Raw genomic sequence first — 57,247 nt, forward strand, 5'->3', positions numbered from 1 at the left:
CCGGACCAGCGCAGCGACGACCGACAGCGACATCCGCACATCGTCCCAGAACACTCGAAGCCGCGTCGCCAGGATCAGCAAACGCCCAGGCCACAGCCCCGAATCGTATTTTCGAGCGGGACAGGCCATCGGGCTCGTCCTGGACGACGCCGTCTTCCCCCGGATCGCCCGGCGCTGACCCGCCCCACCGGGCTCGCGCTCCTGGCCCCAGCCACGGGCGCGCAGTCCGTAGAGGTGCGACCGCCCGGGGAGCCGGCAGGAAGGGCCCCTGCACAACCGGCGTCCCGGCCGCACGTCCGTGCGCCCAACCGCATCCGCGCGGATCCTCCCACCGCATGCCATTGGCCGGCTTGGCGGGCGAATGTGCGCCCCCGCATTCCTGAGCGGCATCGGTGCTGCCGGAGGTTGTTCACGGGTACGGTCGGCACGCTGCTACCACCCGGTGCCGGACCGGCGCTGCGGCTCGCTTCCCGCCCTCTTCCTCTACACGAAGTGCCGGTCAGGTGACGCCATGACGAGCACACGGGATCCGCCGGTTGCCGGGTGTCCCTGGCGCGGGAGCCTCCGGTGTGCTGACGACGCGCTGCGCGGGGGTTGCGGTCGTGGGTGTTCAGACGACCAGGCCGGTGAGGGGTTCGGTGCCGTCGATGAAGGCGCGGGCCAGGTCGGACAGGCGGCGGTTGTGTGCGCGGGCGTAGGCGCGCAGCGCGGTGAAGGCTGTTTCCATGTCGATGTTGAGGCGTTCGGCGAGTTTCCCCTTGGAGTCCGAGGGCGGCGTGTCGCTTGCCCTGAATGCCGAGGGCGCCCAGGGTGCGTTGGGCTCAGCGAGCGGCATCGAGGAGGTCGAGGACGGCAAGTCTGATCGGCCGGGGTGTCATCAGGGGGTTGTCGTGCAAGACGCTGTCACTGTCGGCGAGCGGCGCCAGGGCTGCGGCTACGTCGGCGGGCAGCCCGGTCGCGGTGCCCAGGATGCCGGCCAGGAGTGGCGCAGTGCCGTAAACGCACTGTGGAACCGCTGCTGGGCGCTGATTGGTGGCCGGGCAGCGCTGACCGTGACCCCGACAACTTCAAGGCCATTGACATTCTGCGCGTCCTAACGCTCGCCGAAGCACGTGACGAGTCCTTCACACCCCGCACTCTCTGTGCCGGTGTGACAAGCGAAGGAGCCGGTCGTACGGCAGCGCTGAGGGCCGCTTCTGCGCCCAGCGCGCGGCGTGCGGTCCGCGGTCCTCAGCCGGGCGAGGTCTCCTTGACGACCTCGCGCCACCGGCGCTGCGCGTCGTCGTACCAGCGGGTGCGCAGCTGGGCGCAGACGACGGCGGCCCGCCTGCCGATCCAGTTCGGCAGCAGCTCCTCCGGCAGCTGCGGGTCCAGGAACGGGAACCGTTGCCACTCGCTGACCAGCTGTAGGTGACCGAGGAGCAAAGGGTCGCCCGGCTCGGGTTGCAGACCGCTGAAGCGAATCAGCAACTGCTCGTATTTGGCGGTCATTTTGTCGAAATCCCACGCCTTTTGGACGATCTCAGCTTCAGTCAGACCGATCGACAGCGAGCTGCCCACGAAGGCCAGCGTCGATTCACGCAGCCCGAAGTCGTCGATGACTTGCTGCACACTGTCGCGGCGATCCGGATGCGGGGACAGCCACACGCCCGGTGTGGGGTTGCCGAACCCTTCCCAACTCAACGCGCCGTAGAGCTTCTTTCGCACCGAGCGCTGGCTCTGCGGGATGGTGACCAACAGAATCAACCAGTTTCCGCCCCAGCGCCCGGCCGGTTCACTCATCGAGTAAACGCGTTTCGCGCCCGCCTCGATGAGATGCCGACCCGCCTCGGTCAGCTTCCACTGGACCTCGCGACCGGAACGGTGCCCCGTGATCCAGCCGGCGGACGCACCGCGGGCGATCGCCTGCCGCGCGGTCTGCTCCTCGATGCCAAGACGGGTGAGGACATAGAGCAACGACGACGTCCACACCGAGTCCCCGTTCGGCATGACCAGCTCACCGAGCACGGTCAGCAGCAGCGACCGCGCGCTCCCGGCCGTGGTCGAGGGGCGCCCAGTGTCGTTTCCACCCCGAGCGGGGTTGGTCGTCACCGCACGCTGACCCATAGGACGCTCCCCCAACTCGTTGACCACCGCATTCTACCGTGCTGATCGGTGAGCGGCCGAGCGGTGCGGTGTCGCCGAGCGACCGGCGGCAGGGGCGCGTCGGCGACTGGGGAACAAAATTATTCTACACTCTTTCAAATTCGCTTCCGTGGGATGTATAACGGTGGTGGCTGCTGGACAAAGTTCGCGGTCGGGGTGGCCTGCGGGGGCGGGGGCACGGGCCACCCGTCCAGAACCGGGTCAATTCTTGCGGGAGGCGAGATGCCCATCGAGCAGAACCTCCTCACCGAGTCGTACCGGCCGGCTGAGGGTGGTCACGAGAAGGCTCGCGACTGCACATTGAGGCAACTGCTTCGAGAGGCGGCGAAGGCCGCGCCGGACAGGCTCGCCCTGGTCGACGGTGTCAGGGACCCGGCCGCGCGTCGGACCTGGACCTATGTGCAGTTCCTCGAAGCGGCGGAGCGTGCGGCCCGCGCGTTGCCGCGACGCTTCGTGCCCGGGGACCGGATCGCGATCTGGGCACCCGACAGCGCGGACTGGGTCATCGCAGCTGTTCAGCAGGCGTGGACGCGCATGGATCGCACGCTTGATCTGGGCGCGAAGCGGGTCGAAAGCGGGCGCCGGACGGCGTGTCGGCTTCGTGCTCCCCTGTCGCGGCCAAGCCGAAGCCGCTCCGACCCGCACATTTGGGCCCCAACCTCTGCTGAACAGCTACGGATCATCCTTCGGCAGGGCATCAGCCTGACGGGGATAGTGCGGGGATGGTGATGGTCGCCGTCAACCCCGCCTACCGTGCGCAGTTGGGTTACGTCCTCAGGCAGTCACGCGCCGCGGGCTTGTTCTACGCCGGTTCGTACCGCGACTTCGCCGTGACGCCGGTGGTGGACAACGTCGTCGTGCCACAACTGCTCGAGTTCAAGAAAGCGGTGTCGTGCTCGTATGGGGAGACCTTCCTGGAGTCGGGCGACCCACGGCAGGAACTCCCGCGCACGACCGCCTGCCTCCCGCCGAACGCACGGGGACCGGCCGCGGAGGCATGGCCGATTCGACTCTGGAGGTTGTCCGATGATCGATGACGAGATCGTGGTCGACGCCCACGTGCACGCCCCGCGTCTGCCCACGCTCAAAAGCTCCTGGCTGGAGTGGGCCGACAAGTTCTCCGGCCGCCATCCGTGGCGTGACGCGTACGACGACCGTGGCGACCCCGTACCCGAGCGTCTGGACGCTCTGCTCGCCGCCGAAGGCGTCGACCGGGCGCTGCTGTTCTGCGAGTACAGTCCGCGAGCCACCGGCATTCAGTCGTTCGACGACCTGCTGCCGATCGTCGAGTACAACCCGGTGCGGTTCCGTCCGGTGGCAAGCGCCAACCCCCATCTCCACTATCCCATCACCGCCGAGATCGAGCGGCAACTGGACCTCGGGGCCGTGGCGCTCAAGCTGCACCCGGTGCACGGCGCCTTCTCACCGGCCGCCAGAGAGCTCTACGCGGCGTACGCGCTGTGCGCCGAACGCGGCGTCCCCGTCATCGTGCACTCCGGCACCTCCAGCTTCCCGGGAGCGCGGACCGCCTACGGTGCCCCCGAGCTCCTCGCGGACGTCATCGAGGACTTCCCCGACGTGCAGTTCGTCTTCGCTCACGGTGGGCGGGGCTGGTGGTACGACAGCGCGGCGATCTTGGCCCTGGGGAGGCCGAACGTGTGGCTGGACCTCGCCGGGCTGCCCCCTAGGAAGCTGCCTGAGTACTTCTCCCGGTTCGACCTGCCGAGGCTCGCCACCAAGTGGATCTTCGGGACCGACTGGCCCGGAGTGCCAGGGGCCTCCCGCAATGTGGCCGCCCTGCGCGAACTGGGCCTGCCCGCCGACACCGTGCGCGCCGTGCTGTCCGGCAACGCCGCCAAGATCTTCCCTGGACTTGGGGTGTGAGGGCACCGATGAAGGCTGTGTATGTGGTCGACGCCTGCCGTACCCCCACAGACAGGGCCAAGGGCCGACTGACCGGCGTGCGACCGGACGGCGCGCCGTACTCGCGGCGCAGGCAGTCGGAGCACAGACGCATCAGCCCCGCGCTCGCCGGGACGGCATGGGACCGGCCGGCCATCGCACGGGCCCGGTTGTCGTTCTGCCGCGGCACCACCGACGGAACTCGTCGACCTGCGGCAACGCGGTTGTGCGCCAGGTTCGTTTCCCGCGTTGCCGGAGATCGTTTCCCGCCGCTCGGAGCGCCGGACCTCGCGGACCTGGAGGCCTCGGCCGACAACTCGTCCACGCAGCACGGGAGTTTCGTCGGTGCCCCGGGTGGAAGGGCCTGGCTGCGAGTTCCTCGGCCAGCAGCTGATCGCCGTCGTCGAAGGGGTCCGGGGTGCGGTGCCGGGCGAAGATCACGACGCCCAGGGGGGTGCCGCGGGCCTGCACCGGCACCACCATCGTCGAGTGGACCCCGTGGGTACGGATGCTGCGAATACGCTCCGGTCTTCCGGCCGCCCACCAGCGCAGGGTCTCCTCGTCGACCGGATGCCGTACGGCTTTGCCCGCGGCCAGGGCCCGAGCGGGCGGTGACTGCTCGTGGTACGTGTGCCGCTCGCCCGACAGGACCACCGACTCGGGACATCCCTCCAGTACCGACCGCCGGGGCCACTCGCGGAAGATGAGGGCGCGCGGGGGCACAGCCGGTTCCGCCTCCTCTCCGGACAGGACCGCATCGAGCAGGTCGACGGTGACGAAGTCGGCGAACCGCTCGACGGCCACCTCGGACAGTTCCTCGGCGGTACGGATCAGGTCCAGCGCGGTCCCCCCGGCGGGTAGGCCGAGGGCGATCGGGCCGCCGGAGGCGTTGGTGCGCTCGGGGTGGGCACGCGTCTCTTGCTGCCGGCCTTACGCCACCGGCGCGAACGGCAGCGGCGGTCGGGGGTGACGGCGATCCAGGCGAGCTTGGCGGCCGCCGAGCCGCGGGCGTCCGGTCACGCGGGCGTGTAGAGGCCGGCCTCGACGGTGCCGTCGGCAGTACGGGTCAGCCGGCCCTGTTCGACCAGGACGTCGAGGTGGGCGAGGGTCTCGGTGACCGCGAGGCACTGGTTGAACAGGTCGAGGTCCTCGATGCGGCGGTTCCTCCTGGTCCAGCCGAGCCGTCCGGCGACCAGCCGGGCGGTGTCGCAGCCGGCCTCCACCACGGCGGCGATCTCGTCCAGGCGACGGCCGTGGTGGTCCAGGAGCTGGTCGATCCGCCGGTGGGTGCTGGGCGAGACGGGTCCGTGCGCGGGCAGGAACCGCTGGTCGGGCAGGGCGCGGACGGCCCGCAGCGAGCGGAGGTAGTCGCGCAGCGGGGAGGCCGCGGGGGCCGGCTCGAAGCCGATCGAGGGCGTGATGTGCGGCAGCACGTGGTCACCGGCGTAGAGGTCGCCGCGCTCGCTGTCGAGGAAGACGACGTGGCCCTGAGTGTGCCCGGGGGTGGCGATCGCCTGGAGCGCCCGGTCCCCCACCTTCACCGGGACCGGCGCGTCCACCCACTCGTCCGGCGGCTCCCAGTCGGAGATCACGTGGCTGGGCGGGAGTTCCTCGGTCAGGCGGTCGCTGAGGTCGTCGGCGCCGGCCCGGCGCAACTGGAGGCGCAGCCCGCCCCAGGGGTCGGCGTTCGCGTCCCGGGCGTGCCGCAGGCTCGCCTCCTCGCCGCGGCCCAGCAGAATCCGGGAGCCGAACTCGCGGCGCAGCAGCACGGCCATCGTGTAGTGGTCCCGGTGCACGTGCGTGATCAGATAGCGGTCCACGTCGCCGAAGCCGCAGTCCAGGGCGCCCAGCGCTGCCTTCATCGCCTCGCGCGCCTCGGCCAGTGCCCAGCCTGAGTCGACGACGACGAGGCCGGTGCGGGTGCGCAGCGCGTACACGTTGACGGCGCGCAGGCCGTCGGAAGGCAGCGGCAGGGGGATGCGGTAGACGCCCGCGGAGACCTCGAAGACCCCTGGACGCGTCCAGTCGCCGCCCGGATCGTCGAACTCGATCTCCATATGTCTCTCTCAATCCTCGTACAGCGTGGCAGTGGCGCAGGCCGTCCCACACTCTACAACTTCTGGCACCAGAACCATAGATGCGTGTGACATCTATCGCCGAAGCCCCTGGACGCGCGACGGGACGGATCCGGCGCGCGGACCCGTCCCGTGCAGTGCTGCAAGCGTTCCAGAGGTGTTCCAGGTGTTCCAGGCTGTCAGCCGGGCAGGAAGGTCGCCCCCGCGGCGGTGTCCGCCGGGAAACGCCGGTCCAGCTCGGCGATCTCCTCCACCGACAGCCGCACCTCGGCGGCCGCCAGGTTCTCCGTCAGGTGCGCGGGGTTGCGTGTGCCGGGGATCGGCACCGCGCCCCGGGCCAGCAGCCAGGCCAGCGCGAGCCGGCCGGGGGTGCAGCCCTTGTCGCGGGCGATGTCGCGCAGCGGCGCGAACCGGTCCCGGTTCACCGCCAGGGTCTCCGCGCAGAATCGCGGGTAGCGCGAGCGCAGGTCGCCGCGCGGCACCTCGGCCACCTCCGCGGAGCCGTCCAGATAGCGGGGGTCGGCGAGGAAGCCGCTGCCCAGCGGCCCCCAGGCGACGAAGCCGACGCCCAGCTCGTCGCAGGCCGGGACGAGCGCTGCCTCCGCCTGCCGGCTGAAAAGCGAGTACTCGAACTGCACGGCGGCCACGGGGTGCACGGTCGCGGCCTTGCGCAACTGCGCCGCGTCCACGTTGGACAACCCGATGTGCCGGACCTTGCCCGCGGCGACCTGCTCGGCCATGGCGCCGACGGTCTCCTCGACCGGCACCTCGGGGTCGGGGAAGTGCAGGTACCACAGGTCCACGTGGTCGGTGCCGAGGCGGCGCAGGCTCGCGTCGATGGCCTCGGCCACGTGGGCGGGGCTGCCGTCCACGAACGGCCGCATGCGGTAGCCGGCGTCGACCGGCCGGCCCTGGTCGGGGCCGACGTAGCCGAACTTCGTGGCGATGACGACCTCGTCGCGCCGGCCGGCCACGGTCCGGCCGATCAACTCCTCGTTCTCGCCGGGGCGGCGGCCGTAGGCGTCGGAGGTGTCGATGAAGCCGGCTCCGCCGTCGAGCGCGGCGCGGATCACTTCCTCGGCCTGCTGCTCGGCGATCTCTCCGTACACCCCCGACAGGACCATCGCGCCTAGTCCGAGCGGGGGGACTTCCAGGTCGGGGCCGAGCCGGGTCACAACTGCGCCTCGGGGGCCGCGGGGACGTCGGTGAGCGCGCCGAGCAGCGCCGGGGAGCCCTGTACGGCGGTGCGCTGCATGTGGTGCAGGACGCCGCGGATGCCGCCGAGTTCCTCGCCGCCGCCGGCCCGGCCGGGGCCGCCGTGTGTGGTGTGCGGCAGGGGCGAGCCGTGTCCGGTGGACTCCTTGGCGTCCTCGCGGTCCAGGACGAGCAGCCGCCCGTGCCAGGGGGCCGCGCCGAGGACGACGTCGCGGGCGAAGTCCGGGTCGTGGGTGACGATCGAGCCGACGAGGCTGCCCTCGCCGCGGGCGGCCAGCTCGACGCCCTGAGCGGCCCCGTCGTACGGCAGCAGGGTGCTGACCGGGCCGAACGCCTCCACCTCGTGCGGCTCGGCGCGGCCCGGCTCGTCGCAGCGCAGCAGCAGCGGGGGCAGGAAGGCGCCGCGCTCCCGGTCGGCGTCGACCAGCTCGAAGTGCTCGGAGTCGCCGTGGACGATCTTGGCGGCCCCGGTGAGGGCCTGGAGGACCTCGGCGCGCTGGCCGAGGCTGGCGAGAGCGCCCATGCTGACCGAGGGGTCGGATGGATTGCCGACCTTCACCTCGGCGAGCCGGGCGGAGACCGCCTCGGCGACCTCGTCGATCAGCGCGCTGGGTACGAACGCCCGCCGGATCGCGGTGCACTTCTGCCCGGCCTTGACGGTCATCTCGGTGACGAGCGCCTTGGTGAACAGGTCGAATTCGGGGGTGCCGGGGACCGCGTCCGGCCCGAGCATGGAGAAGTTCAGCGAGTCCGCCTCGGCGTTGAACCGCACGGCGCGGCTGGTGATCACCGGGTGCGACCGCAGCGTCTGCGCTGTGGTCGCGGAGCCAGTGATGCTCAGCGAGTCCTGGCCGGTGAGTGCGTCGAGCAGCCCGTCGGGCCGGCCGCAGACCAACTGGACGGTGCCGGGCGGCAGGATGCCCGACTCGATAATGCGGCGGAAGACCAGTTCGGTCAGGTACGCGGTCTGGCTCGCGGGCTTAATCACCGACGGGACACCGGCGAGCACGGCGGGGGCGAGCTTCTCCAGCATGCCCCACACGGGGAAGTTGAAGGCGTTGATCGAGACCGCGGCGCCGTGCCGTGGGACGTGCACGTGCCGCACGCCGAAGGTGCCGGCCTTGCCGACCTGCTCGAAGTCGCCATCGGGCAGGACGAATCCGTCGGGCAGCTCCTTGGCGCCCTTGCTGCCGTAGACGAAGAGGACCGCGATGCCGCCGTCGACGTCGAAGGCCGAGTCGCGGGCGGTGGCGCCGGTGCGGGTCGACAGTTCGTTGAACTCGGCGGTGTACTGCGTCAGATGCTTGCCGAGCGCCTTGAGCAGCCCGGCCCGCTGGTGGAAGGAGAGCGCGCGCAGGGCGGGACCGCCGACCTCGCGCGCGTACCGCAGCGCGGACTCGGCGTCGACGCCCTGCGTGGAGATACGGGCCACTTCTTCGCCCGTCGCCGCGTCGAACAGCGCTCGGCCCTCGTCGGGGCCGGTGTACCAGTCACCGTTGACATAGCTCTGCAATTTCGCCGCCACGAGCGGGTCACCTTCCGTCAGGAGTCACGGGGTTCAGCGGTCGATCCGGCGCAGCGCGCCCCGGTAGTGGTTGCCGGCGTCGACATAGCTCTGCACGGCGAAGTCCATCCAGGAGGGGTCGTGACCGGTCTTGCGCAGGCGCACGGGAACGCCGACCGCCGTCGTGTGCGCGGGCACCTCGAAGTCCTCGGGCACCAGCGCGGCCGCGCCCACCACCGCTCCGGTGCGGACCACGGCCCGGTTGAGCGTGATGGAACCGGAGCCGATCAGGCAGCGGCTCTCGACGGTGCAGCCCTCCAGGTGGGCGTTGTGCCCCACCACGCACTCCGGGCCGATCACGGTCGGCCACTGCTCGGTGGTGTGCAGCACGGTGCCGTCCTGGATCGAGGTGCGGGCCCCGACCTCGATGCGCCCGCCGTGGTCGCCGCGCAGGACGGCGCCGGGCCAGATGGTGGCCTCTTCACCGATCGACACACGGCCGATCACGACCGCGTCGGGGTGGACGAAACTGCTGGGGTGGATCTGCGGCTCGTCGGGGCCGAGTGCGTAGATCGGCATCGTTGGGTTCCCCGTTCGTCCGGACGGCGGCCAAACACTCACTTATTATCGACACTATCCAGTCGCTCCACAAAAAACAAGTATATTAACAATAGGAGCGGCGTCCCCGCCGGGGCGGCCGGTAGTCTGGAAACCGCGCGGCACCTGCGGTGTCCCGCGATCCACGGTGAAGGATGTGACAGACGATGGTGGTGAAGGCGGGGGGGCAGAGCGCCGATAAGCGCAAGCCGCGGGCCGCGCACCCGGCGGGCGAGGCCCGGCCGATGGTCAGCAGGCGGCGCGAGGTCGGCCACACCAGCGCGCGGTCGCTGCTGGCGACCATCCTCGGTGAGTACGTCCTGCCGCGCGACCGCCCGGTGTGGACCTCGACGCTGGTCGAGGCGCTCGGGATGTTCGACATCGAGGAGAAGTCGGCCCGTCAGGCGCTCGCCCGCACCGCCGCTGAGGGCTGGCTGGCCTCCGAGCGGGTGGGGCGGCGGGTGCGCTGGGCGCTCACCCCGCCCGGCCGCAGGCTGCTGACCGAGGGCGCCGAGCGCATCTACCGCTTCGGTGACAACGAGCGGGAGTGGGACGGCACCTGGCTGGTGATACTCGTCTCCGTGCCCGAGGCCAAGCGCGAACTGCGCCACCGGCTGCGCACCCAGCTCGCCTGGACCGGCTTCGGCACCCCCGAGACCGGGGTGTGGATCTCTCCCGACACCCGCCACGAGGCCGAGGCGCTGAGTGTACTCAAGGAGCTCGAACTCTCCGCGGACGCCATGTCGTTCACCGCCGACTACGGCGCGGTGGGCAGCGAGGATGCCATGGTCTCCCGCGCCTGGGACCTGCGCGAGGTCGAGGCGCGGTACGAGGCGTTCATCGACGAGTTCACCGGCGCGCACCCGGTCGAGGGGGACGCGGTCTTCCAGGCGCAGACCCGGCTGGTCCACGAGTGGCGCCGCTTCCCCTTCCTCGACCCCCAACTGCCACGCACGCTCCTGCCGAAGCGCTGGAGCGGCGTCCAGGCCGCCGGCCTCTTCCACCGCATGCACGGCGACTGGCACGCGCACGCCCAGCAGCGCTGGGACCGGCTGGTGGAAGACCACGGCGCGGTCTGACCTCCCTAGCCGTACCCGCCTTACCCACCACGTCAGCCGGTCACGTGGCGGGGGCCGCTCGCCAGGGCGCCGCCCCCGCCGTGCGCCGGCTCAGTGGCCGCCGCGCGAACCGCGGTTGAGGAAAGCGTCCATGCGGGTGAACTTCTCCTCGTCCTCGAAGAGCACCGCCTGCGCGACCAGGTCGAGCTGCGGGTGCGCCGCCTCGGGGGCGTCCACGGCCAGCTTGGTCAGCCGCAGCGCGACAGCCGAGCCGCGCAGCATACGGTCCACGGTCACGTGCGCGGCGGCCAGCAGTTCCTCCGGCGGCACCACGTCGATGACCAGGCCCAGGTCCAGGGCGCGTTGCGCGTCCAGGGTCCGGCCGGCCAGCAGCACCTGCTTGGCGACGCTCTCCCCCAGCAGACGCACCAGGCGGTAGGCCGCCCCGGCGCCGGCCAGGATGCCCAACTGCGGCTCGGGCTGGCCGAATCGGGCCCGCGGCGTGGCCAGCCGGATGTCGCAGGCGTACGACAGCTCCGCTCCACCGCCGAGCGCGTGGCCGTCCACCGCCGCCACCGTGGGCATCGGCAGCGCCCGGATGCGCTCGAACAGCCGCAGGTTGATGCCCGCGAGCGCGTCCTTGCGCCGCCGTTCGCGCAGTTGGGCGATGTCCGCGCCGCCGGCGAACACACCGTCGGTGCCGCCGGTGAGCAGCAGCACGCCGGGCTCGCGCTCCAACTCCGCACATACGCCGTGCAGTTCCTCGACCATGGTGGCGTCGATGGCGTTGCGCTCGGCGGGCCGGTCCAGCATCACCACGGTGCGGTCGTCGCGGTGCTCGATCCGCAGGGTCTTCAGCTTCTCCTCCACGACGGTCACCCGTTGCTCCAGTCGTAGAAGCCCCTGCCGCTCTTGCGGCCGAGTTCACCCGCGGCGACCTTGTCCACCAAGATCCGCGGCGGCTCGAAGCGCGGGCCGAAGCTCTTCGCCAGGTGCTGGGCGATGTCGAGGCGTACGTCGAGGCCGACCAGGTCGGTCAGCCGCAGCGGACCCATCGGGTGACGGTAGCCCAGCTCCATCGCGCGGTCGATGTCCTCGGCGGCGGCCACGCCGTCCTCCAGCATCCGCATCGCCTCAAGGCCGATCGCCACACCGAGCCGACTGGTGGCGAATCCCGGCGCGTCGCGGACCACGATGGTCTCCTTGCCGATCTCCTCGGCGGCGGTACGGGCCTGCGCCAGCGCCGCGTCGCTGGTCGCCGCGGAGCGGACGATCTCCAGCAGCGGCATCGACCAGACCGGATTGAAGAAGTGCAGGCCGAGGAAGCACTCGGGGCGGCGCAGCGACGCCGCGAGGGTGTCGATACTCAGGCCGCTGGTGTTGCTCGCCAGCAGCACCGGGTTCGTCTCCTCGGCGGAGGCGAGCACCGCGCGCTTGAGCTCGACGCGCTCCGGCACGGCCTCCACGATCAGGTCGAACCCCTCGCCGAGCTGGGCGACGTCGGGCGCGTGCACCACGTTATCCACCAGGGCCCTGGCGCCCTCGGCTGCCAGTTTGCCGCGCTGTTCGGCCTTCTCGGCCTGCTTCCTGATGATCTCCAGGGCGAGCCGCGCCTGGTCCTCACGTGGCTCGACCAGTGTGGTCGCGTATCCCGCGGCCGCGAAGACGTAGGCGATGCCCAGTCCCATCGTTCCGGCGCCGATGACGCCGATCTGCTTGCTCATGCTGCCTCCAACGCCATCGACAGACCCTGGCCCACTCCGATGCACAGGCTTACCAGCCCGCGCCTGACGCCCTTCAGGCGCATCTCGTGCGCGAGCGTCCCCGCCAGCCGCGCTCCGGAGCATCCCAGCGGGTGTCCGAGCGCGATGGCGCCCCCGTTGACGTTGACCCGCTCGGGGTCGAGCTTGAGTTCATCGACCACCGCGAGCGACTGGGCGGCGAACGCCTCGTTCAGCTCCACCAGGTCCAGGTCATCCACCGACCAGCCGATCCGGGCCAGCAGCTTGCGCGTGGCGGGCACCGGGCCGATGCCCATGAAGTCGGGGTGCACACCGGCCGCGGCGGTGCCGACGTAACGCGCCAGCGGCTCGACGCCGAGGGCCGCCAGGCCCCGCTCGGAGGTCAGCAGCAGGCCGGCCGCGCCGTCCGACAGCGGCGAGGAGTTGCCGCCGGTGACGGTGCCCTCGCGGCGGAACGCCGGTTTGCGCGTGCCCAGCGCCTCCAGGGTGACCGACGCGTCCGGACCCTCGTCCGCGGTGGCCTCGCCGTTCTTGACCGCAACGGGCAGGACCTCGGTGGTGAAGCGGCCGGCCGCCGCCGCGGCGGTGGCGCGCTGGTGGCTGGTGAGGGCGAAGGCGTCCTGGCGCTCGCGGCCGATGCCGTAGCGGTCGGCGACGTTCTCGGCGGTCTCACCGAGGGAGATCGGCGGATAATCCTTCTGCATCTGCGGGTTGACCAGCCGCCAGCCGAGACGGGTGTCGGCCAGCTCCATCGAGCGCGGGTAGCCGGAGTCGGGGCGCGGCAGCACGAAAGGCGCGCGCGTCATGGACTCGGTGCCGCCGGCGAGGCAGAGGTCCGCCTCGCCGGCCGCGATGGCCCGGGCGGCGCCGGAGACGGCCTCAAGGCCGGAGGCGCACAGCCGGTTGACTGTCGCGCCGGGCACCTCGAGCGGCAGGCCGGCCAGCAGCACGCCCATCCTGGCGGCATTGCGGTTGTCCTCGCCGGCCTGGTTGGCCGCGCCCCAGTAGACATCGTCGATCCGCGACGGGTCCAGGGAGGGCGTACGCGCCAACAGCGCGCGCATCACCACCGCGGTCAGATCGTCCGGTCGCACACCGGCCAGTTGGCCTTTGGCCTTGCCAATAGGAGTACGGCAGGCGTCGACCACGTACACAGCGGTCATCGTCATTCAGTCCCTCACACCCCGAGTCCGGGGGAGATCTTGGCGGCGTTGCCGGACAGCACGGCACGTACGGTGTCGGCGGGCAGGCCCAGCTCGCGCAGCGCGGCCACATTGCGGGACGCGCCGGGCACGCCGGGCCAGTCGGTGCCGAAGATCCACTTGGTGGCGAGCCTCGGCAGGCCGAAGCGGGAGTAGTACTCGGGCAATTTCTTCGGCGGCAGCCCGGCCAGGTCGAGCCAGACGTTCGGCTTGGACAGGGCGAGGAAGGCCGCGGTGTCGTACCACCAGCCGCGGCCGCCGTGGGCGAAGACGAACTGCACGTCGGGGAAGTCCTCGATGTCGTCGAGCAGCAGCGCGGGGTCGCCGAAGCGGGTGCGCGAACCGGGGAAGCTGGAGGTGCCGACGGTCACATCGTCGAGGTTCCACGCCTGGCGTGCGATCTCGTCGTCGGTTGCCGATCTACAGCGAGCCGCCGACGAAGGCTAGGGCGCAGTCCCGCAGTTGCAGGTCGACGATCACCCGCTCCAGGCCGTAGCGGGCAGCTGAACACGCCGTCGCAAAACCTGGCTGGTAGCTCAACTCCCCCATACGGCGCCGTATTCCGGCGCCGCACCTCGTCCGCTACCTACGTCGGCTCCAAACGTCTGCTGTGACTCGACTGTGCCTCACGAGGCGGCTGAGGCGTCGCCAGACTCGCGATTTCCTGCTCTCCGTACCCGAGTTCGGCCAGTACCTCGCTGGTGTGCTGGCCCGCCCGCGGCGGCCCGGCAATCACACTGCGCTGCACCTGGTCATAGGTGATCGGGGAATCGACCGACTCCACCCCGGCGTTGGCGATCTCCACCCACGCTCCGGTGGCACGGGCCTGCGGGTCCCTCACCACCTCTTCGGGCGTCTGCACCGGAGCCCAGAACACGTCGTACTTGTCGAAGACCTCGGCCCAGTACTCCAGCGGGTGGGCGCCGAAGGCCTCGTCAAGGATCGGGATGAACTCCCGGCGGTTCTTGGTGAGATCGCGCGGCTTGGCGAAGCGCTCGTCCTGGAGCAGGTCGGTGCGCCCGATGGCGGCGAGCACCTTCGGCAGCTGGCGTCCCGCCTGGACCCCGACCAGGAAGAACCACCGCTCGTCGGCGGTGCGGTAGGAGTTGTACATGGGGGTGGGGCAGTTGTCCCGCGGATACGGCGGCCTGGGCCTGCCGCCCATGGCCTGCACACCGAGTTCGCCGGCCAGCGCCCACATTCCGGTACGCAGCAGGGACGCCGCCACCATCCGGCCGCGGCCGGTCTGCTGGCGCTCGTGAAGCGCGGCGAGGATGCCGGCGACGCCGGTCATCGCGGTGAAGGTGTCGCCAATGCCCTGCATCAGGGGCGCGGGAGGCTCCCCCTGTGTGGTGAGCTCGTGCGAGATGCCGGTGCGGCCGAAGAACGACGCGAGGTCGTAGCCCGCCCGCTCAACGTCGTCGCCGCCCCAGCCGTAGGCGGTGAGCGTGCAGTACACCAGGCGGGGGTACTGCTCGGCCACCTCCTCAGGCGACAGGCCCAGCCGCCGCAGGGCGGACGGGCGCAGGTTGGTCAGCAGCACGTCCGCGCCGGACAGCAGGCGGCCCAGCGCCTCCCGCCCGTCCGGACGGCGGATGTCGAGCTCGACCGACCGCTTGCCGCGGTTGGCCGAGGTGAACGCGCCGTTGGGCGCGTCCGGGTTGGCGCCCATCGAGCCCCAGATGTGCCGCATGGGCTCGCCCCCGTGCGGCTCCACCTTGATGACATCGGCGCCCCAGTCCGCGAGCACGCCGCCGGCGGCCGGACCGGCCATCCAGTGGGCGAGCTCGATCACGCGGACACCGCGCAGGGGGGCCGGCGGCGGCTCGGTCTGCTCGCCGGCGGGGACGCCCTTCACCGTGCTGTCGCTCACCGTGCCACCTCGAAGTCCACGCGCTCCGGCCCGCGGGTCTGGCCGCCGCTCCACGTGACGCCGGCCGGGTCGGTCAGGCGGAAGTCGGGCATGACCCGTAGCCACTCCTCCAGCGTGACGCGCAGTTCCAGACGCGCGAGGTTGGAGCCGAGGCAGCGGTGGCCGCCGGACCCGAAGGTCAGGTGGCGGTTGCGCGCCCGGTCGATCCTGATCTCGTCCGGGTCCTCGAAGACTTCCGGGTCCCGGTTGGCCGCACCGAAGGCCAGCAGCACGCGCTCGCCGACCGCGATGCTGCGGTCGTGCAGCTTGATGTCCTCCTTGGTGATCCGCGCGACGCTGACCGGGGCGTAGACGCGCAGGAACTCCTCGGTGGCGGTGTCCAGCAGAGCCGGCTCGGCGATCAGGCGCCTGCGGTCCTCGTCGTTGGCGGCCAGGTGCCACAGGGCGGCGCTGATCGCGCTCCAGGTGGTGTCCGCGCCCGCGATCAGCACCAGGAAGGCAGCACCGATCTTGTGCTTGCGGCTCAGCGGCTCACCGTCGATCTCGGCCTGGGCCAGGTAGCTGATGAGGTCGTCGCGCGGCTCGACGTCACGCTCGTCCAGCAGTCCGCCGAGGTAGTTGAGGATCTCATTGATCACCTCGGCACGGACCTTCTGGTCCTTGGGGCCGACCCGGATCATCCGGATCATCCAGTCGGTGAACTGCTCGCCGGGGGGGACACCGAGCATCTTGGTGAGCACGGCGATCGTCAGGTGCTGGGCGAAGTCGTTCACCACGTCACCGCCGCCGCGCTTGGCCAGCTCTTCCGCGAGTTTCCGGGCCTTCTCACGGATGAACGGCTCGAACTCCGCGATCCGTGCCGGCAGGAAGTAGGGCATCAGGATGTCCCGGTGCGGCTTGTGCTCCGGGGGGTCGGACGTCAGCGGAGGCAGGTGGAGACCGCCGGCCGACTCCAGCGGACCGGCGACCTCAACGGCCTTCGAGGTGAACCGGGCACCGTCACGCGCGATGTTCCGAATGTCGTCATACGAGATCGGCATCCACGAGGTGCCCCACTTGTCCGAGTGGGCCATGGGGCAGCCACCCGCCCGCATGGCCGCCCAGGTGGCGTGCGGGTCCTCTTTGAAGTCCGACGAGAAGATGTCGTAGCCATCGAAATCGTGCTCGATCGGTTGTTCGCTCATAAGGAGACTCTACGCTTCAAGGAACAGAGTGTCGAGCAATGTAGGTTACGAGGATCGGCCAAAATATGACGGCGCACGGAGTTCGAGTGCTGTTCGACAGCGGTCCGTGGCAGGCGCGCGGCCGGTTCGCGGCCTTCGCTCCGCTTTTGCCGCCCTTTGCGGCACGCGCGCCCGGACATGCCGAAGCACCCCGAAGGCCGTACCGCGTCGCCGCGGCCGTCCCAGGGGCGCTCAGGGCACTTTCTTCAGTGGCGGACCGCCCGGCGGCAAGCCACCCGGCGGTCAGCGCGAGGTCACCAGCGGGGTGTCCACTCCGATCGGACCGGTCTTGTTGGACCCGCCCGGTGTACCCACCGGGGCATCACGCCCCGGCAGCGCCTCGGTGAAGAAGCGGCGGTTGTCCTCGACGAACTCGGCGTCGGAAGCGCGGCGGTCCTGGGTGATCGCCTCGACCGGGCACACCGGCTCGCAGGCACCGCAGTCGATGCACTCCTTCGGGTTGATGTAGAGCTTGCGCTCGCCTTCGTAGATGCAGTCGACCGGGCATTCCTCGATGCACGACTTGTCCATGACGTCGATGCACGGTGCGGCGATGACGTACGGCATGCTGCCTGCCTCCCAACTGGATGCGGATGGATATGAGGGCGCGGATCACACGGACAAGGGAAGCGGAGCCTGACTGTCCGTGGAGTGCCCGGGGAAGAGCTGCGCGTCGGGATTGATGTGTACTGCAGCGTTGTTGACCGCAGTGGCCACTTCACCGAATCCGACCGCGATCAGCCGGATCTTGCCGTCGTAGTGGGTGATGTCACCGGCCGCGAAGACGCCCGAGACGTTGGTGCGCATCGCCGAGTCGACGACCAGGTGCCGGTTGTCGTGCAGGTCGACGCCCCACTCCCGCAGCGGGCCGAGGTTCGCGGTGAAGCCCAGCGCCGCCACCAGCTTGTGGCACTTGAGCGTCTGGTTGGCACTCTCGCCGGTCACCTTGACCTCGATCGCCTCAAGCTGCCCGTCACCGGTGGTCTGCGTCACCTGCGCGTTGGTGATGATCTCCACGGGCGATGCCTTGAGCTGTGCGACCGACGCGTGGTGGGCGCGGAAGGCGTCGCGGCGGTGGATCAGCGTGGTGCTCGCGGCGATCGGCTGGAGCATCAGCGCCCAGTCCACGGCGCTGTCGCCGCCGCCGACAATGACCACGTCCTTGCCCGCGTACTCCGAAGACGAGGGCACGAAGTACTCAAGGCCCTTGCCGAGGAAGTCCTCGCCCGCCGGCAGCGGGCGCGGCGTGAAGGTGCCGATGCCGCCGGTGATGACCACCGCGCCGGCCGTGACCTCTTGGCCGGAACTGGTCTTGACCACGAGCAGGTCCGGCTGCCCGTCACGGGCGACCCGCTCCAACTGCTGCGCCTCCTGCCCGAGCAGGTAGACCGGGTCGTGCGGCGCGGCCTGCTCGACCAGGTTCTTGATCAGCTGGCGGCCGGAGATCGCGGGGAAGCCGGCGATGTCGAAGATCTGCTTCTCCGGGTACATCGCGCTCACCTGGCCGCCGACCTGGCTCAGCGAGTCGACCACGGCCACCGACAGTCCGCGGACGCCGGCGTAATAGGCACCGAACAAACCGACCGGTCCCGCACCGACGATCAGCAGGTCGACTTGGACGGCACTCATGTGTGGCCTCCTGAGGCAGAGGTGGGAATGGGTGAGAAGGCGGCTGACAGGTGGACATTGAGGTTCGCCACCAGCTGGCGGATCTTGATCCGCTGAAGCTTGCCCGTGGATGTCTTCGGCAGTTCTTCCATGAAGATCACCGCTCGGGGACGCTTGAAGGACGCCAGGCCGTTGCGACACCACTGGATCAGCTCGTCGGAGGTGACCGGGGCGGCGGTGACGACGCAGGCGACCGGCTTGTCCAGGCCGGAGGCGTCGGTGAGGGCGACGACGGCGGTCTCGGCGACGGCGGGGTGCTCCAGCAGGCGGCTTTCTATCTCCGCCGGGGAGATCCAGATGCCGCCGGCCTTCAGCATGTCGTCGCTGCGGCCGAGGCAGGTGTAGTAGCCGTCCTGGGAACGGACGTAAACGTCACCGGTGTTGAGCCACTGGCCCTGGAAGACGGTCCTGCTGGCGTCAGTCCGGCGCCAGTAGCCCTCGGCGATGGACTGCCCACGCACGTACAGCGACGCGGGCGTGTGGTCGGGGACGGGCAGGCCCGTCGCGTCCCGCAGCTCGATGTCGTATCCCGGCACGGGGCGGCCGGTGGTGCCCGCGCGCACCTCGCCCGGGCGGTTGGACAAGAAGATGTGCAGCGCCTCGGTGGACCCGATGCCGTCGATGATCTCGACGCCGAAGCGCTCGCCGAACCCCTCCTGGAGCCCGGCCGGCAGCGGCTCGCCGGCCGACGTGGCCAACCGGACCGAGGCGAAGGTGTCGTCGGGCAGGTCGGAGGCGAGCAGCGCCGCGTAGAAGGTCGGGACACCGAAGAACAGGGTCGGACGGTCCTGCCGCACCCGCTCGCCGAAGACCTCCGGCGTGGGCCGCCGGGATTCGAGCACCGTGGTGGCGCCGACCGACAGCGGGAAGAACAGCCCGTTGCCGAGGCCGTAGGCGAAGAAGAGCTTGGCGACCGACAGGCACGAGTCGTCGGGGGTGATCCCCAGCACCCGGGCGCCGTAGGTCTCGCTCACGTGGCGGATGTTGGCGTGCCGGTGGATCGCCGCCTTGGGGAAACCGGTAGTCCCCGAGGTGTAGAGCCACAGCGCCCAGGTGTCTTCGGTGGTGGGGGCCGCGGCACGCTGGTCTGCAGCGGCCCCGGCCCCGGTCTTGATGAGCTCCGCCCAGGTCAGTGCCTGGATGCCGGCCGGCGTCACGAGCGGCTGCTCGGCGTCGACCACCAGGTACCGCAGCTGCGGCGCCGCCTCGGCCGCGGCGAGCGCGGCCTCGGCATACTCCTGGCTCGCCACGAGGACGGAGGCGCCCGAGTCGGCCACGAGGCCGTCCAGTTCGCGTCCGTTCAGCATGGTGGACAGGGGCACCGCGACGAAGCCGGCCCGGAACGCGCCGAGGATTCCGGCGAGCATGGGCACGTCGTCGTTCATCACGAACAGAACCCGGTCGTCGGGACGCAGCCCCAGGGAACGCAGGCCCGCCGCGGCGTCGGCCGACACGTCGGCCAGTTCGCGGTAGGTCAGCGTGCCGCCCGCGCCGCGCACGGCGATGTGCTCACCGCGGCCGTTGTCGACTTGTCTGTCGACCAGCCAGGTCTGCGCGTTGAGGGTGCGGCTCTGGTGGGCGGGCACGGGTCAGATCCGCTGCATGTTGTAGTCGCCCTTGCGGCCGGTGCCGAAGCGGCGCAGCGCACCGTCGGGGCCCGAGGCGTTGGGCCGGATGAAGATCCAGTTCTGCCAGGCGGTGAGGCGGCCGAAGATCTTGGTCTCCGTCGTCTCGGGGCCGACGAAGCGGTGGTTGGCCTCCATGCCGGTCAGGGCGTCGGGCGACAGCGCGGCCCGCTCCTCCAGGACGATGCGCAGCTCGTCGGCGAAGTCAATGTCGTCCAGGGCAAGGGTGACCAGGCCGAGCTCGGTGGCGGCGGCCGCGTCGAGGGGCTCTCCGATCTTGGCCTTGGCAGCGGCGACGTCGTCATAGTGGCCCCAGAAGCGGGACTCGATACGGGTGAGGTCGTTACTCATCGGCCAGGGGCCGAAGTTGGACTCGCTCAGCACGATGGTGGCCGGCGTCGCGTCCGGGTCGACGTCCTGGTAGACGCCTTCGAGGATGTACTGCCGGTCGGCGGCCAGGGCCAGTTCGAGCAGCAGGCCGGCGAAGCAGGTGCCGGGCTCGATGACGGCCACGATACTGCGGCTGGTGACGTCGAGACGCTTGAGGGTCCGCTTGTAGTACTGGCGGATTTCGTTGACCAGCCAGTTATCGGCGAGCTCGGTGAGCTGCGCGTCGTAGGCGAGTACGGCGTCGCTGTCGCCCTGGGCGCGGATCAGCCAGCTGCCGATCTCCTGCTCGTTGGTGCGCAGGTGCAGAATCAGGTCGTCCAGCGCGCGGGTGACGGCCAGCGGCCAGTAGTCGGCGCCCTGGGCGTGGATCGCGGCGGCGTCGGCCGGCGGCGCGTCGACGGGCGCGTGCACGGTGATCTCGGCGATCCGCGCGGCGCGGTCGATGGTGGCCGTCACGTGCGGGTAGATGATGCTGTCGCCGGACGCCTTGCGGTCCAGCGGGGTCAGCGCCATACCCTGCGCGTCCGACGGGCGGGGAGAGGTGGCGGCCGCCTCGTGGGCACGGCGGGCGATCTCGTCGGCGAAGCCGGCCCGCGGCACGGTGAAGTCGGCGAGGCCCCACTCGACGGCGGTGGCGCCGCGGAAGCCCTCGGACTTGGTGGCGAAGATGTCGGCGCGGTCCTTGCGGACGTGGCGCTTGTCGACCACGCGGGTCAGACCGCCGGTGCCGGGCAGCACGCCGAGCAGCGGGACCTCGGGCAGCGACACGGCCGAGGAGCCGTCGTCGATGAGGACGATCTGCTCGCAGGCGAGCGCCAGTTCGTAACCGCCGCCGGCCGCTGTGCCGTTGAGGGCGGCGATCCAGGTCTGGCCGGAGTTTGCGGTGGCGTCCTCGATGCCGTTGCGCGTCTCGTTGGTGAACTTGCAGAAGTTCACCTTCCAGGCGTGCGAGGACTGGGCGAGCATCCGGATGTTGGCGCCGGCGCAGAACATCCGCTCCAGGCCGCTGGTCATCACGACCGACTTGACCTCGGGGTGCTCGAAGCGCAGCCGCTGCACGATGTCGTACAGCTCGATGTCGACGCCGAGGTCGTACGAGTTCATCTTCAGCTCGTAACCGGGAACGAGCCCGCCGTCCTGGTCGACGCCGAGGATCACCGTGGCGACTTCCCCGTCGACCTCGACCTTCCAATGGCGGTAACGGTCGGGAGTCACGCGGAAGGAGATCTCCGGCGCGGCCTCGGGCTGGGCCGGTGCCGCACCTTCCTTCGCGGGACTTTCACTCACGGAAGCGGAGACGGACATGCCACACCTCTCAGCAGACTGGACGGCAAGACGAAGACACTGCTCAATAGTCTACATCTCTCTGCACACAGTTCAACTACGTGTAGATAATCATGGGTCGTAGGGTCGGTGCCCCGGTATGCGCCGGCCGGGAGCGGTATACAGCCCTGGTGCTCACCCACGGGTGGCCGCCAGGGCTGTACCGTCCGTCGGGCGGAATCAGGCGAGGGCTTCCTCGGCGAGGTGCACGTAGTCGAACTCGACCGGCTGCTCGTTGATGCCGGCCTGCGGCGCAGCGATCCAGCCGGCGAACTTGCCGACCTCGTACTCGGGCACCATCAGCGCCGCGACCGCCCTGCGGTCCTCGTCGCTCGGCAGCCAGTCGCCCTCACGGGCCTCCCACGTGGCCTCGTCGACAACCTCGCCCTCGGGGCTCACATAGTGGCCGGAGTAGACACCGACCGCGCGGTGGAAGCCCTCGTGCGGCAGGAACAGCCGCTCGTCGAGGCCCGCGTCCTCCAGCGCCTGGTTCCAGCGGCGCACGCCGTTGGCGCAGTCGGCCACGTACTCGTCGCGCAGGTCGAGGTTGAGGGCGCTGAGCAGCGGCACGGACTTCTCGACGATCTGGCCGTCCTCCACCACGTTCATGAGGCGCTCGGAGGTCAGCAGCTCGTGGTCGTCCTTGCGTCGGTTCTCCTGCCAGCGGCCCTTGAGGCCGGAGCTGTAGTAGTTGCCGGCGTTGGTGGACTGCTCGGAGCCGAACAGGTCCATGGAGACCGAGTACTGGAAGTTCAGGTACTTCTGGATGACGGTCAGCGGGATGCCGCCGTACTGCCAGATGTCGTCGGTGCCGTGCTCCTTGATCAGCTCGGCGGTCCGCTCCACCACGCGCTGCACGCCGGTGGTGCCGACGAACATGTGGTGCGCCTCCTCCTTGAGCATGAACTCGCAGGTGCGCGCCAGCGGGTCGAAGCCGGACTCCTTGAGGGTGCCCAGCTGGTACTTCCCGTCGCGGTCGGTGAAGTACGTGAACATGAAGAACTGGAGCCAGTCGGTGGTCTCTTCGTTGAAGGCACCGAGGATACGGGGGCTGTCCTCGTCTCCCGAGTTGCGCTTGAGCAGCTGCTCGGCCTCTTCACGGCCCTCACGGCCGAAGTACGCGTGCAGCAGATAGACCATCGCCCAGAGGTGACGGCCCTCCTCGACGTTGACCTGGAAGAGGTTGCGCAGGTCGTACAGGCTCGGGGCGGTGTTGCCGAGGATGCGCTGCTGCTCGACGGAGGCGGGCTCGGTGTCGCCCTGGACGACGATCAGCCGCTGGAGCTCCGCGCGGTACTCACCGGGGACCTCCTGCCAGGCCGGCTCACCCTTGTGCTTGCCGAAGGGGATCGTGCGGTCGGGGTTGCGGTCCGCCAAGAAGATGCCCCAGCGGTACTCCTCCATGGGCACGTGCGCGAAGTGCGCCCAGCCGTCACGGCCGACCGCGATCGCGGTGCGCAGGTAGACGTCCTTCGTCGGCAGGGAGGGTCCGAGCCGCTTCCACCAGTCGAGGAACTTGGGCTGCCAGCCCTCCAGAGCACGCTGGAGGCGCCGGTCTGCGGCCAGGTCGACGTTGTTGGGGATGCGCTCGTTGTAGTCGATCGTGCTGAGCGGGCCGGTCGGGCTGGGTGCCGGTCCAGTTCGGGCGTCAGTGGACATCAGCGCTCTCCTGTGGTTGGTCTTCACTCCCTAATAAAGTTCTACGCCTTCTTTGCGTCACCGCCAAGTGTCTGTCGAACTTTTTGGGCGCGATGCCCCGGGGGACGGGGTCGACGCGGTCGCAAATCGCACAATCCGGGCACCTCAGCCGTGCGGCGCGGTATGGCGGGACCAATCGATGGCCACTCGGGCCAACGTTTGACATAATCGGTAACTAAGTTCTCATTTCAGTGTCGTATATGGAGGACCCCTTGGGACCGATCAGCAACCGGTACACCGAGCTCGTAGGAATCGAACACCCGATCGTTCAGGAGGGCCTCGGCCCCTTCAAGACGGCCCGGCTGGCGGCTGCGGTCTCCGACGCCGGCGGCCTCGGCACGGTGAGCATGCCGGGCATGCCGGACGACCTGAAGGAGGGCGCGCGGACCTTCCGCGCGCACATCGAGGAGTGCGCCTCGCTCACCGACAAGCCGTTCGCGGTGAACATCCCGGTCGGCGTGGACGGCGACGGCAAAGTGATGCCGTTCACCGACGTCTACATCGACACGGTCTTCGCCGCCCGCGCGGCCGACGAGGGCCTGGCCCGCCAGCTGAAGGTGCTCACCACCTCGGCCGGCTACCCCGGTGGCTACGTCCAGCGCATCCACGACGCGGGCATGATCAGCCAGCACAAGGTGGGCGCGACCCGGCAGGCGCTCAAGGCGCAGGAGGCGGGCGTGGACGCCATCATCGCCTCCGGCTTCGAGATGGGCGGCCACGCGCCCAGCAAGGCCGTCCACACCTACGTTCTGGTACCCAACGTCACTCAGGCCGTGGACGTCCCCGTGGTGCTCTCCGGCGGCGCCCGCGACGGCCGGACGCTGGCCGCCGCGCTCTGCCTGGGCGCGGACGCGGTCGCCATGGGCACCCGCTTCATCGCCACCGAGGACAACGCCGACTGGCACCCCAACTACACCCAGGCGCTGATCAACGCCCGCGAGGGCGACGACGTGGCCTTCGACGGCGTCTACGGCCCCTGCCGCGGCCTGCGCAACAAGGCGTCGGAGTCGCTGCTGCACACCGACGCCACCGTGCACAGCGCGGTGGAGCTGACCCGCTGGAAGATCCAGCAGATGCAACTCGCCCAGACCGAGGGCGACGTGGAGAACGGTCTGGTGCTGGCCGGCCAAGTGGCAAGCGCCATCGCCGATGTGGTGCGTGTCGCAGAGTTCCTGCCTGCCATGGCGGAGGAGGCCGCGGGTATCCTGAGGTCCCTGGCCGCGCCCGTCACCCTCGCATAACCCGGAACACCAGGTGTGTGGGTCCGGTGCGCCGGGCCCACACTTCCATGTCCGCGGCCGTTCCGCCCTCTTCACTCCTCCCTTTACGTGTTCCGCGCGTGGCCGCTCCCGACTTGACCGTGCGACGCCGCACCCGCCCCTGGCGGTGCCGCGTCGCACTCGGCTTCCCGGCGCAGCGCCGCGCCCGGACCCGAGCAAGCGCGCCCAAGGCCGCGTTCAGCTTCAACCTCGCCACTACGAAAGGTTTCTCGCTGATGCGTATCGTGCTGGTCGGACCTCCCGGAGCGGGCAAGGGCACCCAGGCCGAGATCATCTCGGCCCAGCTCGCCGTGCCGCACATCTCCACCGGGGACATCTTCCGCGCCAACCTGCGCCAGGGCACCGAGCTGGGCAAGTCGGCCCAGTCCTACATGGACGCCGGAGACCTGGTCCCTGACGAGGTGGTCATCGCCATGGTGCGCGACCGGCTGGCCGAGCCCGACGCCACCACCGGCTTCCTGCTCGACGGCTTCCCGCGCAGCCGCCCGCAGGCCGAAGCGCTCGACGGACTGCTCACGGATCTGGGCACCTCGCTCGACACGGTGCTCGAACTGCAGGTCGACACCGAGGAGGTGGTCCGCCGACTGGCCATGCGCAGCGCCGAGTCGGGCCGCGCGGACGACACCGCGGAGACCGTACGCCACCGCCAGGAGGTGTACGCCCAGCAGACCGCGCCGCTGGTCACCCACTACGCCGAGCAGGGGCTGCTGAACGCGGTCGACGCGGTCGGCGAGGTGGACGAGGTGACCGGCCGGATCATGCAGGCGCTGGGCGCCGAGGGCACCGGACGGACCTCCGCCGCCCTGGCCTGAGCCCTTTCGGGGCCGGGCGGTCCGAGCCCGGCAGTTGAGCGGCCCGGCCCGGTCCGTACGCGGGCCGGGCCGCTCACCGTATCCGGTATCCGGTATCCGGTATCCGGCCCCGAACGCACTGTCGGCGGGCCGCCGCTTCTCGCGGCGGCCCGCCGACACGCGTACGGACGCGAACGGGCCGGGCCGACCCGGGGGTTCAGACCCGGGCCGGCCTCACCTCACCCCGGCTGGGGCGCCGACGACTGGGCGACCTCGGCCTCCAGCACACCGGCGGCGAACTGCTCCTTGAGCTTGAACTTCTGGAGCTTCCCGGACGCGGTGACCGGGAAGTCGTCGACGAAGATCCAGTACACCGGCGACTTGTGAGCCGCCATCCGCTCCCGGCAGAACTTCTTCAGCTCGTCCGGGGTCGGCTGCTGCTCGCCGTCCTTGACCCGGATCACCGCGGCGATCTGCTCGCCCCACTTCTCATCCGGGACGCCGATGACGGCCGCGTACCCCACGGCCGGGTGCAGATCGAGCAGTTCCTCGATCTCCCTGGGGTATATGTTCACCCCGCCGCGGATGATCATGTCCTTCAGACGGCCGGTGACCTTGATGAAGCCCCGCTCGTCCATGGTGCCCATATCGCCCATGTGCACCCAGCCCTCGGAGTCGATCGTCTCCGCGGTCTCCTTGGGCAGCTCGTAGTAACCGATCATGTTCTGGTAGCCGCGGCAGCAGATCCCGCCCTTCTCACCGAGCGGCACCGGCGCGTTGGTGGTCAGATCGGCGATCTTGACCTCCAGGTGCGCCAGTGGACGCCCGACCGTCTCGGACTGGTCCTCCGGCGAGTCGGTCAGCCGGGTCTGGCTGATCACGCCGTGCATCTCGGTCTGGCCGAAGAGGATGCTGAACTGGCAGTTCAGCGTGGCGATCGTGCGGCGCACCAGAGCCGCCGGCACCGCGGCGGCGCCCGACATGATGGTCTGAAGGCTCGACAGGTCCCGCGACTCGCGGTCGGGATGGTCCAGCAGGGCCATCAGCATTGTGGGCACCACCAGCGTGTGGGTGCCCTTGTACGCCTCGAAGAGCTCCAGCATCAGACCGGCGTCGAAGCCACCCATGATGACGAAGGTGCCATGCACCGCCACCGCGCCGAAGGACGTCACCGCGCCGCCGCCGATGTGGTACATCGGCATGGCGTTGATGTAGACGCCGCCGTCCGACATACCGGCCCGCAGCGCCACGAAGTGCGCCTCGTTGACCAGGCCCTTGTGGTGCAGCAGCGCGCCCTTGGGGAAGCCTGTGGTACCCGAGGTGTACTGGACCTGGATCGGGTCGGTCGGCGAGACCGGGGGTAGCTCCTGCTCCGGGTCGCCGGACTCCAGGAAAGCGTCCCAGTCGGAGAAGGAGACGGCCTCCTTGAGGTCGGGCAACTGTGGCAGGACCTCGTCCACCACGGTCCGCATGTCGAAGTCGCGGTAGGAGTCGATGTGGAACAGACCCGCGGAACGGGACTGCTTGAGGATGTACCCCAGTTCCTGACTGCGGTAGGCGGGGTTCACCGCGACCATCACCATGCCCGCGAGACTGATCCCCTCCTGGAGGATGATCCAGTCCGCACTGTTGGGCGCCCAGACCGCGATCCGATCGCCCGGTGAGAAGCGCTTGAGAAGCGCACGAGCGGCGTGCTCAGCCGCATCGAGGAATTGCGTGTACGTCCAGGACCGGCGCTCGGCCGGGTCCTTGACGCCGTCGACCAGTGCCAGCCGGTCCGGCGTGGCTTTCGCTGCCTCTCGCAGCAACTCTCCCAGTGTCAGATCCCGAACTTCCTCGCCACCTTCTTCAGCCGGCCAGTACGACTGGCTGAGGGGTTCCCGCTCCATGGGCATCTCGCCTCCTGCAAGAAGTAGCCCGTTTTCCGGACAGCCGGTCCAGGCAGGCCACGCCAACCGCGATCTGCATCCGCAGCATCATCGTTATACATCTTCAGGAAGCAACTACGAAAGAGTGTAGAATGATTTTTCTCCTCCACTCCTGTCCTCGCACGTCAGACGCGGCTAGGAGAGTCCGGCGACGCCCGGAGTGGCCCAAGCGACGCTTGGGAACTCGGACCGGCAGGGCGGAAATATGCCCTCCCCGCGCTGTCCGCCCGCCGCACCGATTCCCGCCGATACGGCTGATATTCACCCCTGCCTCGGTAGCGCACGGTGACGACACACTGGTGCCCCTGAGTACTCGGACAGTAGAACTTCGACGGTCAACGATTGGGGAGAACGTTCCATGGCTCAGCGGCGTGTGGTGGCGGCCAAGCCCGTACGGGGCGGAGCCGGTGCCGGCTCTTCTGGTGAGCGTCGGAAGCGCCCGCTCTCTGCTGCTGACAAGTACTCGGCGAGCTCGTCATGCCGAACGGCGACTCGATGTGGACCTCGTCGCTGTTGTACGTCCTGACCGGCCTCGGCATCGAGGAGCAGACCGCCCGGCAGGCGATCGCGCGGCTCGGCCGCCGGCTGGATCACCGGCCAGCGCGTCGGCCGCGAAGTGCAGTGGACGCTGACGCCCGGTGACCGCCGGCTCATCGAGGAGGGCACCAAGCGGATCTTCTCGATGAGCGCCCCACCCGAGCCCTGGGACGGCAACTGGCTGATCCTGCTGGTCAGCATCCCGCAGAGCCAGCGCTCGGTGCGCAAGAAGCTCTACGGGGCACTGAGCTGGGAGGACTTCGGCAACCCCACGCCGGGTGTGTGGCTGGCGCCGCACCCGGAGCGCCGCCAGGGCGTGCAGCAGGTGATCGACGCCTTCGGGCTGCACGAGTCGACCCTGGCCTTCGTCGGGAACTCCCTGCCGATCGGTCTGCGGGAGGACGAGATCGTTCGGAAGGCGTGGGACCTCCAGGACGCGACCGACAAGTACGAACAGCTGCTGATCCGCTTCAGCGGCCTGCGCCCGGAACCGGGCGACCCCATGCTCTTCAGCCACGTAGAGCTGGTCAGCGAGTGGCAGGGCTTTCCGTTTCTGAACCCGCAACTGCCCGAGGAACTGCTGCCGCATTGGATCGGCCGGCGGGCCGCCGTGGTCTTCACCCAGCTGCGCTCGCGGTGGTACGAGGACGCGCAAAGGCGCTGGCACGAGGTCGTCAAGCAGACCTCGCCCAGCTGAGACCCGCGGCCGAGGCCGTCTCGCCCGGGGTGCCCGGCCACACGACGGAACGGCTGAGGCCCGGTCCGGGTCCCCGCTCTCACGGCGCGGCCCGGCCCGGGGGCCGCCTGGCATCCCCACTCGGGTCGATGCGGGTGGGGACCCGGTCAGCGCCGACGGCCGGCGAGTTCCTTCTTCGTCGCCGCGCCGACACAGATGGTGCAGGGCGTGAAGGACTCCTCGCGCGCCTCGGCGAGCGTGAGCTCCTCGAAGTCCTTGCCGTCGAGCGTCGAGCAGCCCGGCGTGTGGAAACGCCTGCGCCCGGCCACGACGAGCACCACGGAGTCATCGGTGAGCGGCTCGTCGGCCACGTCCGCGTCACTGTCCGTGCCCGCGGCCTCGTCGGTTGCCGCCACGGGCGCGGGTGCGGCCTTCTGCGTGGCCTTCGCCTTGATCCTGGCCGCCCTGCCCCTGGTCCTGGTCCGTGACATGGAGGACGCGACAACGGCGGTGTCGGCGTCCGCGTCCTCGCTGCTCCCGCCGTCCTCGGCGGTCTTCCCGTCCTTCGCGGCGTCCTTCGCATCAGCGGAGACGTCGGCGTCCGCGGACGCCTCGGCGGGCTCGGCGCCCTTGGCCGTCTTGCCGTCCGCGCCGGCGGTCACGGCCGCCTCGTCGTCGGACTCAACGGCCTCGGCCTCATCCTCCTGCGCGGCCCGCCTGCGGCGCAGCCACGCGTCACCCCCGATAAGGATCAGGCCGACCACCGACACGCCGAGCGCGACGTAGACCAGCGCCGTAATCCCGAGCAGCCATCCCAGCAGCAGGCTCACGCCGGCGACCACTACCAATATGAGCGTAAGCACGACTCTCCCGTCCTGTACTTCCGATGCCGGTCAGCTAACCGTGTCCGTGGTCGGCGGCGAGTTGGGGTCCGCCGGCTTGTAGGCCGCCGCGTAACGCACGTGGGCGGCGATAATCTGCTTCTTCAAGAACGCGCCCCAGACCTTGAGTTTCGCGTCGTTGTCGAGCTTGGTCTTGATCGCGCTCTTCAGCTGGCTGAAGGACAGCGGAACCGCTTTGTGGACGGCGGCCACCTTGCCGACGTTCCAGCCCTGCGTCGTCTTGACGGGACCGTACACCGAGTTGTCGGCCGCCTTGAACGCGACCGCGGCGTAGCCCGAATCGAGCTGGCTGGCGGGCACCGAGCCGAGGGAACCGCCGGAGTTCTTCGTGCTCCCGTCAAGGGAGTACTTCTTCGCCAGGGATGCGAAGTCGCTGCCCCCCCGCGCCTGATCGACGATCTGCTGGGCCTGCGACTGGGACGACACGACGATGTTGTCGAGCGTCCGCTGCTCCGGCGAGACCATCTGGCTCTTGTTCGCGTTGTAATAGCTCTGGGCCTGGGCATCGGTCGTGGCCTTGACCGAGCCGGTGACCTTGGAGAACAGCTCGGCGCTCGACTGCTGCCGCTTGATCTCGCCGAGCACATCGTTCTGGGACAGTCCGCGGCCGCCCAGTTCCTGGATGAGCGTGTTCGTGTCGCCCCAGTTGTTGTCCTTGATCATCTTCTGGAGCTGATCACTCGCCTCCTTGTCCGCGATCACGATGCCCCGTTTACGCGCGGCGGTGTCGATCACCTGACTGACCGCCAGCGCCTTGGCCACGTCCCGCCGGAACTTGTCCTGCTTGGCCGCCCCCGTCGGCTCCTGGAGGCCGTAGAGGAACTCCATCAGCACGATCCGGTGCTGGAGTTGCTGTTTGGTCGTGGACACGCCCTCGGTACGGAAGGCGACGTCGCCCGGGAGGTCATTCTTGCCCTGCACGTAAAGGTTGGTTCCGGCGCCGCCGGCGATCGCCACCAGCAGCACCACTGCGGAGACCAGAGCGAATTGACGGCTGGGGACGATCACCGCTCTGCTCCGCGGGCCGCCGCCCGTACGCCGGTCGCCACCTGGGCGCAGAACGCCGGGGAGTTTGAATTTCACTGCATTACCTCCGCGTCCACCGGCTCCGCGAGTTCGACTGACTCGACCTTCGAGACGGGACGCTTTCCTGTTTCCGTGGGCACTTTGACTGGGATGAGTCGTACGACCGCGGTCGCGGCCAGGTAGGAGAACAGGACCGTCGCCGTAAGCGCGATACCGAACTCACGCAGCAGCGCGATCCGCGAAGGGACAAGCGAGAGATATCCGAGTACCGACGTGGCACATGCCCACACCACCACGCGCCGCAACCGGGAGCCCTCCTCCTGCCGGGCGTCGATCAGCAGCACGGTGAACTCGCAGCCGGTCACCGTGATCAGCGATCCCAGCGCCACGGTCAGCGGATTCAGTGACTGCCCGAGAACCCATAGGGCGGTAAGCGTCCATCCGGTGGCGAGCACGGCCGCGAGCACCGCCCGCAGACCGTCCCGGCGGCGGCGCAGGCCGAGCAGCAAGATCGCTCCCGCGACGACGATACCCGCGGCGTTCGACAGATAGCGGTCGTTCGTGATCAGGGTGTACGCACGGTCCGCGGCGACCGGAAGACCGACGATCTGCACCTTGTACCCGGACGGCGGCTTGGGCAGCGCCGCCTGCACCTCGTCGAGCAGCTTCGTCTGCGCGCCCAGGTCCTGGAATTTCAGGCCGAAGTCCATGACGGCCTGGGTGCAGTCCGGGGTGAAGACCGCGTCGACCAGGTACGGCGGGAGCAGTCCCACGCCCGCGGAGATCTGCGCCGGGGTGGGCGAGTTGCCGAGGAAGGACAGCAGGTCGGGCGCCGTGAGAATCGGCTGGATACGGTCGCCGTACGAACCGACCACCACGTTTTCGGCCTGCTGGAGCCAATGCAGCGCCTGGGGGCTCTGCGTGTCGGTTCCGCGCAGCACGATGCTGACGTCACCGGACGATCCCAGGACGTGCTCCGCGTACTGCGCCCTGGTCAGCTCTGGGAGGCCCTTGGCGAGGTTCTCCGGATTGGCCTGGATGTCCAGCCTGGGCAGCACACCCCAGCCTAGGCCCGCGACGGCGACGAGCGCGCCGAGGACGAGCCACCGCTGTCCGGCCGGCAGCGACCGCCGCGCGGTGCTCCGAGGACGGCCGGGCGCCGAGGCCGGGATCGGCGCCACTACGTCTCCGAGCGCGAGCGTCGCGGCCACGGTCAGCAGGACGCCGACGCCCAGCGCGATGCCCAGCTCACGGACGAACGGCAGCGGCGAGATGGCCAGTGAGCCGAAGGCCGCGGCGCTCGCCAGCGATACCACGAGCACTCTGCGCCGGTCGGCGAAGGACGCAAGATACAGCGGGAACGAACTGCCGATGCCCAGCAGCAGCGGGAAGAGCGCGATCGCGCCGAAGGACATCGGCACGTCGAGCCAGCCGAAGGCGGACAGCGTCAGCGCACTGCCGATCACCGCCGCGAGCAGCGGCCACAGCCGGCGCAGGCGGGTGGTCAGCGAGGGCGCGATGAGGAACCGCAGCAGGATCACCAGCACGGCGAGTCCCCCGAGCACCGGCATCTCGGAAAGGACCTCGTGGGTCAGCGAGGAAGTAATGGCCGGGACGCCGGTGACCGTCACCCGGCTGGTCTTGAGGCCGGAGTGCTGCACCGCCGCACGGACCGCCGAGACCAGTCGCTCGGTCCCCGCCCCGTCCAGGTCCTCGCGGGGACGGATGAGTTCGGTGACGCTGTTGGCGTTCGGCACGACGAACTTCCACCGGACGCGTGGTTGCCCCGACTGGTCGTAGATGACGTTGTTGATGAAGGACGGATTGCTGGTGGTCGGCAGTCCGCCCGGCAGGCCCTTGACGAGCAGTGCGCCGTAGCGGGCGTCGAACTTTGCCACCGCGGCCTTCCCCGCGGCCTGGATCTTCGCCGCGGACAGGTGCTGGCTGCGCGCCTTCTGCTCCGCCTGGGCCTGCAAGGCGTCCCGGGCACCGCTGATCTGGGCGAGCATGTCCTGCGAGGAGATCGCTATCTGGTTCATGACGGTGGCCGGGCCGTACACTGTGGCCACGTCGGGGAGCTGCGAGAGGGTTCCTTCAAGCCTGAGGAGTTTCCCGAACTGGTCCTCGTCGGTGAGCAGTTGGCGCGGCTTGCTCGACTCCAGCAGTACGACGATGGGGTCCCCGCCGAACGACCGCGCGTTCTGCTCGATCGCGGAAACCGTCGGATCACCTTGGGGAAGAAAAGAATCCATGGCGGTTTCCACGCGCAACCGGGTCAATCCGCCCGCCGTCGCGGCTGCGACGGCGAGGACTATCAGGGAGATCACGAACTCGCGTGCCGTGGGCCGGCGCAGACGGAACCGGCCACGGGCGTTCCCGCCGTCCTTTCGGTTCCGGCTGACGAGGCGACGCCAGAACGCAGTCAGCTTCTTTCCAGCCCGGGCCACGGGCTTCGCTGTGCGCCTCATGGTGTGTCGTACTCCTTTGCGTGTTCAGTGACCCAAGCCGCTCACAGAGAATTCACATAAGACAGGTCTCGGAACACAGCCATAGACGGCGACTCAGTTTCCGACGGCTCTTACGCGGCCCTTGCACTCTTTCGTCCTGCGGGACTTCAGGGACTTCCTCCGCGCCTTCCGCACGGCCCGGGCGGTAAAACCCCATCTCAGACCCCACCCGTGCGAGGTGAGTCACGCTACTCGGCACCCCCAGGACAGTCAACGTTTATGACGCGCAAGTGACTTGCCGTGTAGTTCATTTCCGGCAGCCGGAACCCCGGGGCGTATTCCCGCCGGTCGAAGTCCTCTCCACGGAAGAGGTGTTCGAATTCGGCTTCGGTACGCCCCGGGCTATTTCTCAGGACGACGGCAGCAGACCGCCGACCGCCGGCAGAAGACCGCCGACGACTCCGGTCACCGTGGTGACCGTACCGGTCAGCACCGGCTGGAGGCCGCCGCCCGCGGGTGAACCCGGCGAGGTCGGCGTCGGGGTGGGCGTCGGCTTGCCGGGAGTCGGCGTGGGCTTCGGCGTCGACGTTCCCGAGCCGCCGGTCGGCTTCGGGTTCGGCGTCTTCCCGGGCTTCGGCTTCGCCGGCGTGGACTTCGACGCGCCGGGGGTCCCGCTGCCGCCCGAGCCGTCCGAGGCGTCGGTGGCGGTCTCGGGGCCGAGTACGGTGCTGTCCGGTATCGGGGAGATCCCGCCGGAGTACACCTTCATCCACTCCAGTACCGCGATCAGGTACTGCTGCGAGTGGTTGTAGCTGACGATCGCGCTCTGGAGTCCGGCCGGCGTGGAGAGGTTCCGACCGTCCGCGCAGAGGTAGCGGCCCGCGGCCAGCGCAGCGTCGTTGACATTGCTCGGGTCGCCGCCCCCGCCCCAGCGCGCCCAGGTGGACGGGATGAACTGCATCGGTCCGACCGCCCTGGCCCACGCACCGCTCTGCCCCCACTGCGTGCCGTACACGTTGGGGATCGCGGCGAAGCCGTTGGAGCCGTCGAGCACCGGGCCGAGGATGGGCCGCAGCGTGGTGCCGTTGGTGTCGACGGCGCCGCCCTCCGCGTGATTGGACTCGATCTTGCCGATGCCGGCCAGCACCGCGACCGGCAGGTGGCAGCCGGGCTCGCTCTTCGCCAGCGTGCCGGCGGCCTGCTCGTACGCGGCCAGGACCGACTTCGGGATGCCGGACGCTCCCGCGGTCACGAATATGATCGGTGCCGCGTGCGGGGGCGTCTTGGCGATCGGCGCCAACGGCGCCTCGTCCTGGGGCGGGACCGGCGCGGGGGGCGCGCTGGCGAGGTACAGCGGGTCACCGCCGTCCGCTCCCTGGGTCTCGCCGCCGGAACTGACCTTCTGCGGTGCCTTCTTCGCCTGGGCCGTGAGGTCGAGGGAATTCCCGAAGTGCGGCGGGCTGCCCGCGGTCGTGGCGATCAGAATGCCGGCGAGCGCCGCACACTTGACGCTGCGCTGGAACTTGCGCGAATGGGGAACGGATGCGGCCTCGACGGCCCCCGCCGTCCCGATTCCCTCCATTCTCTCCGCCTTCGATTTCCTGTGCACATTCCTGCGAGTCACTTGTTCCTCCGAGTTAACGGTTTTCGATGTCGTCCTTCGGGCGGGACTGCGTTGTCGGCAGTGCGGCTCCTCCGCGGCGGGCCGGCCACGGCGGTGTTCGACGATGTCGGTGAGGCGGGGCGCGGCGGCTACTTCTTGGCCGGGTAGAGCCTGGTGAAGCTCCGGCCGGTCGCCGCGTCGCTCTGTCCGGGAGCGGGGTACGGGTTGTCGTTGACGAGAATGTTCGGGAGCTTGATCGGAACACCCTTGACGATCTGCTCGTTGCCCAGGTCCGGTTCGAGCCGGAAGTAGTGGATTCCGGCCTCGTCGGAGTACTTCATCATGGCGCCGAAGTTGGAGAAGAAGGACCCGAGTTCGGGACCGTACGGCTCCAGGTAGCCCAGCATCGGGTTGAGGTTGCTGAGCGTCGTCTCCAACTGCGGGATGACCGCGTCCGCGTCCGAGGCGAGGGTCGGCACCCGGTCCAGGGTGGCCGGCGCCTCGGTCAGGGTGCCGTTCAGATCCGGCAGCAGCCCGCGCAGGTCCTTGGTGGTCTGCGGCAGTTGCTGCAACGCGGTGTTCAGCGATGGTGCGGCGTCATTGAGGTCCGAGGCCACCGGCGCCAGCGACGTGGACAGCGTGGTGAGCTTCTGCGTGGCAGTCTGAGTGCTGCTCAAAACGCCCGGCAGAGAGCGCACGGTCGCGCTGAGGTTCTTCTGCTGCCCGCTGGTCGCCGACGTCAACTGCTGTGCGCTCTTGACCAGTTGACCGATCTGCCCCTCGCCTTCGTCCAACGCAGACAGAATCGTGGTGGTCTGCTGCGCCAGCGTCATCAGGTCCTTGGACTGGGCCGAGATGGCGTCCAGCGCCGTGAACCCCTGGTTCCCGATGTTCCCGAGACCGGTCATGGTCTGGGAGACGCTCTCCTTGGTGCCGTCGGTACCGGTGCCCAGGCTGCGCGCCAGGCTGCCCAGCGAGGTCCTCGTCTTAGGATCGAGGCTGCGTATCACGTCGGCGAGCTGCACGGAGGGCTTCACCGCGGACGAGGGCAGCGCCGTCCCGGACGGCAGCGCACTGCCGGTGCCGTCGGTGACGCCGACATACGACTCGCCCGCCAGCGACTTCGCGCCGATCTGCACGCCCGCGCCCTTGTGCAGCGGGGCGACGTTGGCATCGAGCTTGATGAGGACCTTGGCCGTGCCGTTGACATGGCTGACCGAGTCGACCTTGCCGACCCGCACACCGGCCATGTCGACGTCGCCGATCGGAATGAGGTTGTCCACGTCCGGAGTGGTGAACGAGACCTTGTACGTGTTCCCGGCGAACGGGGTGCTGACCCCGGCCTTGCCGAACAGATAACCGAGGTAGATCAGCGCCAGGATGGTGAAGACGCCGAGGACAAGCATCTTGCCGAGCCTGCTCGTGATGAACGACATCACTTACTCCCGCCGCTGTTGCCGCCGTGCGTTCCGGGGATCACTCCGGCATCGGGCAGCGGAACCGCCACGTGACCGCGGATGAAGCCGCCGTTGGCATCGGACAGGCTGAACACACCATTGGTGTTGTAGATGAATGCCTGGAGATCGCCGAGGTAGGCGACCAGGGTCTTGGTGTCCGGGTTCAGGTCGCGCGCGACGGGTTCGAGATCGCCGAGCGAGGTGTGCAGGTCGCTCACCAGCGGCCGCAGGTCGTCGACCACCGGGTTGGCAGCCGAGACGACCGGGTTGGCCGCGGTCACGGTCTGGCCGATGTCGGTGACCGTGTCCTGCGTCTTCTGGAGCACCTTCGGCAGCTGCGCGGACGCCTTGCTCAGGTTCTGGAGCGCCGGGTTGAGCTGCTTGGTCAGGCCGTTGACCCCGGTCATGGCGTTCTTGAGCTGGCCGGTGGTGCCGGGCAGCTCGTTGAGCGTGGCCTCAAGGTCGCCATTGTTCTTCGACAGGATGCCCAGTGAGTCCTGCGTGGCGTTCATCAGGCTGGTCAGCCGGGTGTCGTTGTGACCCACCGCTGTACTGATCTGGGACAGCGACGTCACCAGTTCGCTGATGTTCTGCCGACGCTTGGTGAGTGCGTCCAGCACCGGCTGGACCTTCAGCAGTGTCGCGTCGGTCGAGTCGAGGCCGGACGGCAGGTTCTTCGACGAGCTGGCCAGCGCCACGTCCGAGGTCGACAGCAGGTCGGTCAGCGCCGCCCTGCTCCGGTCGTCGAGGTGGTCCAGCACCTGGTCGGGCTGGATCGGCCGCTCCGTCTGGCTCGATGGGATCACGCCGTGCGCGGGCAGCGGCTTTCCGGGCGGCCCGCCCGGGTCGACCTCGACGTACATCTCGTTGAGCGGATTCGTCGGCCGCAGCACGAGGTGGGCGTTCTCGTAGATCGTGTGGCCGGAGTCCAGTGACAACGTCAGCTGGGCCTGGCCGTTGGAGGTCACCTTGCTGCCGGTGACCTGGCCGACCGGGACGCCCGCGATGCGCACCTTGGGCGCCTCGTTGGCGTTGACCGCTCCAGCCTCGGTGAAGTCCGCGGCAAAGACGTACTGGTGGGACCACGGTGCGATGAACCGCTGGTTGCCCAGGATGACCGAAGCGCTGACGAGGCCGAGGGCCACCAGCACCACCATCGTGATCACGTTGCGCCCCAGGCCCGGAACGGTGCGGATGCGTTCCCACGTCCGGCGGGCCGAAAATTTCCTGCTCATGTCAGCCCTACTTTCCTTGGGTTCCGGACGCGCCGGTCAGCAGCCCCAGCAGGGAGCTGACCGGTCCGTTGAGGATCTGGCCCTGGCCGGGCGCGGTGGCCGACTCGGGGGTCCAGGCACCACCGCCGGTGTCGGGCGCGGGCAGCACCGACAAACCCTCGGGCAGAATGCCGAGCTGCTGGAGCAGCTTCGCCGTGCCCAGTTCGTTGCCGCCGGCGCTGGACGTACCGGCACCCAGCGCGAGGCCGAGCATCCGCCCGTTCTTGTCCCCGTACTTGGACAGGTTCGCCGCGTGCGTGGCGAGGTATCCGACCTCCTGGTAGAACAGGTGGCCGTTGCCGCCGTCACCCTTGTAGTAGCCGGTGCCCGACCACGGCGACAGCACCGTCTTGGCGATGGGGCCGTTGACCCGGTCGAGCACGGGGCCCTTCAGGTCGTCGAGCGTCGAGGTCGCCTGCTTCGAGGTCGGCACGAGCTGCTGCACCACGGGAAGCGCCTTGTTCAGCAGCGGCCGCAGATTGGCCACCAGCGGGCGGGCCTGCTTGAGCACCGGGTCCGTCGTGGTCAGCAGCGGGCCCAGCCGCTGGGCGGTGGGCAGGGCGTCGGTCGCGGTCCGGGTGAGCTGCTGAAGCGAGCCGTTCAGGGCGGTCAGACCGGTGCGGGTGTCTGACAGCGTCTGCGGCAGCGTGGCGAGGGCATCGGTGACCGGCTGACGCTCGTTCGACAGTGCCGTGCTGACCGTGCCGAGCGAGTCCAAGATGTCGCCGAGCTGGCCGTTCTGACGGGTGGCCACGGCCGCGATCGTGTCCAGCTCGGGCACCAGCTGGCTCAGGTCCTGCGACGGGCGCGTGCCCTGGAGGCTGGTGAGCACCTTGGCGGCCGGCGTCAGGGTGCCGGGCGCGTCGCCGAGCAGGTTGTTCAGCGACGTGCCCGCGCCGTTCTTCAGCGTCTGGTCGGTCTCCTTGAGCGAGCCCTGGATACCGCTGCGGGCGGACTCCGGGAGCGCCCCGAGGACCTGGTCCAGCTCCACAGGAATGCCCGTCCTGGACATCGGGATGGTGCTCCCGTCGTACTTCTGGTCGGTGCCGCCCGGGCTGAGCTGCACGTAGTAGTTGCCGCCGAGCAGAGTGGTCGGACGGATCAGTGCCGACGGCTGGGCACCCAGCTTCCCGGCGACGTCGTCGTCGATCTTCATGGAGACGACGATGTGGCCGCCTTCCTTCTTCACACCGGTCACCTTGCCGGCGGACACACCCGCGACCTTCACCTCCGTCTTGTACGGACGCAGCTGGTAGTCACGGGTGAAGTCGGCCTTCACCGTGTGGCCCGACGACAGCATGGTGCCGATGCGCTCCTTCTGGTACACGGCCAGAAGGAAGACCACCGTCAGCACCAGGAGCACCGCCCCGATGACTGCCGGGGAACGCAGAGGTCGCGTCCACGTTCGCGCGGTGCTCATCAGTTGCCTCCGTACAGAATTCCGGGGATGTTGTCGAGCGGCGAAACGGTCTTCTCACCATCGGCCGCTCCGGGCGCCGGGTAGACGTCCTGGCCCTGCAACGGTTCCTTGACCAGGCCGCCGGTGGCAACCGACAGACCCTCGACCGCCAGGCCGACGCGTGCGCCGTGGACACCGGGAGACACGGAGGTGGAAACCATGCTCTCGACGCGTTCGAAGAACGTCACGACCTGATCGGTGTACGTGGCCAGCGTGCCCACCGGCAAAGCGGCGTCGCGCAGGGCGGTGGTGACCGCCGGAGCCAGCGGCCGCGCGTCGGCGAGCGTCCCGGTGAGATCGGTGACGGCCGGCTGGGCGACCTTGGACACGCCCGGCACCTTGTCCAGCGGCGGCTTGCCCTCCCTGAGCACGCCGCGCAGGTCGGGGGTCGCCACGCCCAGCGACTTCACGCCCGACTTGACCGACACCAGCGTCGAGTGGACGTTGTCGAGGGGCTTGTCGAGCGAGTCGAAGCTCGTGCTCGCGTTACTCAGCGTCCCGGGCAGGTCCTTGATGGTGTTCTGCAAGGGATCTCCGTTGTCGACGCTGACGGCCTTCGCCGTCACGCCGAGCTGTTGGACCAGGCTGGCGAGTTCCTGCTCGTGGCCGTTGAGCGACCCGGCGAGCCGGTCGGCGGACTGGAGCAGCGCGGGGAGATCGGTCGACGGCTTGGACAGCGCCTTGCTGGTGGTGCCCAGGTCGTCCAGCGTCGCCGGCAGGTGCACCAGGACGTCGTGCAGGTCCTGGCTGTGGCCGGCGGTGCCGTCGCCGAGCTGGCGGACGGCGCTGGTGAGCTTGGCCCGGGTCGGCGGGTCGAGCACGTCGAGCACCTGGTCGAGGTCGGCGGAGTTGACGTCGCGGTTCGCCGCGATGACCTGGTGGCCGAGCGGGCCGGCGTCGGGGGTGCCGGGGTCGAGCTCGATGAACTTCTTAGCCAGCGCCGACTGGTCCCAGACAGCGGCCCGTGCGTTCTTGTAGACGTGCTTGTGGCCGTCGAGTTCCATGGTGACGACGCCCTCGCCGTTGACGTACTTCAGGGCCGAGACGCGGCCGATGCGGGAGCTGTTCTCCCGGACGTCGTTGCCTACTTGAAGCGACGCTCCGGCGTTCGTGAACGCCGCCTGGACCTTCGTCTCCGGGGCCCCGGGAAGTCCGGAGCTGGCCGTGAGGCCGAAGGCGACGACCGCGATGACCACCAGGAGGCCCACCGTGCCGATCACGAACGAGCGGGATTCGGTCCGCGACAGTGCGGCCATCACAAACCTCCGAGGATCTGGCCGAGCAGGGAGTTCTCCTGCGTCGGGGTGAGACCGGTCGCGCTGTTGTCCCCGCCCGAAGGGGTCGGCAGGAGCGAACTGGTGGATGGCGAAGGCGTGGGCGACGGGGTCGCCGACGCCTTGGGGGTCGCCGACGTGCCGCTCTTCGACGTCGTCGTGGGGGCAGTACCGCCCAGCCCGACGCCGGGGATCTGGAGCAGACCCTTCGGGGTGGTGACCACGAAGGCACGGAAGTAGTTGCTCAGAGCGTCCCGGCCGTTGGTGCTCAGCGCCCAGTCCTTCACGAACTCCATCACCGTGGTGATCTTCGGGCTCAGGCCGCCCACCAGCCGGTTGGCCGATGCGCTGGTGCTCACCAGTGAAGGACCGCCGTTCCGCAGATCACGGACGACCGGCTGTGCCTGGTCGAGCAGCGACTTCGCCTTGTCGAGCACGGGGTTGAGCGACGTGATGGCCGGCTTGGCGCTGTCGTCGAAGGCGTTGAGCTCCGAGGTGATCTGGGACAGGTTGTCCGTCACCGGCTTCGCCGACTTCAGCACCGGCGTCGCCTGGTCGGCGACCCCCGCGACCTGCGACAGCGTGTGCTGCGCCTTCTGGAGCGTGCTCGGCAACTGCTGGAGCGCCGCGGTCATGGCCTCGTGCTGGGCCGACACCGAAGCCAGCAACTGCTTGGCGTACGTCACGGCCTGGTCCAGATTCTGGCCGTTCTTGCCGGCCAGCGATTTGGCCACCGGCGTGGTCCGGTCGACCAGCTGGTTGAGCACCGAGTTCTGCTGGTCGAGGATCGTCGCCAGCTGCTTGGTGTTTTCCATAGCCGGCGCGAGGGCCTTGATCGCCTGGCTGACGTTGGTGCCCTGGCCGTTGACGCCTTCGCCGAGTGTCGTCACCAAGGCGGCGAGCGCGGTGGAGGTCGGGTCGTCGAGAGAGTCGAGCACCTGGTCGAGGTCGACCGACGTGTTCGTGTGCTTCACGGTGATGACCTGGGGGTCCGACATCACCGGCGAGTTGTCCGAACCCCGGTCGATGTCGACGTAGCGCTCACCGAGCAGCGTGACCGGCCGGATCGTGGCGCTCGCGTCGTCGTGCAGCGGCAGCACCGACTTCTCGATGTTCATCGTCACAGCGGCCTGGCCGCCTCGCAGCTCGACCGACTTGATCTGCCCGACGTCGATCCCGTCCATATGCACGAGGTTGCCCGGGATCAGCGGGCTGGCATCGGTGAACATGGCCGTGACCGTGACGTTCTTGCTGCCACCGGAGTCCGCGACCGCGACCGCACCCACCGCGATGACGGCGACCACCGCGACCGTGGCTGTGGTCTTGAGAAACGTCGCCCTGGATATGCTCATCGCGCCGTGCTCCCATTTGCGTCGACCCAGCCTTGGCCGGATGCCGACCCGGGTGGGGGTGTGGATTTAGGTCCACCGGTCAGACCGACGTTGAGCCCGGGGTTGTCGTCCAGGACGCTGGTGGAGACCTGGACCAGACCGTGGAAGTAGTGGCCCTGGGCGTCGAAGTTGCCGAAGGCCGCGCCCCAGTTGCTCAGCCAGCCGACGAGGTCCGGCGTGTAGGGCCGCAGGAAGTCGACGGCCGGATTGAGCTGGTCGGCAGCCTGGGTCACTCCCGGCAGTACGCCGTGCGTGCTGTCGAGCAGGGACGGCGTCCACTTCAGCAGGGTGTTCGCGGATTGCAGCACCGGTCCCAGCTCGGCGATGGTCGGCCGCAGGTCGACCAGCAACGGGCTGAGGTTCTTGGACACCGACGTCAGCTGCTGGGTAGCCGGCCGCAGGTTTTGCAACAGCGGCACGGCCGAATCGACCGCGGCGGGAACGGTGTTCATCGTCTTCTGCGCGGCGTCCAGGGTGGAGGGCAGCTCGCCCAGCGACTGCTGGAGTTGGCTTTGCTCGGTGGCCATCGAGGACGTCGCCGAGGTGAGCTTGTCGACCACCGTCTCAAGTTCCGCGCGGCGCTTGGCCAGCGGGTCGGTCATCTTCTGGAGGTCGGATATCAGGCTCTTGATCGCCGGCCCGTCCTGGCCGACGGCCTGGAGGACCGATCCCAGTTCCTGGACGGCGGGGCCGGCCGCTTGCAGGGTGTCCCGGAGGTTCTGCGGCTTCGACTTCAGTGTGGCGTCCAGTTGCTGGACCGTGGAGTCCAGGTGCGCGCGGGTCTTGGGGTCCAACGCCGACAGCACCTGGTCCAGCTCGACCTGCTCGGTACCGGCGGCGAGCAGGCTGCCCTTCGGTATGGTCGGGTTCGAGGCGGGGCCGGGCAGCAGCTGTATGACTCGCTCGCCGAGCACGCCCTGCCACTGCACTTGCGCCTTGCTGCCCGTGTGCAGCGGGGCATGACTGTGGTCGACCGATACCGTCACCAGCGCGCTGTTGTCCCGTGTCTCCAGCTTGCGCACGCTGCCCACTTGCAGGCCGTTGATCTCGACCCTTGAGCCGCTCAGCAGATTTGCCGCATTGGGCATGACAAGTTGAACTTCGTACCCGGAACCTCCCCCGGATGCCAGCAGGTATCCGGCTGCGAGTGCGACGACCGCCACAAGAGAGACGCCCACCAGCCATTTTGCTCGTCGTGCCATCTCAGTCCATCCCCAGTGGGCCGACCGAGTCGCCGGCCAGGAACTGTCGGACGAACGGATCCTCCGACGCGAACGCCTCCTTGGCCGGTCCGTAATAGACGACCTGGCCCTTCCAAATCAGCCCCACGTAGTCACTGACCTTCCGGGCCGTGCGGATGTCGTGCGTGACCACCACGTAGGTGCCCTTGTCCTCGGCGTGCACCTTGAGGATCACGTCGTTCAGCAGGCTGGTGCGGACCGGGTCGAGGCCGGAGTCCGGCTCGTCGAAGAGCACGATCTCCGGGTTCAGCACGAGGGCGCGGGCGAAGCCGGCACGCTTCTTCATACCACCGGAGATCTCGTTGGGCGCCTTGTTCTCCGCGGCTTCGAGACCGACCTCCTGGAGCCGTGCCTTGACGATGTCGCGGATCTCGGCCTCGGACAGGTCGGTGTGCTTGCGCAGCGGGAACGCGACATTGTCGTAGACGCTCATCGAGCCGAAGAGCGCGCCGTCCTGGAACAGCACACCGAAACGCTTGCGCAGTTCCGCGCGTTCGCGCTCCTGCATTGCCCAGATGTCCTTGCCGAAGATACGCACCGATCCGGAGTCCGGTTCCAGCAGGCCGACCATGTGCTTGAGCAGCACGCTCTTGCCCGTACCCGACGGGCCGAGAATCGTGGTGATCGCCTGCGGTTGGAAATCGAGACTCAGTCCCCGCATCACCTGGAAAGAACCGAACGACTTGTGCAGCTCGCGGACGCTCGCGACCGATCCCGCGTAACTCTCGGACCCGGGGCCTGAACCGACCGCGGCCGCCTCCCGCACGGGCGGAAGGATTTCTGTATCAGCGTTGTCTTGGACTTGCGGACCCATGGGGACTCCCCTGTCGACGTCGACAGCAACGCGCCGTTGCTAATTTCCAATCGGTGTCTGGATGTTGGTACCGAAGAACAACTGGTACAGGGTGACGGCGCACGCACTGACGACGATCATGTTGACCATCATCGACTTTGCCGTGTTCCGGCCGACATCGACCGGACCACCGCTGGCGGTGTATCCGTAGAAGCAGCCGACGATGACCACCAAGGTCCCCAGCAGCTGCGCCCATATCAGTGCGTACAGCAGGTCGAGAGGAGTCTGGAAGGACCAGAAAATGTTTGAGTATCCGCCGGGCGACGTCGTCTGGAGCATGGGCTGCACAACGACCCAGGATCCGAAGTACTGGATGCCTTCGCCGACAACGAACAAGAACGGCGCCGATATCCACATGGCGACCAGACGAGAGCCGGCGAGATAGGCGCGGGAATGCACTCCCATCACTTCGAGCGCGTCAACCTCGTCACTGATGCGCATGGAGCCGAGCTCCGCAACGTATCCGCACCCGACCTTGGCCGCCAGGATCCAGCCCCACATCGAGGTGCTGTCGGCCTTCAGGTCCCCGATGGCCGTGAAGACACCGACGTAGCCCGAGGCACCGACTTGGTCGAGGATGTAGTGGCCCTGCAGACCCGTCTCGGCGCCGATCGCGAACATCATCATCCAGATGATCAGTCCGCTGGAACGGATCAGGATCGCCGCTTGCCTGATTATTTCGGAGAGGTAGAACCTGACCGTCAGCGGTACGTCGATGACGACGCGAAGCCCGAACCAGGCGATCTTGCCGACCGTCTCACACGCTGCGATCAGGGCGTTCGGCGTTTTCGTGGAGACGGTGACCCGCCCCTGCTCACCCTGCGCCGCGAGCGGCTGGATATTTCCGGTAATGGCACTCATCTGCGGTTGTCCCTCTACCTCTGCGTCAACAGGTTGGGGTTGAGGCCCTGCGCGATGGCGTTGAAGAAGAAGTTGAGCACCCACACCATTGCGAAGCTGGTTACTACCGCCTGGTTGACCGCTCGTCCGACCCCCTCGGGACCGCCACCCGCGTTGAGACCCTTGTAACTGCAGATCACGCCGATCAACAGTCCGGCCAGGAGGGTCTTCAGTTCGGCGCCCCACACGTCGGCCGCGTACAGGTTGTGGGACATGCTGTCGATATAGGCGCCGTTGGTGGTGCCGGCGAGCGCGCGCACCGCGAGCAGACCGACCAGGACGCCGACGAACGACGTGAGGCAGTTGAGCAGGGCGCACATCACGGCGGTGGCGATGACCCGCGGGATGACCAGCATCCGGATCGGGTCCATGCCGAGCACCTTGAGGGCGTCCAGCTCCTCGCGGACCTTGCGCGCGCCGAGGTCGGCGGTGATCGAGGTGCCGATCACGCCGGCCACCACCATGCCGACCATGAACGCCGCAATCTCACGGATGTCGGCCATCACCCAGAAGGCGCCCATGCGGTTGTTCGCGCCGAGCAGCGTCAGCAGGCCGACGCCCATGACGCAGATGAGGAAGCCGAACCCGGCCATCGACAGCGTCGCGGGCCAGAAGCAGAGCCTCAGCAGGCTGTACATCTCTTCAAGGGTGTCGCCCCAGTAACCCCGCGGGTTACGGACGGCACTGTAGATCACCTGACCGAGGAGCTGACACATGCGCCCGACTTCGAGCACCGGCTTCCGCACAGAAGCCGGCACGAAGCCGAGCGTTCGGCCCCCTGGACCGGGCGCTCTCCGTAGTTCGACGTCGGCTTCAGCGACGGTTGTCATTCCTGCTCCCGTTGGCGTTGTGGTGCGGCTCCTGGCCCGTTACTTGACAGCCTCGACGAGATCGGCCCGCCCGGCGTCGCGGAGGATCCTCTCGTAGGTGGCGAACAGCGGCTTGGTGATGGGAACGACCTTCATCACGGCCGACACCTTGCCCTTGTTGCGGATCTGGCCCCTGGCCATCGCCAGCGCGACATTGACCTTGCCGAGCCAGAACTTGTGCGCGGTGTCCGCCGCCATGGACAGTTCCGCGTCGATCGGCCGCGTCACCTGAGGGTTGCCGTTCTCCCCGAGCTGGACGATTCCTTCGCCGAAGTCGATCACGATGGTGGATTCGGGGTCTGTCTGATTGAGCTTCAGCACCGCGCCGACCGCGCGGAGCTTCGGCCCGAGGTCCGGGTCGTCAAGCCCGGCCTGGAAAATGCGGCCGAGATACTCGTAGACCTCGGCTTCGTCCTTGAAGACACCCATCTCGGTACTCCTGTTCTTCGGCAAGGCCGCGAGCCGCCGACCGGCCAGGTCTCTGTCCGGCCCGGCGGTTCGCTTTATCGGCTTTGGGGTCTGGGCTTCAGACTTCAGTGATCGTGATCGCCCGCTCCGGGCACGCTTCGAGCGCGCTGCGCGCCGCGTCCTCCTGCCCGGCCGGCACCAGGTTCGCCAGGGCGAAGGACTGGCCTTCGTCGTCGACGTCGAACAGCGCGGAAGCGCGGGCCACACACCTGGCGTGGCCCTCACACTTTCCGGGGTCAATGGCGAGTTTCAGCACGCTCATTCACCTTGCCCCGCGCTCGCGCCGACGGTGTCCCAGTCTTCGAAGACCACCGGCAGTTCCGTGACACCCCAGGTATTGCCGGTGTGCCACAGCGGCTTGGCGTCGGGCGCCACCGCGTACGTGGGGACGCGGTGCAGGAACTCCTGGAGCAGGATCTTGATCTCCAGGCGCGCGAGGTGCGAGCCGAGGCAGCGGTGAATGCCCGAGCCGAAGCCCAGGTGCCGGTTCGGCTGCCGGTCGAGGATCAGTTCGTCCGGGTTGGGGAACTCCTCGGGGTCGCGGTTTGCGGACGGCCACAGCAGCAGCAGACGGTCGCCAACGGCGAGTTCGGTGTCCGCGAACGTCATGGGCGTGGTTACGTTACGGGCGACGCCGGGCTGCGGCGGGATGTACCGGACCAGTTCCTCGACGGCCAGGTCGAGCTTGTCGGGGTCGTCGACAATCGCCGTCAACTGCTCGCGCACTTCTGGCCGTTCGGTGAACATCAACAGCAGTCGGCTGAGCAGGCTCGCGGTGGTGTCGAAGCCGGCCGGCACCAGCACCAGGCAGAAGCCGAAGATCTCGTCGTCCGTCAGCCGCTGGCCGTCGATCTCGACCTGCGCGAGGTGGCTGATCAAGTCGTCGCCGAAGCCGTTGGTACGGCGCTCCTCCAGCAGCTCGGCGAAGTACATCGAGCAGTTGAGGCCGGCCTGCATGGCCCGCTCGTTGTTCTCCTCGTCCGACTTCTCGGGGTCGGGCTCCAGCATGTAGAGGAATTCTCTCTTGAGCATCGCCCAGTCCTTCTCGGGCACGCCCAGGTACACCTCAAGGATGGCGCGCAGCGGCAGCGCGATCGCGACTTCCTCCGCCAGGTCCGCCTGGGGCCGGCCTTGGAGGTTCTCGATGAGCGTGTTGACGATGGCGCGCAACTGCGGCTCGTTCGCCTCGATCGTGTTGGGGCTGAACTGGGTTCCCACCAGGGTGCGGTACTTGCGGTGCACCGGCGGGTCCATCTCGATCGGGATCATCGGCGTCGGGTTGCCGAACGGCGGGATTGTCACCGGGAAGGAGGAGAACACGTCCTGCTTGTGCGCGGCCGCGTAGACGTCTTTGTAACGCGAGACGGCGTAGAAGCCGCCGTGTGCCGAGCTGCGGGCCATCGGGCACGACTCGCGCATCTCGCGGAATATCGCGTCCCGGTTTTCCAGGCTCTCCCTGTTGTGCACGCTGAACTTCTCGATCAACGCGCGAATGGTGGCACTGTCCGCTTCTTCGGATTCTGCATGGCCCGTCGGGTTCTGGTTGGCGCTCAACGCAATCCGTCCCTCTTAGTGTTGATCGGCGTGTTGAGAGTGTGAGCAGGTGCGGCCCGCTTGCGAGACGCTGCTGAAGGAATAGGGGGCCTCGTCGACCAAGGCCGCGCGGACGAACTATGGCCGGGGAGGCATACCGTCGGCGGTCCTGAGACGAGTTCATCGATGGTCTCCATGGGTCGAGACCTGTACCACATTTGACGTGTTGAGGGAGCGTAGCTTCCTGGTTGTAGAACGTCAAGACAGGGCGTCATCTGATCGACACACGACGTCAATGCATGTGCAACAGAAGCGGCCGTTGCCAGTGCGCCGGGCGCGGGCCGTGGTTCCGATAGACGGCACACGGGCGTTGATCGAACCTGGCGATCCCGCGGGCGAATTTCGGGTCCGCACCGCCCCGACCAGCCAACTCTTTCCGCATACCCAATGTTTGCCATATGCACATATGCACGTGAATTCTGGCGCCCGTAACACGGCGCGAGTGGACGCGGCACCCCGCAACCCGCCACCGGCGCCGGTTGGCGCCGGCTTGGCGCCGGACGGCGGTTGCGCATCCGCCGGCCTCATGCGACAGCGTGTTCGACCTGGTGAGCATGGTGTGCGGCGCGCGGGCTGAGGTCAACGGCCCGGACGACCATCGCGTCGCTCTACACAAGATGGACTCAAGTCACTCACGGTATGTAACGTTTCCCCGGACTCCGGGTCGCCGGGAAAGCAACCTGTTTCTACCGATGCACTACAGACTCTTGACGCTCCGCGTTACATGCGTCGAATCTGTGAGTCACAACCCGGCTCCGGCGGCACCGGGGCGGGCAAGACCGACCCTGGAAGGGGGTACCCGTGGAGAACCATGACGTCCATGGACGGCCCGCCCGGGAACTGAGCGACGAGGAACTGGAACAGCAGGGGACCAGTGCCCACGAGACCCGCAACTGGGTCTTCCTGCACGGCAGCGCCGAACAGTACGCCCTGCATACCACGCGAATGCTCGAGCTTGAATGGGAGTACATCCGCCGGTTCCCCAAGCGGACCTGGCAGAGTTCGGGCGGACTCCCGAGCGATGTCAAGGTCACCGCCGAGGCGTGGGCGGAGACCCTGCGCGGAGTGGTCCGCCAATTGGAGTCGCTCGTCGAGCTTCCCGACAACACCCCGGCCCAGCCGGTCGGCAGCGGCCTCCGGGCCGCCTTCCTCCAGCGGATCGCCGACGCGCCGGGCGGCCGCATGCACAAACTGGAGGCGCACCAGGCCGCCCGTGAAGTCGGGCTCGACCGGGCCGCGGTGGCCACGCTCTACAACGAGGAGCCCGCGCTGCTCGCTGCCGACCTGCAGTACCGCGTCGTCACCGACGTCGGCCGCGCCTGGCTCGCGGCGGAGGCCGGCTGAACTGGCCGGCGCGGCGGTCCGGGCAGGACCCGCAAAGCCGCAGGACCCGCAAAAGACAAGGTGGCCGCGGTGTGATGCGGCGGCCACCTGTCTTTTCCCCCGAGTGTCCCTTGCCCGGGAGTCTGGGCCCGCGGGAGCGTCAGCGGCTCTTGCCGTTGCCGTTGTAGTGGCTGTCCCGGTCGGCGAAGGCGTCGCGCGTGCCGAGGTGGCTGCGCTCACGCAGGAAGTTGAACTCGTCGGGCTCGAACCGGAGGTTGGTGCCGAGGGTGTGCCCGACGTAACCGCGCCAGAACTGCTGGGTGCCGCCGAGGCTGTCCAGCGCCATCTGCCACACGGCCTTGCCGGTGACCAGCGCGTCCCTGGGGTGCTGGGCCACCTTGCGCGCCCATTCCTCCACGGTCGCTTCGAGGTCCTCCTCGGGCACCGAGCGGTTGACCAGGCCCCACTCGGCTGCCTGCGTGCCGTTGAACTCCTCGCCGAGAAGGAGGAGTTCGCGTGCGCGCTTGGGACCGTACTTCATGATCTGGGTGTTCAGGTGCCAGGTGTTGCCCGCGAGGCCCAGGCGCTGCTCGGCGTGGCTGAAGCGCGCGGTGTCCGCGCAGATCGCCAGGTCGACCAGTTCCGCGATGTAAAGGCCCGCGCCGACGCACACGCCCTGGATCTGGGCGATCACCGGCTTGAGCGAGTAGTGGAAGGCCATGTAGTTCATGCCGAGCCTGCGGTCGCGGGCCAGCCGGGAGCGCTGGCTGGGGCGGCGCGGTTTCTCGCCGTCGGCCCCCGGTTCCAGACCGTAGGAACGCACCGCGTCGTCGTAGTCATGGCCCGCGCAGAACGACTTGCCCCGTCCTTGAAGGATGATGACCCGGACCGAGTCGTCCTCCTCGGCCTCGTGCAGCAGCTCGACCAGCCGGTCAAGGTCGTCGAAGCGTATTGCGTTGTGCTTGGCGGGGCGGTTGAGTATCAGCCGCGCGACTGGGCCGTCCGTCTCCAGCAGAACTGCGTCGTCGTCCACAGTCAACCTCACTTCCTCAGCACCTATTCTATACAGATGTGAGTACCGTACTCCACAAGGCGTAGAATGTTGACGCGGCACGCCCCCGAGATGGAGGCCGACACCCTAACCGGGCGCAACGCGTACCGTCACGGGTGCAGCGATCCGGGATCCCCAAAAATGTTCTACATCTCTCGAGCATTAGTTGCGTTACACGTTGACTAGGCGACGACTGGTCCCTATGTTCAAGTGCGCAGCGTCACCCCGCAACATCACAAGCGGCCCACCCAGGACGGGGTGTCTCAGGGTTCGCTCGAGCGGTCACCAGCAAAGGAGCCGGGTATGACAGTGGTGCATGACAAGTTGTACATCGACGGGGGCTGGGTCGACCCGGCGACGGACCGCCGTATCGAGGCCATCAATGCGACGACTGAGGAGCCCTTGGGCAGCGTGCCCGAGGCGAGCGAGGCAGACGTCGACCGCGCGGTCCAGGCCGCCAGGCGAGCCTTCGACGACTCCGGCTGGTCCACCCTGCCCGCCGCCGACCGTGCCGCCGTCATCAACCGCTTCGCCGACGCCGTCGAGAAGCGCACGGAGCAGCTCACCCGCACCGTGAGCCTCCAGAACGGCATGCCGATCAGCCTGGCGCAGGCGATGGAAGGCGGTTACGGCGTCGCGCTGCTGCGTTACTACGCCGCGCTGGCCGCCGCCTCCGAGCGCGTCGAGCGCCGGCCGTCGCCGCTGGGCTTCGACACTCTCGTGCAGCGCAACCCGGTCGGTGTGGTCGGCGCCATCGTGCCGTGGAACTACCCGGTGGTGCTCGCGATCACCAAGATCGGCCCCGCGCTCGCCGCGGGCTGCACGATCGTCATCAAGCCCTCCCCCGGCACCGTGCTCGACGGCTTCGTGCTGGCCGAGGCCGCGGACGAGGCGGGCATCCCGGCCGGCGTCATCAACTGGGTGCCTGGCGGCCGTGAGCTCGGCGCCTACCTGGTGCAGCACCCCGGCATCGACAAGGTCGCCTTCACCGGCTCCACCGCCGCGGGCCGGATCATCGCCGAGAACTGCGGCCGGCTGATGCGCCCGGTGAGCCTGGAGCTCGGCGGCAAGTCCGCGGCGCTCATCCTCGACGACGCCGACCTGAACAAGGTGACCGAGGGCCTGTTCTTCGCCTCGCTGGCGAACAACGGCCAGACCTGCATGGCATGCACCCGCATCCTCGCGCCGAGCAACCGGTACGACGAGGTCGTGGACGCGATCTCCGCGTGGATGGGCAACCTGAAGGTCGGCGACCCTCTGGACCCGAGCACCGAGGTCGGCCCGCTCGCCTCCTCCGAGCACCGCGACCGCGTCGAGGGCCTCATCGCCAAGGGACGCGGCGAGGGCGCCCGGCTCGCGCTCGGTGGCGGCCGGCCGGCGGGCATCAACCGCGGCTGGTACGTGGAGCCGACGCTCTTCGCCGACGTGGACAACTCCTCCACCATCGCCACCCAGGAGATCTTCGGACCGGTGCTGTCCGTGATCAAGTACGACAGCGACGACGACGCGGTGAAGATCGCCAACGAGTCGGACTACGGTCTGGGCGGCACCGTCTGGTCCAGCGACCCGGAGCGGGCCATCGCGATCGCGGACCGCGTGCAGACCGGAACGATCGGCGTCAACGGATACGTGGTCGACCTCAACGCGCCGTTCGGCGGTGTGAAGCAGAGCGGCCTCGGGCGGGAGTTCGGCCCGGAAGCCATCTCCGGCTACCAGCAGCTGAAGTCGATCTACCTGCCGGGCTGAGGCTCTCTGTACGGGCCGGTTCCGTTCGGCCCGTACGGCCTCACCGCTTCACCATCCCCTTCGTTCCACAGGAGCAAGATCCATGCGCATCACAGCCGCAGTCGTGCGGGAAGCAGCACAGCCGTTCATCCTCGAAGAACTCGAACTCGACGCCCCGGGCGACGGCGAGATCCTCGTCAAGGTCCACTCCTCCGGCATCTGTCACACGGACATCGGTGTGCGCAACCAGTGGCTGCCGGTGCCGCTCCCGCTCGTCCTCGGGCACGAGGGCGCCGGTGTGGTCGAGGCCGTCGGCGCGGGCGTTACCAAGGTCACCCCCGGCGACAAGGTCGTCCTGACCTACGCGGCGTGCCACGAGTGCGTCATGTGCAAGCGCGGCGAGCCCGCCTACTGCGAGCAGTTCGCACTGCGCAACGTCGCGGGTTCGCGCCCCGACGGCACCAACGCCCTGCATGGCGAGGGCGACATCCACGGCTTCTTCTTCAGCCAGTCCTCCTTCGGTACCTACGCCATCGCCGTCGAGAGCAACGTGGTGAAGGTCTCCCCGGACGCCGACCTGTCCATCGTCGGCCCGCTCGGCTGCGGCATCCAGACCGGCGCCGGCACAGTCCTCAACCGCCTGAACCCGCCCGCCGGTTCGAGCCTGGTGGTGTTCGGCGCGGGCGCGGTCGGCCTGGCCGCCTTGATGGCCGCCAAGGTCACGGGCTGCACGAAGATCATCGCTGTCGACCTGGTGGACGCGCGGCTCAAGCTGGCCGAGGAGCTCGGCGCGACCCACACGATCAACGGCGGAACCACCGACGTGGTCGACGAGATCCGCAAGATCACCGGCCGCGGTGCGGACTACGCGGTCGACACCACCGCGGTGACGCCTGTCGTGCGGCAGGCCGTCAGCGCGCTGGCGCCCAAGGGCACCTGCGCCATCCTCGGCTTCGGCACTGTCGGCACCAACATCGAGGTCGACATGCTCGAGTTCCTCATGGCCGGCCGCAACATCGTCGGCGTCACCGAGGGCGACGCGCGTCCCGAGGAGTTCATCCCGCGCCTGATCGAACTGCATGCGCAGGGACGCTTCCCGTACGACAAGCTCATCACCAGCTACTCCTTCAAGGACATAAACACCGCGTGTGAGGACTCCGAGGCGGGCAAGACCATCAAGCCCGTGCTCCAGATGATCTGACCGCGCTCTGCCTGACGGACCCTCCCTGAGGTCGTCGGCCGGCTCTTCGCCGGCCGACGACCTGTCTATTTTTCAGGCCGTTGTTCATGCCACGACGTGACCGATCGCCAGGACAACCCACACATCCAGGCGAAGAGCCAGAAAAACAGGTGACCACCGCATCACGCGGCGGTCACCTTGTCTTTTGCGGGTCCTGCGGCCTTACGGGTCCTGCGTGGACCGGCCGCGGCCCCGTAAGGCTCAGGCCGACGCGGCGATGTCCACGATGTCCTGGCCGCCGCTTTCCACCCACGCCTCGCGGACCTCGCCGCGCAAGATCTTGCCTGTCGGGTTGGTGGGCAGCGACTCCGTGCGCAGCCACCACCGGCTCGGCAGTTCGAAGCGGGCGAGCCGGCCCTTGGCGACCGACAGCAGGGCGTCGACGTCAGGCGCTGCGCCCGGGCGCAGCACCACGGCCATCCCGACCTCCTCCCCGAGGTCGGGATGCGGCAGCGCGACCGCCGCGGCCTCCAGGACGTCGGGGTGGGCGAGCACCGCGCTCTCCACGTGGGCGCAGGAGATGTTCTCGCCGCCGCGGATGATGATGTCCTTCGAACGCCCGGTCACATAGAGCCAGTTCGGCTCCTCGATCCGCCCGAGGTCGCCGGTGCTGATCCAGCCCTCGGCGTCGGCGACGCCGCCATGCTCGCCCAGGTAGCCGTAGGTGGCGGTGGGGGTACGGGCCTGGATCTCCCCGACGCCGTCGGCGTCGGGGTTCTTGATCCGGAGCTGGACCACGGGCAGCGCCCTGCCGACGCAGCCCGGCCGGTCAGTGATGTCGCGGCCGCTGCCCGCGGCGAGGACGCCGCCGGCTTCGGTGAGGCCGTAGAGACTGCCCACCCGCGACTTCACGCCGGAGAACGACTCCGTGACCCGCTGCCGCAGCTCGGGGGAGATGGCGGAGCCGCCCATGGGCACGGAGGTGACGCTTGAGGTGTCCCGCTTGGAGAATTCGGGGTGGTCCAGAACCCGGGAGACCATGGTCGGGACGCTGCCCCACACCTTGACCCGCTCCCGCTCGATCAGCATCAGCACCTCGGCCGGGTCGAACTTGCCGCTGAGGAAGATCAGCGAGCCCCCGGAGAGCAGGGTGGTGGAGCTGATCTGCACACCGGCCAGGTGGAAGAGCGGCACCGACAGCATGCTCACCGTGCCCGGGTGGTCCGCGGGCAGCTCGTTGGGCAGCCGCCCGGTGAGGTTGAGCAGGTTCTGGAGGTTGGCCACCACCGACCGGTGCGACATGATCACGCCCTTGGGCGCCCCCGTGGTTCCGGAGGAGAACATGATCACGGCGATGTCGTCCTCGGAGACCGGGGTCAGCTCCAGCTCCACGATGTCGTCGCTGACCACGACGGTACGCAGCGTCTCGAAGTCCACGGTCCGGAACCCGTCGAGCTGCCGCTCGGTGACCACCAGAGCGGGCTCGGCCAGGGCCAGCACGCCGGCCGCCTCCTCCTCGCTCCACCACGCGTTGCCCAGCACCGCAACCGCGCCCAGGACCTGGAGCGCCCAGTAGGTGACGACCCACTCGATCCGGTTGAAGCCGAGGATCATCACGCGGGTGCCGCGCTCGACGCCCAGCCCGCGCAGGTGGGCCGCGACCCGGGCCACCGCCTGCTCATGCTGACCGGAGGTCATCCGGCGGTCCCCCTGGACGAGGAACTCGCGGTCGCTCCAGCGCCGGGACGCAAGGAGCAGCTCCGCCACCGAGCCAGGGCGCAGGGTGTAGACGAGACACGGATTTCCGCCGACGGTGGCCTGTGAAACCTCACGTCCCCAGCGGGAGACTTCGTTCATCGCTGTGTCCTCACGGTCATCACGCGTCATGGATGAGGGAAATCGCCTGTTCCGGGCAGTTGTCGACGGCGAGCTCGGCCTTTCCGCGCTGGTCGTCGGGTACGGTCCCGTCGCCGTTCTCGGTGGAGAACCCCTCCTCGTCGGCGGTGAACAGGCTCGGCGCCAGCACGATGCACCGGTTGTGCCCTTGGCACAGTTCGGGGTTGACATGAACCTTCATCGACATCTCCGTTCCTTGTATGATCAGCGGACGAACTTGGGCGCACGCTTCTCCATCAGCGCCGCGACGCCCTCCGCGTAGTCGGGCTTGTTCATGAGCGCCCCGATCAGTGCCTTGCTCTCCTCGACGGCCGCCCGGACGTCGCTGTGCAGCAGGTCGGCCCACAGCTGCCGCTTCGCGGTGGTCACCGCTTCGGGGGAGGCGGCGGCCAGCATGTGCGCGAACTCGTCGACGTGCTTGGCGAACTCCGCCTCGGGCAGCACCTTGTTGAAGAAACCCATCGACCCCAGTTCCTCGGCGAGGAACACCCGGCCGGTGAGGAGGATGTCGGCCGCGTAAGTCATCCCGATCAGCCGCGGCATGATCCACGACAGCCCGTACTCCGCGGGCAGTCCCAGCCGCGGAGTCGCCGTGGTGACCTTCGCGCCCTCGACGGCGAAGCGCAGGTCGCAGAAGGCTGCCAGCGCGACAGCGATTCCGGCGCACGCGCCGTTCACCGCCGCGATCATGGGCTTGCTCATGCCGAGCTGCCAGGCCATGTCGGTGTCGAACTCCGGCCGGATGCCGTAGCCGGGCCGTTCGGCGTCCTTGGGCAGGGCGGGGTCGTAGTGGTCGGCGGTGACGTAACCGGTCAGTGCCCTGGGGTCGGCGCCGACGCTGAAGGTGTGTCCCGTGCCGGTCAGCACGATGACCTTGACCTTCGGGTCGTCGTCGAGCTGCTTGCAGATCCAGCGGTACTCGTCGTGCATCCGTCCGGTCCACGAATTGCGCCGCTCGGGCCGGTGCAGCCAGACGGTGGCGACTCCTGCCTCATCGACGGCGTAGCGGGTGACCTTGAGCTCCATCTCTCCTCCAGATCGGCTGCTATGGCCTGACGCGTGCGGTTCTGCGTCCGGGTATGGCGCGAGCACAGAAAACACGCTTAAGCTATACAGCATGAGTAACTCAGTGACCACAAATGTAGACTACCCGAGTACCTGCTCCTGGGGTACGGCGTGACCGGCGCCGCGGTGTTGACAAGCCCGCAACAGCCGCTGCGACTGACTGAGGTCGACCTCCAGTCGCCTTCCCGGGGCGAGGTGACGATCGAGATCGGTGCGTCGGGCGTCTGCCACTCCGACATCTCGGTCTTCAACAAGACGCTGCCGCACCCGCTGCCGGTGGTCCTGGGCCACGAAGGCGCCGGCACAGTCGTCGAGGTCGGCGACAGCGTCACCGACGTCGCCCCGGGCGACCGCGTCGTGCTGTCCTGGCTGGCACAGTGCGGCACGTGCTTCTACTGTTCGCACGCCCAGCCCCAGTTGTGCGAGACCGCGGGCGTGGCCTTCGCCAAGGGCGCGCTGCTCGACGGCACCACGCGGTACTCCCTCGGCGGTGAGCCGGTCTACCAGATGGCGGGCCTGGGCACTTTCTCCCAGCGCTGCGTCGTACCGGCCGGCGCGGCGGTGAAGATCCCCGACAGCATCCCGTTCTCGTCGGCGGCGCTGCTCGGCTGCGGTGTGCTCACCGGGTTCGGCGCGGCGGTCAACACCGCCGGCATCCGGGTCGGCGACACCGTCGTCGTCATCGGCTGCGGCGGCGTCGGGCTCAACGCGGTCCAGGGCGCCCGGATCGCCGGTGCCAGCACGGTCATCGCGATCGACATGCACCAGGAGCGACTGGACCTTGCCGTCAAGCTCGGTGCCACCGAGGTGCTCCAGCCCTCGGACAGGACCGTCAAGGCGGTGCGGGCGCTGACCGGCGGACGCGGCGCCGACCACGTGCTGGAGGTCGTTGGCCGCCAGGAGACCGTGCGGGACGCGGTCAAGATGACCCGCAGGGGCGGGCAGGTCGTCCTGGTCGGCGCGGCCGGCGACGACGTGAACCTCACCGTCCCGGCGTTCACCGGCGTGGTGATGACCGAGAAGATCATCCGCGGCTCCCTGTACGGGTCCTCCGACATCAAGCGCGACGTGCCGCGGCTGGTCAGGCTGTACGAGAAGGGCGTGCTCAAACTCGACGAACTGGTCACCGAGACCTTCGAGTTCGACAAGGTCAACGACGCTGTCGACTACTGCGCCTCCGAAAAGGGCGCCCGAGCTGTGGTGGTGTTCTGATGACCCAAACCCTCACTACCGGCTTCACGATGACGATCGGCGGCAAGTCCGTCGCCGGCGCGGGCGGCTTCGGCGTCGTCAACCCGGCCACCGGGCAGGTCTTCGCCGAGGCACCCGACTGCTCCCGTGAGCAGCTCGACCAGGCCATGGCCGCCGCGAAGGCGGCCGGCGTGTCCTGGCGCAAGGACGAGGACGCCCGGCGCGGCGCCATCAAGCAGGCCGCCGACGCGCTGCTCACCCACACCGAGGACCTCGCGGAGGTGCTGTCGGCCGAGCAGGGCAAGCCGCTCAAGGCGGCTGCCTACGAGATCACCGAGACCGCTCGCTGGCTGGCCGCGACGGCCGACCTCGAACTGCCCCGCACCGTCCTCCAGGACGACGCGAGCGCGTACGCGGAGGTCGTGCACCGGCCGCTCGGCGTGGTCGCCGCGATCACGCCGTGGAACTTCCCGCTGCTGCTGGCCGGTTGGAAGCTCGGCCCGGCGCTGCTCGCGGGCAACACCGTGGTGATCAAGCCCTCCCCCTTCACTCCGCTGTCCACCCTGCGGCTCGGCGAGATCGTCGCATCGGTGCTGCCCCCCGGCGT

52 protein-coding genes and 1 pseudogene (1 of these 53 cut by a window edge) are annotated in these 57,247 nt (G+C 68.8%); 13 read left to right on the forward strand and 40 right to left on the reverse strand.

Annotation, left to right across the window (positions count from 1 at the left end):
• Positions 1-610: 610 nt before the first annotated feature.
• Together FCI23_RS33160 and FCI23_RS33165 are read right to left on the reverse strand one after the other, a co-directional pair.
• Positions 611-835: an ANTAR domain-containing protein gene (locus tag FCI23_RS33160; RefSeq protein ID WP_246144285.1), complete on the reverse strand. Its 225-nt coding sequence runs from the start codon at positions 833-835 to the stop codon at positions 611-613.
• Positions 836-1,230: 395 nt separating this feature from the next.
• The gene (locus FCI23_RS33165; RefSeq protein ID WP_136727735.1) at positions 1,231-2,133 is read right to left on the reverse strand and encodes a PaaX family transcriptional regulator; all 903 of its coding nucleotides are present in this window, start codon (positions 2,131-2,133) and stop codon (positions 1,231-1,233) included.
• 234 nt (positions 2,134-2,367) lie between these two features.
• Here FCI23_RS33165 and FCI23_RS33170 point away from each other — a divergent pair, with 234 nt between their 5' ends.
• From FCI23_RS33170 to FCI23_RS33180, 3 genes are read left to right on the forward strand one after another with little or no spacing between them, the layout of a single operon-like run.
• Complete coding sequence (locus FCI23_RS33170) at positions 2,368-2,874, forward strand: AMP-binding protein (RefSeq protein ID WP_136727737.1); 507 nt, start codon at positions 2,368-2,370, stop codon at positions 2,872-2,874.
• Positions 2,868-3,182, forward strand: a complete 315-nt coding sequence (locus FCI23_RS33175; RefSeq protein ID WP_136727739.1) for a hypothetical protein — start codon at positions 2,868-2,870, stop codon at positions 3,180-3,182. The genes FCI23_RS33170 and FCI23_RS33175 overlap by 7 nt, the downstream gene beginning before the upstream one ends.
• On the forward strand, positions 3,172-4,029 hold the full coding sequence (locus FCI23_RS33180; RefSeq protein ID WP_136727740.1) for an amidohydrolase family protein: 858 nt from the start codon (positions 3,172-3,174) through the stop codon (positions 4,027-4,029). The genes FCI23_RS33175 and FCI23_RS33180 overlap by 11 nt, the downstream gene beginning before the upstream one ends.
• 132 nt (positions 4,030-4,161) lie before the next feature.
• Here FCI23_RS33180 and FCI23_RS33190 read toward each other — a convergent pair whose 3' ends face one another.
• The 5 genes from FCI23_RS33190 to FCI23_RS33210 all read right to left on the reverse strand — a co-directional run bounded on the left by FCI23_RS33190 (position 4,162) and on the right by FCI23_RS33210 (position 9,420).
• Positions 4,162-4,851, reverse strand: coding sequence for a GAF domain-containing protein (locus FCI23_RS33190; RefSeq protein WP_169317045.1), 690 nt, complete (start codon positions 4,849-4,851; stop codon positions 4,162-4,164).
• A 212-nt stretch (positions 4,852-5,063) separates the two neighbouring features.
• Positions 5,064-6,104, reverse strand: a complete 1,041-nt coding sequence (locus FCI23_RS33195; RefSeq protein WP_136727743.1) for an MBL fold metallo-hydrolase — start codon at positions 6,102-6,104, stop codon at positions 5,064-5,066.
• Between the two features lie 197 nt (positions 6,105-6,301).
• A complete protein-coding gene (locus FCI23_RS33200; RefSeq protein ID WP_246144286.1) occupies positions 6,302-7,297 on the reverse strand; it encodes an aldo/keto reductase in 996 nt (331 codons plus the stop codon).
• Positions 7,294-8,862, reverse strand: a complete 1,569-nt coding sequence (gene paaZ / locus FCI23_RS33205; RefSeq protein ID WP_246144288.1) for a phenylacetic acid degradation bifunctional protein PaaZ — start codon at positions 8,860-8,862, stop codon at positions 7,294-7,296. The genes FCI23_RS33200 and paaZ overlap by 4 nt, the downstream gene beginning before the upstream one ends.
• Before the next feature lie 33 nt (positions 8,863-8,895).
• Positions 8,896-9,420 (reverse strand): gamma carbonic anhydrase family protein, encoded by a 525-nt coding sequence (locus FCI23_RS33210; RefSeq protein WP_136727747.1) that lies wholly within the window; start codon positions 9,418-9,420, stop codon positions 8,896-8,898.
• Between the two features lie 185 nt (positions 9,421-9,605).
• Between FCI23_RS33210 and FCI23_RS33215 the strand changes: the two genes are divergently transcribed.
• Positions 9,606-10,517, forward strand: a complete 912-nt coding sequence (locus FCI23_RS33215) for a PaaX family transcriptional regulator (RefSeq protein WP_136727749.1) — start codon at positions 9,606-9,608, stop codon at positions 10,515-10,517.
• A 90-nt stretch (positions 10,518-10,607) separates the two neighbouring features.
• Here FCI23_RS33215 and FCI23_RS33220 read toward each other — a convergent pair whose 3' ends face one another.
• The 12 genes from FCI23_RS33220 to boxB all read right to left on the reverse strand — a co-directional run bounded on the left by FCI23_RS33220 (position 10,608) and on the right by boxB (position 23,201).
• A complete protein-coding gene (locus tag FCI23_RS33220) occupies positions 10,608-11,375 on the reverse strand; it encodes an enoyl-CoA hydratase/isomerase family protein (RefSeq protein WP_246144290.1) in 768 nt (255 codons plus the stop codon).
• Positions 11,372-12,220, reverse strand: coding sequence for a 3-hydroxyacyl-CoA dehydrogenase family protein (locus tag FCI23_RS33225; protein ID WP_136727750.1), 849 nt, complete (start codon positions 12,218-12,220; stop codon positions 11,372-11,374). Before FCI23_RS33225 ends, FCI23_RS33220 begins: the two co-directional genes overlap by 4 nt.
• A complete protein-coding gene (locus FCI23_RS33230) occupies positions 12,217-13,401 on the reverse strand; it encodes a thiolase family protein (RefSeq protein ID WP_136727752.1) in 1,185 nt (394 codons plus the stop codon). Before FCI23_RS33230 ends, FCI23_RS33225 begins: the two co-directional genes overlap by 4 nt.
• A 14-nt stretch (positions 13,402-13,415) precedes the next feature.
• On the reverse strand, positions 13,416-13,811 hold the full coding sequence (locus FCI23_RS33235; RefSeq protein ID WP_246144292.1) for an amidohydrolase family protein: 396 nt from the start codon (positions 13,809-13,811) through the stop codon (positions 13,416-13,418).
• Positions 13,812-13,860: 49 nt separating this feature from the next.
• Complete coding sequence (locus FCI23_RS62530) at positions 13,861-13,989, reverse strand: hypothetical protein (protein ID WP_265737786.1); 129 nt, start codon at positions 13,987-13,989, stop codon at positions 13,861-13,863.
• 37 nt (positions 13,990-14,026) lie between these two features.
• Positions 14,027-15,313, reverse strand: coding sequence for a CaiB/BaiF CoA transferase family protein (locus FCI23_RS33240; protein ID WP_136727756.1), 1,287 nt, complete (start codon positions 15,311-15,313; stop codon positions 14,027-14,029).
• Positions 15,310-16,497 carry a cytochrome P450 gene (locus FCI23_RS33245; protein WP_136727757.1) on the reverse strand — a complete coding sequence of 396 codons (1,188 nt, stop codon included), beginning with the start codon at positions 16,495-16,497 and terminating at the stop codon, positions 15,310-15,312. The genes FCI23_RS33240 and FCI23_RS33245 overlap by 4 nt, the downstream gene beginning before the upstream one ends.
• 282 nt (positions 16,498-16,779) lie before the next feature.
• Entirely contained in the window at positions 16,780-17,103 is a 324-nt protein-coding gene (fdxA, locus tag FCI23_RS33250; RefSeq protein ID WP_136727758.1) for a ferredoxin, read from the reverse strand.
• A gap of 45 nt (positions 17,104-17,148) precedes the next feature.
• Complete coding sequence (locus FCI23_RS33255; protein WP_136727759.1) at positions 17,149-18,165, reverse strand: NAD(P)/FAD-dependent oxidoreductase; 1,017 nt, start codon at positions 18,163-18,165, stop codon at positions 17,149-17,151.
• A complete protein-coding gene (locus FCI23_RS33260) occupies positions 18,162-19,790 on the reverse strand; it encodes a benzoate-CoA ligase family protein (protein WP_136727761.1) in 1,629 nt (542 codons plus the stop codon). Before FCI23_RS33260 ends, FCI23_RS33255 begins: the two co-directional genes overlap by 4 nt.
• A gap of 3 nt (positions 19,791-19,793) precedes the next feature.
• Entirely contained in the window at positions 19,794-21,524 is a 1,731-nt protein-coding gene (gene boxC, locus FCI23_RS33265; RefSeq protein ID WP_136727763.1) for a 2,3-epoxybenzoyl-CoA dihydrolase, read from the reverse strand.
• Between the two features lie 198 nt (positions 21,525-21,722).
• Positions 21,723-23,201: a benzoyl-CoA 2,3-epoxidase subunit BoxB gene (gene boxB / locus FCI23_RS33270; RefSeq protein WP_136727765.1), complete on the reverse strand. Its 1,479-nt coding sequence runs from the start codon at positions 23,199-23,201 to the stop codon at positions 21,723-21,725.
• Positions 23,202-23,452: 251 nt separating this feature from the next.
• On the opposite strand from boxB, the gene FCI23_RS33275 reads away from it, so the two are divergent.
• Together FCI23_RS33275 and FCI23_RS33280 are read left to right on the forward strand one after the other, a co-directional pair.
• Complete coding sequence (locus FCI23_RS33275; protein ID WP_136727767.1) at positions 23,453-24,481, forward strand: NAD(P)H-dependent flavin oxidoreductase; 1,029 nt, start codon at positions 23,453-23,455, stop codon at positions 24,479-24,481.
• A gap of 254 nt (positions 24,482-24,735) precedes the next feature.
• Positions 24,736-25,332 carry an adenylate kinase gene (locus tag FCI23_RS33280; RefSeq protein ID WP_136727829.1) on the forward strand — a complete coding sequence of 199 codons (597 nt, stop codon included), beginning with the start codon at positions 24,736-24,738 and terminating at the stop codon, positions 25,330-25,332.
• Between the two features lie 218 nt (positions 25,333-25,550).
• Here the strand turns inward: FCI23_RS33280 and FCI23_RS33285 are convergent, their stop codons facing one another.
• Positions 25,551-27,200 (reverse strand): AMP-binding protein, encoded by a 1,650-nt coding sequence (locus FCI23_RS33285; RefSeq protein ID WP_136727768.1) that lies wholly within the window; start codon positions 27,198-27,200, stop codon positions 25,551-25,553.
• Positions 27,201-27,710: 510 nt separating this feature from the next.
• On the opposite strand from FCI23_RS33285, the pseudogene FCI23_RS33290 reads away from it, so the two are divergent.
• Positions 27,711-27,881, forward strand: a pseudogene (locus FCI23_RS33290) (PaaX family transcriptional regulator C-terminal domain-containing protein); the annotation flags it as partial.
• On the forward strand, positions 27,856-28,473 hold the full coding sequence (locus FCI23_RS33295; protein ID WP_136727771.1) for a PaaX family transcriptional regulator C-terminal domain-containing protein: 618 nt from the start codon (positions 27,856-27,858) through the stop codon (positions 28,471-28,473). The pseudogene FCI23_RS33290 and the gene FCI23_RS33295, both read left to right, overlap by 26 nt.
• A 146-nt stretch (positions 28,474-28,619) precedes the next feature.
• Here FCI23_RS33295 and FCI23_RS33300 read toward each other — a convergent pair whose 3' ends face one another.
• The 16 genes from FCI23_RS33300 to FCI23_RS33380 all read right to left on the reverse strand — a co-directional run bounded on the left by FCI23_RS33300 (position 28,620) and on the right by FCI23_RS33380 (position 47,101).
• Entirely contained in the window at positions 28,620-29,315 is a 696-nt protein-coding gene (locus FCI23_RS33300; protein WP_136727773.1) for a RodZ family helix-turn-helix domain-containing protein, read from the reverse strand.
• Positions 29,316-29,345: 30 nt separating this feature from the next.
• Positions 29,346-30,362: a peptidyl-prolyl cis-trans isomerase gene (locus FCI23_RS33305; protein WP_136727775.1), complete on the reverse strand. Its 1,017-nt coding sequence runs from the start codon at positions 30,360-30,362 to the stop codon at positions 29,346-29,348.
• 71 nt (positions 30,363-30,433) lie between these two features.
• Entirely contained in the window at positions 30,434-32,848 is a 2,415-nt protein-coding gene (locus FCI23_RS33310; RefSeq protein ID WP_136727776.1) for an MMPL family transporter, read from the reverse strand.
• A gap of 388 nt (positions 32,849-33,236) precedes the next feature.
• The gene (locus tag FCI23_RS33315; protein ID WP_136727778.1) at positions 33,237-34,409 is read right to left on the reverse strand and encodes a lytic transglycosylase domain-containing protein; all 1,173 of its coding nucleotides are present in this window, start codon (positions 34,407-34,409) and stop codon (positions 33,237-33,239) included.
• Between the two features lie 170 nt (positions 34,410-34,579).
• Entirely contained in the window at positions 34,580-35,866 is a 1,287-nt protein-coding gene (locus tag FCI23_RS33320; RefSeq protein ID WP_136727780.1) for an MlaD family protein, read from the reverse strand.
• Complete coding sequence (locus FCI23_RS33325) at positions 35,866-37,122, reverse strand: MlaD family protein (protein WP_136727782.1); 1,257 nt, start codon at positions 37,120-37,122, stop codon at positions 35,866-35,868. Before FCI23_RS33325 ends, FCI23_RS33320 begins: the two co-directional genes overlap by 1 nt.
• A gap of 7 nt (positions 37,123-37,129) precedes the next feature.
• Positions 37,130-38,581, reverse strand: a complete 1,452-nt coding sequence (locus tag FCI23_RS56910) for an MlaD family protein (protein WP_169317046.1) — start codon at positions 38,579-38,581, stop codon at positions 37,130-37,132.
• Entirely contained in the window at positions 38,581-39,876 is a 1,296-nt protein-coding gene (locus FCI23_RS33340; protein ID WP_136727783.1) for an MlaD family protein, read from the reverse strand. The genes FCI23_RS56910 and FCI23_RS33340 overlap by 1 nt, the downstream gene beginning before the upstream one ends.
• Positions 39,876-41,246 carry an MlaD family protein gene (locus FCI23_RS33345; RefSeq protein ID WP_136727785.1) on the reverse strand — a complete coding sequence of 457 codons (1,371 nt, stop codon included), beginning with the start codon at positions 41,244-41,246 and terminating at the stop codon, positions 39,876-39,878. Before FCI23_RS33345 ends, FCI23_RS33340 begins: the two co-directional genes overlap by 1 nt.
• Positions 41,243-42,487, reverse strand: coding sequence for an MlaD family protein (locus tag FCI23_RS33350; protein ID WP_136727787.1), 1,245 nt, complete (start codon positions 42,485-42,487; stop codon positions 41,243-41,245). Before FCI23_RS33350 ends, FCI23_RS33345 begins: the two co-directional genes overlap by 4 nt.
• Position 42,488: 1 nt before the next feature.
• Positions 42,489-43,292: an ABC transporter ATP-binding protein gene (locus tag FCI23_RS33355; protein WP_211265547.1), complete on the reverse strand. Its 804-nt coding sequence runs from the start codon at positions 43,290-43,292 to the stop codon at positions 42,489-42,491.
• 87 nt (positions 43,293-43,379) lie between these two features.
• Positions 43,380-44,240 (reverse strand): ABC transporter permease, encoded by an 861-nt coding sequence (locus tag FCI23_RS33360; protein WP_136727790.1) that lies wholly within the window; start codon positions 44,238-44,240, stop codon positions 43,380-43,382.
• A 14-nt stretch (positions 44,241-44,254) separates the two neighbouring features.
• A complete protein-coding gene (locus FCI23_RS33365) occupies positions 44,255-44,917 on the reverse strand; it encodes an ABC transporter permease (protein WP_211265548.1) in 663 nt (220 codons plus the stop codon).
• A 231-nt stretch (positions 44,918-45,148) separates the two neighbouring features.
• Positions 45,149-45,577 (reverse strand): SCP2 sterol-binding domain-containing protein, encoded by a 429-nt coding sequence (locus FCI23_RS33370; protein ID WP_136727792.1) that lies wholly within the window; start codon positions 45,575-45,577, stop codon positions 45,149-45,151.
• Between the two features lie 97 nt (positions 45,578-45,674).
• On the reverse strand, positions 45,675-45,872 hold the full coding sequence (locus FCI23_RS33375) for a ferredoxin (RefSeq protein WP_211265549.1): 198 nt from the start codon (positions 45,870-45,872) through the stop codon (positions 45,675-45,677).
• A gap of 2 nt (positions 45,873-45,874) precedes the next feature.
• Positions 45,875-47,101: a cytochrome P450 gene (locus FCI23_RS33380; RefSeq protein ID WP_136727794.1), complete on the reverse strand. Its 1,227-nt coding sequence runs from the start codon at positions 47,099-47,101 to the stop codon at positions 45,875-45,877.
• A gap of 909 nt (positions 47,102-48,010) precedes the next feature.
• On the opposite strand from FCI23_RS33380, the gene FCI23_RS58450 reads away from it, so the two are divergent.
• Positions 48,011-48,553: a DUF6158 family protein gene (locus FCI23_RS58450; protein WP_211265550.1), complete on the forward strand. Its 543-nt coding sequence runs from the start codon at positions 48,011-48,013 to the stop codon at positions 48,551-48,553.
• 139 nt (positions 48,554-48,692) lie between these two features.
• Here FCI23_RS58450 and FCI23_RS33390 read toward each other — a convergent pair whose 3' ends face one another.
• Complete coding sequence (locus FCI23_RS33390) at positions 48,693-49,565, reverse strand: enoyl-CoA hydratase/isomerase family protein (RefSeq protein WP_246144295.1); 873 nt, start codon at positions 49,563-49,565, stop codon at positions 48,693-48,695.
• Between the two features lie 321 nt (positions 49,566-49,886).
• Here FCI23_RS33390 and FCI23_RS33395 point away from each other — a divergent pair, with 321 nt between their 5' ends.
• Positions 49,887-51,329, forward strand: coding sequence for an aldehyde dehydrogenase (locus FCI23_RS33395; RefSeq protein WP_136727798.1), 1,443 nt, complete (start codon positions 49,887-49,889; stop codon positions 51,327-51,329).
• 82 nt (positions 51,330-51,411) lie between these two features.
• A complete protein-coding gene (locus FCI23_RS33400; protein ID WP_136727800.1) occupies positions 51,412-52,509 on the forward strand; it encodes an NAD(P)-dependent alcohol dehydrogenase in 1,098 nt (365 codons plus the stop codon).
• A 240-nt stretch (positions 52,510-52,749) separates the two neighbouring features.
• Here the strand turns inward: FCI23_RS33400 and FCI23_RS33405 are convergent, their stop codons facing one another.
• From FCI23_RS33405 to FCI23_RS33415, 3 genes are read right to left on the reverse strand one after another with little or no spacing between them, the layout of a single operon-like run.
• Positions 52,750-54,345, reverse strand: coding sequence for a class I adenylate-forming enzyme family protein (locus tag FCI23_RS33405; protein ID WP_136727802.1), 1,596 nt, complete (start codon positions 54,343-54,345; stop codon positions 52,750-52,752).
• A 19-nt stretch (positions 54,346-54,364) separates the two neighbouring features.
• Positions 54,365-54,571 carry a ferredoxin gene (locus tag FCI23_RS33410; RefSeq protein ID WP_211265551.1) on the reverse strand — a complete coding sequence of 69 codons (207 nt, stop codon included), beginning with the start codon at positions 54,569-54,571 and terminating at the stop codon, positions 54,365-54,367.
• Between the two features lie 17 nt (positions 54,572-54,588).
• Complete coding sequence (locus FCI23_RS33415) at positions 54,589-55,410, reverse strand: enoyl-CoA hydratase-related protein (RefSeq protein ID WP_136727804.1); 822 nt, start codon at positions 55,408-55,410, stop codon at positions 54,589-54,591.
• Between the two features lie 150 nt (positions 55,411-55,560).
• Between FCI23_RS33415 and FCI23_RS33420 the strand changes: the two genes are divergently transcribed.
• Positions 55,561-56,661, forward strand: coding sequence for a Zn-dependent alcohol dehydrogenase (locus FCI23_RS33420; RefSeq protein WP_136727806.1), 1,101 nt, complete (start codon positions 55,561-55,563; stop codon positions 56,659-56,661).
• Positions 56,661-57,247 carry the 5' portion of an aldehyde dehydrogenase family protein gene (locus FCI23_RS33425; RefSeq protein WP_246144293.1) on the forward strand. 835 nt of this gene lie beyond the right edge of the window, so 587 of the gene's 1,422 nt are visible here — the first part of the coding sequence; it begins with the start codon at positions 56,661-56,663; its stop codon lies beyond the right edge, outside the window. Before FCI23_RS33420 ends, FCI23_RS33425 begins: the two co-directional genes overlap by 1 nt.

Source organism: Actinacidiphila oryziradicis (genome assembly GCF_005047355.1).
Lineage (GTDB): Bacteria > Actinomycetota > Actinomycetes > Streptomycetales > Streptomycetaceae > Actinacidiphila > Actinacidiphila oryziradicis.

Bases quoted from the DNA above. Each gene is read 5' to 3' on its own strand.
- FCI23_RS33320 (WP_136727780.1), bottom strand. From the start codon at position 35,866: ATGTCGTTCATCACGAGCAGGCTCGGCAAGATGCTTGTCCTCGGCGTC.
- FCI23_RS33255 (WP_136727759.1), bottom strand. From the start codon at position 18,165: ATGAGTGCCGTCCAAGTCGACCTGCTGATCGTCGGTGCGGGACCGGTC.
- FCI23_RS33310 (WP_136727776.1), bottom strand. From the start codon at position 32,848: ATGAGGCGCACAGCGAAGCCCGTGGCCCGGGCTGGAAAGAAGCTGACT.
- FCI23_RS33195 (WP_136727743.1), bottom strand. From the start codon at position 6,104: ATGGAGATCGAGTTCGACGATCCGGGCGGCGACTGGACGCGTCCAGGG.
- FCI23_RS33360 (WP_136727790.1), bottom strand. From the start codon at position 44,240: ATGAGTGCCATTACCGGAAATATCCAGCCGCTCGCGGCGCAGGGTGAG.
- FCI23_RS33210 (WP_136727747.1), bottom strand. From the start codon at position 9,420: ATGCCGATCTACGCACTCGGCCCCGACGAGCCGCAGATCCACCCCAGC.
- FCI23_RS33285 (WP_136727768.1), bottom strand. From the start codon at position 27,200: ATGGAGCGGGAACCCCTCAGCCAGTCGTACTGGCCGGCTGAAGAAGGT.
- FCI23_RS33325 (WP_136727782.1), bottom strand. From the start codon at position 37,122: ATGAGCAGGAAATTTTCGGCCCGCCGGACGTGGGAACGCATCCGCACC.
- fdxA (WP_136727758.1), bottom strand. From the start codon at position 17,103: ATGCCGTACGTCATCGCCGCACCGTGCATCGACGTCATGGACAAGTCG.
- boxB (WP_136727765.1), bottom strand. From the start codon at position 23,201: ATGTCCACTGACGCCCGAACTGGACCGGCACCCAGCCCGACCGGCCCG.
- FCI23_RS33215 (WP_136727749.1), top strand. From the start codon at position 9,606: ATGGTGGTGAAGGCGGGGGGGCAGAGCGCCGATAAGCGCAAGCCGCGG.
- FCI23_RS62530 (WP_265737786.1), bottom strand. From the start codon at position 13,989: ATGGGGGAGTTGAGCTACCAGCCAGGTTTTGCGACGGCGTGTTCAGCT.
- FCI23_RS33410 (WP_211265551.1), bottom strand. From the start codon at position 54,571: ATGTCGATGAAGGTTCATGTCAACCCCGAACTGTGCCAAGGGCACAAC.
- FCI23_RS33395 (WP_136727798.1), top strand. From the start codon at position 49,887: ATGACAGTGGTGCATGACAAGTTGTACATCGACGGGGGCTGGGTCGAC.
- FCI23_RS33175 (WP_136727739.1), top strand. From the start codon at position 2,868: ATGGTGATGGTCGCCGTCAACCCCGCCTACCGTGCGCAGTTGGGTTAC.
- FCI23_RS33405 (WP_136727802.1), bottom strand. From the start codon at position 54,345: ATGAACGAAGTCTCCCGCTGGGGACGTGAGGTTTCACAGGCCACCGTC.
- FCI23_RS33170 (WP_136727737.1), top strand. From the start codon at position 2,368: ATGCCCATCGAGCAGAACCTCCTCACCGAGTCGTACCGGCCGGCTGAG.
- FCI23_RS33315 (WP_136727778.1), bottom strand. From the start codon at position 34,409: ATGGAGGGAATCGGGACGGCGGGGGCCGTCGAGGCCGCATCCGTTCCC.
- FCI23_RS33350 (WP_136727787.1), bottom strand. From the start codon at position 42,487: ATGGCACGACGAGCAAAATGGCTGGTGGGCGTCTCTCTTGTGGCGGTC.
- FCI23_RS33415 (WP_136727804.1), bottom strand. From the start codon at position 55,410: ATGGAGCTCAAGGTCACCCGCTACGCCGTCGATGAGGCAGGAGTCGCC.
- FCI23_RS33280 (WP_136727829.1), top strand. From the start codon at position 24,736: ATGCGTATCGTGCTGGTCGGACCTCCCGGAGCGGGCAAGGGCACCCAG.
- FCI23_RS33180 (WP_136727740.1), top strand. From the start codon at position 3,172: ATGATCGATGACGAGATCGTGGTCGACGCCCACGTGCACGCCCCGCGT.
- FCI23_RS33225 (WP_136727750.1), bottom strand. From the start codon at position 12,220: ATGAGCAAGCAGATCGGCGTCATCGGCGCCGGAACGATGGGACTGGGC.
- FCI23_RS33370 (WP_136727792.1), bottom strand. From the start codon at position 45,577: ATGGGTGTCTTCAAGGACGAAGCCGAGGTCTACGAGTATCTCGGCCGC.
- FCI23_RS33400 (WP_136727800.1), top strand. From the start codon at position 51,412: ATGCGCATCACAGCCGCAGTCGTGCGGGAAGCAGCACAGCCGTTCATC.
- FCI23_RS33160 (WP_246144285.1), bottom strand. From the start codon at position 835: ATGCCGCTCGCTGAGCCCAACGCACCCTGGGCGCCCTCGGCATTCAGG.
- FCI23_RS33365 (WP_211265548.1), bottom strand. From the start codon at position 44,917: ATGTACAGCCTGCTGAGGCTCTGCTTCTGGCCCGCGACGCTGTCGATG.
- boxC (WP_136727763.1), bottom strand. From the start codon at position 21,524: ATGTCCGTCTCCGCTTCCGTGAGTGAAAGTCCCGCGAAGGAAGGTGCG.
- FCI23_RS33345 (WP_136727785.1), bottom strand. From the start codon at position 41,246: ATGAGCATATCCAGGGCGACGTTTCTCAAGACCACAGCCACGGTCGCG.
- FCI23_RS33230 (WP_136727752.1), bottom strand. From the start codon at position 13,401: ATGACCGCTGTGTACGTGGTCGACGCCTGCCGTACTCCTATTGGCAAG.
- FCI23_RS33340 (WP_136727783.1), bottom strand. From the start codon at position 39,876: ATGGCCGCACTGTCGCGGACCGAATCCCGCTCGTTCGTGATCGGCACG.
- FCI23_RS56910 (WP_169317046.1), bottom strand. From the start codon at position 38,581: ATGAGCACCGCGCGAACGTGGACGCGACCTCTGCGTTCCCCGGCAGTC.
- FCI23_RS33245 (WP_136727757.1), bottom strand. From the start codon at position 16,497: ATGAGCGAACAACCGATCGAGCACGATTTCGATGGCTACGACATCTTC.